General features: G+C 63.5%; 58 protein-coding genes, 1 tRNA gene and 1 riboswitch (1 of these 60 running past the window's edge). Of the genes, 38 read left to right on the top strand and 21 right to left on the bottom strand.

Annotation, left to right across the window (positions count from 1 at the left end; genetic code table 11):
• The 4 genes from lptC to RCO31_RS31350 all read right to left on the bottom strand — a co-directional run.
• On the bottom strand, nt 1–370 hold the 5' portion of the coding sequence (gene lptC, locus RCO31_RS31365) for an LPS export ABC transporter periplasmic protein LptC (protein WP_308972273.1). It extends 311 nt beyond the left edge of the window; the window shows 370 of its 681 coding nt (coding positions 1–370); its start codon is at nt 368–370; its stop codon lies beyond the left edge, outside the window.
• A 189-nt stretch (nt 371–559) separates the two neighbouring features.
• Nucleotides 560–1,174 (bottom strand): ribonuclease D, encoded by a 615-nt coding sequence (locus RCO31_RS31360; RefSeq protein WP_308972272.1) that lies wholly within the window; start codon nt 1,172–1,174, stop codon nt 560–562.
• Nucleotides 1,175–1,352: 178 nt separating this feature from the next.
• Nucleotides 1,353–1,437 (bottom strand) — tRNA-Leu (locus tag RCO31_RS31355).
• Between the two features lie 61 nt (nt 1,438–1,498).
• The gene (locus RCO31_RS31350; RefSeq protein ID WP_308972271.1) at nt 1,499–2,476 is read right to left on the bottom strand and encodes a TRAP transporter substrate-binding protein; all 978 of its coding nucleotides are present in this window, start codon (nt 2,474–2,476) and stop codon (nt 1,499–1,501) included.
• Between the two features lie 268 nt (nt 2,477–2,744).
• On the opposite strand from RCO31_RS31350, the gene RCO31_RS31345 reads away from it, so the two are divergent.
• Nucleotides 2,745–3,713 carry a complex I NDUFA9 subunit family protein gene (locus RCO31_RS31345; RefSeq protein WP_308972270.1) on the top strand — a complete coding sequence of 323 codons (969 nt, stop codon included), beginning with the start codon at nt 2,745–2,747 and terminating at the stop codon, nt 3,711–3,713.
• A 30-nt stretch (nt 3,714–3,743) separates the two neighbouring features.
• On the opposite strand, the gene RCO31_RS31340 is transcribed toward RCO31_RS31345, so the two are convergent.
• Nucleotides 3,744–4,556: an undecaprenyl-diphosphate phosphatase gene (locus RCO31_RS31340; RefSeq protein ID WP_308972269.1), complete on the bottom strand. Its 813-nt coding sequence runs from the start codon at nt 4,554–4,556 to the stop codon at nt 3,744–3,746.
• A 159-nt stretch (nt 4,557–4,715) separates the two neighbouring features.
• Here RCO31_RS31340 and RCO31_RS31335 point away from each other — a divergent pair, with 159 nt between their 5' ends.
• From RCO31_RS31335 to RCO31_RS31325, 3 genes are all read left to right on the top strand, one after another.
• On the top strand, nt 4,716–5,408 hold the full coding sequence (locus RCO31_RS31335; RefSeq protein WP_308972268.1) for a glutathione S-transferase family protein: 693 nt from the start codon (nt 4,716–4,718) through the stop codon (nt 5,406–5,408).
• Complete coding sequence (gene queG / locus RCO31_RS31330) at nt 5,357–6,529, top strand: tRNA epoxyqueuosine(34) reductase QueG (RefSeq protein WP_308972267.1); 1,173 nt, start codon at nt 5,357–5,359, stop codon at nt 6,527–6,529. The genes RCO31_RS31335 and queG overlap by 52 nt, the downstream gene beginning before the upstream one ends.
• Nucleotides 6,530–6,616: 87 nt before the next feature.
• Nucleotides 6,617–7,444: an acyl-CoA thioesterase domain-containing protein gene (locus RCO31_RS31325; RefSeq protein ID WP_308972266.1), complete on the top strand. Its 828-nt coding sequence runs from the start codon at nt 6,617–6,619 to the stop codon at nt 7,442–7,444.
• 54 nt (nt 7,445–7,498) lie between these two features.
• Here the strand turns inward: RCO31_RS31325 and RCO31_RS31320 are convergent, their stop codons facing one another.
• Nucleotides 7,499–8,275 carry an alpha/beta hydrolase gene (locus RCO31_RS31320; protein ID WP_308972265.1) on the bottom strand — a complete coding sequence of 259 codons (777 nt, stop codon included), beginning with the start codon at nt 8,273–8,275 and terminating at the stop codon, nt 7,499–7,501.
• A gap of 208 nt (nt 8,276–8,483) precedes the next feature.
• Here RCO31_RS31320 and infC point away from each other — a divergent pair, with 208 nt between their 5' ends.
• The 4 genes from infC to rplT all read left to right on the top strand — a co-directional run bounded on the left by infC (nt 8,484) and on the right by rplT (nt 10,563).
• A complete protein-coding gene (infC, locus tag RCO31_RS31315) occupies nt 8,484–9,023 on the top strand; it encodes a translation initiation factor IF-3 (RefSeq protein ID WP_308972278.1) in 540 nt (179 codons plus the stop codon).
• A 274-nt stretch (nt 9,024–9,297) separates the two neighbouring features.
• Entirely contained in the window at nt 9,298–9,711 is a 414-nt protein-coding gene (locus RCO31_RS31310) for a DoxX family protein (RefSeq protein ID WP_308972264.1), read from the top strand.
• Between the two features lie 214 nt (nt 9,712–9,925).
• Nucleotides 9,926–10,126, top strand: a complete 201-nt coding sequence (gene rpmI / locus RCO31_RS31305; protein WP_034465169.1) for a 50S ribosomal protein L35 — start codon at nt 9,926–9,928, stop codon at nt 10,124–10,126.
• A 71-nt stretch (nt 10,127–10,197) separates the two neighbouring features.
• Complete coding sequence (rplT, locus tag RCO31_RS31300) at nt 10,198–10,563, top strand: 50S ribosomal protein L20 (protein ID WP_308972263.1); 366 nt, start codon at nt 10,198–10,200, stop codon at nt 10,561–10,563.
• A gap of 22 nt (nt 10,564–10,585) precedes the next feature.
• Here the strand turns inward: rplT and RCO31_RS31295 are convergent, their stop codons facing one another.
• Entirely contained in the window at nt 10,586–10,996 is a 411-nt protein-coding gene (locus RCO31_RS31295) for a hypothetical protein (RefSeq protein ID WP_308972262.1), read from the bottom strand.
• Nucleotides 10,997–11,153: 157 nt separating this feature from the next.
• On the opposite strand from RCO31_RS31295, the gene pheS reads away from it, so the two are divergent.
• The 3 genes from pheS to RCO31_RS31280 all read left to right on the top strand — a co-directional run bounded on the left by pheS (nt 11,154) and on the right by RCO31_RS31280 (nt 15,516).
• On the top strand, nt 11,154–12,236 hold the full coding sequence (pheS, locus tag RCO31_RS31290) for a phenylalanine--tRNA ligase subunit alpha (protein WP_308972261.1): 1,083 nt from the start codon (nt 11,154–11,156) through the stop codon (nt 12,234–12,236).
• Between the two features lie 110 nt (nt 12,237–12,346).
• Complete coding sequence (gene pheT, locus RCO31_RS31285; protein WP_308972260.1) at nt 12,347–14,752, top strand: phenylalanine--tRNA ligase subunit beta; 2,406 nt, start codon at nt 12,347–12,349, stop codon at nt 14,750–14,752.
• Complete coding sequence (locus RCO31_RS31280; protein WP_308972259.1) at nt 14,749–15,516, top strand: sulfite exporter TauE/SafE family protein; 768 nt, start codon at nt 14,749–14,751, stop codon at nt 15,514–15,516. The genes pheT and RCO31_RS31280 overlap by 4 nt, the downstream gene beginning before the upstream one ends.
• Here RCO31_RS31280 and RCO31_RS31275 read toward each other — a convergent pair.
• Nucleotides 15,479–16,180 (bottom strand): ATP-binding protein, encoded by a 702-nt coding sequence (locus RCO31_RS31275; protein WP_308972258.1) that lies wholly within the window; start codon nt 16,178–16,180, stop codon nt 15,479–15,481. The genes RCO31_RS31280 and RCO31_RS31275 overlap by 38 nt on opposite strands.
• 32 nt (nt 16,181–16,212) lie before the next feature.
• A complete protein-coding gene (locus RCO31_RS31270) occupies nt 16,213–17,607 on the bottom strand; it encodes an NAD(P)/FAD-dependent oxidoreductase (RefSeq protein WP_308972257.1) in 1,395 nt (464 codons plus the stop codon).
• A gap of 199 nt (nt 17,608–17,806) precedes the next feature.
• Between RCO31_RS31270 and RCO31_RS31265 the strand changes: the two genes are divergently transcribed.
• From RCO31_RS31265 to rpiB, 9 genes are all read left to right on the top strand, one after another.
• Nucleotides 17,807–18,694: a YiiX/YebB-like N1pC/P60 family cysteine hydrolase gene (locus tag RCO31_RS31265; RefSeq protein ID WP_308972256.1), complete on the top strand. Its 888-nt coding sequence runs from the start codon at nt 17,807–17,809 to the stop codon at nt 18,692–18,694.
• Between the two features lie 280 nt (nt 18,695–18,974).
• A complete protein-coding gene (locus RCO31_RS31260; protein ID WP_308972255.1) occupies nt 18,975–19,724 on the top strand; it encodes a sulfate transporter family protein in 750 nt (249 codons plus the stop codon).
• Nucleotides 19,725–19,989: 265 nt separating this feature from the next.
• Nucleotides 19,990–20,739, top strand: coding sequence for a FadR/GntR family transcriptional regulator (locus RCO31_RS31255; protein WP_308972254.1), 750 nt, complete (start codon nt 19,990–19,992; stop codon nt 20,737–20,739).
• Complete coding sequence (locus RCO31_RS31250; protein WP_308972253.1) at nt 20,657–21,661, top strand: NAD(P)-dependent oxidoreductase; 1,005 nt, start codon at nt 20,657–20,659, stop codon at nt 21,659–21,661. The genes RCO31_RS31255 and RCO31_RS31250 overlap by 83 nt, the downstream gene beginning before the upstream one ends.
• A gap of 8 nt (nt 21,662–21,669) precedes the next feature.
• Nucleotides 21,670–22,353, top strand: coding sequence for an amino acid ABC transporter permease (locus RCO31_RS31245; RefSeq protein ID WP_308972252.1), 684 nt, complete (start codon nt 21,670–21,672; stop codon nt 22,351–22,353).
• A gap of 9 nt (nt 22,354–22,362) precedes the next feature.
• On the top strand, nt 22,363–23,031 hold the full coding sequence (locus RCO31_RS31240) for an amino acid ABC transporter permease (protein ID WP_308972251.1): 669 nt from the start codon (nt 22,363–22,365) through the stop codon (nt 23,029–23,031).
• A gap of 17 nt (nt 23,032–23,048) precedes the next feature.
• Nucleotides 23,049–23,783, top strand: coding sequence for an amino acid ABC transporter ATP-binding protein (locus RCO31_RS31235; protein WP_308972250.1), 735 nt, complete (start codon nt 23,049–23,051; stop codon nt 23,781–23,783).
• A 24-nt stretch (nt 23,784–23,807) separates the two neighbouring features.
• The gene (locus RCO31_RS31230; protein ID WP_308972249.1) at nt 23,808–24,593 is read left to right on the top strand and encodes a transporter substrate-binding domain-containing protein; all 786 of its coding nucleotides are present in this window, start codon (nt 23,808–23,810) and stop codon (nt 24,591–24,593) included.
• 181 nt (nt 24,594–24,774) lie between these two features.
• Nucleotides 24,775–25,221: a ribose 5-phosphate isomerase B gene (rpiB, locus tag RCO31_RS31225; protein WP_308972248.1), complete on the top strand. Its 447-nt coding sequence runs from the start codon at nt 24,775–24,777 to the stop codon at nt 25,219–25,221.
• Between the two features lie 49 nt (nt 25,222–25,270).
• Here rpiB and nth read toward each other — a convergent pair whose 3' ends face one another.
• Nucleotides 25,271–26,041: an endonuclease III gene (gene nth, locus RCO31_RS31220; protein WP_374991559.1), complete on the bottom strand. Its 771-nt coding sequence runs from the start codon at nt 26,039–26,041 to the stop codon at nt 25,271–25,273.
• 21 nt (nt 26,042–26,062) lie between these two features.
• On the opposite strand from nth, the gene RCO31_RS31215 reads away from it, so the two are divergent.
• From RCO31_RS31215 to RCO31_RS31205, 3 genes are all read left to right on the top strand, one after another.
• Nucleotides 26,063–26,575 carry a DUF2244 domain-containing protein gene (locus RCO31_RS31215; RefSeq protein WP_308972246.1) on the top strand — a complete coding sequence of 171 codons (513 nt, stop codon included), beginning with the start codon at nt 26,063–26,065 and terminating at the stop codon, nt 26,573–26,575.
• A 57-nt stretch (nt 26,576–26,632) separates the two neighbouring features.
• Entirely contained in the window at nt 26,633–27,532 is a 900-nt protein-coding gene (locus RCO31_RS31210) for a bifunctional helix-turn-helix domain-containing protein/methylated-DNA--[protein]-cysteine S-methyltransferase (protein WP_308972277.1), read from the top strand.
• 176 nt (nt 27,533–27,708) lie between these two features.
• Nucleotides 27,709–28,251 (top strand): anthrone oxygenase family protein, encoded by a 543-nt coding sequence (locus RCO31_RS31205; RefSeq protein ID WP_308972245.1) that lies wholly within the window; start codon nt 27,709–27,711, stop codon nt 28,249–28,251.
• A gap of 10 nt (nt 28,252–28,261) precedes the next feature.
• On the opposite strand, the gene RCO31_RS31200 is transcribed toward RCO31_RS31205, so the two are convergent.
• Together RCO31_RS31200 and dapB are read right to left on the bottom strand one after the other, a co-directional pair.
• Nucleotides 28,262–28,885, bottom strand: a complete 624-nt coding sequence (locus RCO31_RS31200; RefSeq protein ID WP_308972244.1) for a 2,3-bisphosphoglycerate-dependent phosphoglycerate mutase — start codon at nt 28,883–28,885, stop codon at nt 28,262–28,264.
• A gap of 30 nt (nt 28,886–28,915) precedes the next feature.
• Nucleotides 28,916–29,731 carry a 4-hydroxy-tetrahydrodipicolinate reductase gene (gene dapB / locus RCO31_RS31195; protein WP_308972243.1) on the bottom strand — a complete coding sequence of 272 codons (816 nt, stop codon included), beginning with the start codon at nt 29,729–29,731 and terminating at the stop codon, nt 28,916–28,918.
• 124 nt (nt 29,732–29,855) lie between these two features.
• Between dapB and RCO31_RS31190 the strand changes: the two genes are divergently transcribed.
• A complete protein-coding gene (locus RCO31_RS31190) occupies nt 29,856–30,848 on the top strand; it encodes a hypothetical protein (protein WP_308972242.1) in 993 nt (330 codons plus the stop codon).
• A 33-nt stretch (nt 30,849–30,881) separates the two neighbouring features.
• Here RCO31_RS31190 and RCO31_RS31185 read toward each other — a convergent pair whose 3' ends face one another.
• The 6 genes from RCO31_RS31185 to dnaK all read right to left on the bottom strand — a co-directional run bounded on the left by RCO31_RS31185 (nt 30,882) and on the right by dnaK (nt 36,505).
• Entirely contained in the window at nt 30,882–31,184 is a 303-nt protein-coding gene (locus RCO31_RS31185) for a DUF1330 domain-containing protein (RefSeq protein ID WP_308972241.1), read from the bottom strand.
• A 26-nt stretch (nt 31,185–31,210) separates the two neighbouring features.
• Nucleotides 31,211–31,939 carry an orotidine-5'-phosphate decarboxylase gene (gene pyrF, locus RCO31_RS31180; protein ID WP_308972240.1) on the bottom strand — a complete coding sequence of 243 codons (729 nt, stop codon included), beginning with the start codon at nt 31,937–31,939 and terminating at the stop codon, nt 31,211–31,213.
• 44 nt (nt 31,940–31,983) lie between these two features.
• Entirely contained in the window at nt 31,984–32,571 is a 588-nt protein-coding gene (locus tag RCO31_RS31175) for an NAD(P)H-dependent oxidoreductase (protein WP_308972239.1), read from the bottom strand.
• A gap of 64 nt (nt 32,572–32,635) precedes the next feature.
• Entirely contained in the window at nt 32,636–33,238 is a 603-nt protein-coding gene (locus tag RCO31_RS31170; RefSeq protein WP_308972238.1) for an rRNA adenine N-6-methyltransferase family protein, read from the bottom strand.
• Between the two features lie 93 nt (nt 33,239–33,331).
• The gene (dnaJ, locus tag RCO31_RS31165; protein WP_308972237.1) at nt 33,332–34,456 is read right to left on the bottom strand and encodes a molecular chaperone DnaJ; all 1,125 of its coding nucleotides are present in this window, start codon (nt 34,454–34,456) and stop codon (nt 33,332–33,334) included.
• 135 nt (nt 34,457–34,591) lie between these two features.
• On the bottom strand, nt 34,592–36,505 hold the full coding sequence (gene dnaK, locus RCO31_RS31160; protein ID WP_308972236.1) for a molecular chaperone DnaK: 1,914 nt from the start codon (nt 36,503–36,505) through the stop codon (nt 34,592–34,594).
• Nucleotides 36,506–36,808: 303 nt separating this feature from the next.
• Between dnaK and RCO31_RS31155 the strand changes: the two genes are divergently transcribed.
• Nucleotides 36,809–37,762 carry a hypothetical protein gene (locus tag RCO31_RS31155; protein ID WP_308972235.1) on the top strand — a complete coding sequence of 318 codons (954 nt, stop codon included), beginning with the start codon at nt 36,809–36,811 and terminating at the stop codon, nt 37,760–37,762.
• A gap of 26 nt (nt 37,763–37,788) precedes the next feature.
• Here the strand turns inward: RCO31_RS31155 and grpE are convergent, their stop codons facing one another.
• Both grpE and hrcA read right to left on the bottom strand, forming a co-directional pair.
• Complete coding sequence (grpE, locus tag RCO31_RS31150) at nt 37,789–38,436, bottom strand: nucleotide exchange factor GrpE (RefSeq protein ID WP_308972234.1); 648 nt, start codon at nt 38,434–38,436, stop codon at nt 37,789–37,791.
• Nucleotides 38,437–38,528: 92 nt separating this feature from the next.
• On the bottom strand, nt 38,529–39,632 hold the full coding sequence (gene hrcA / locus RCO31_RS31145) for a heat-inducible transcriptional repressor HrcA (protein ID WP_308972276.1): 1,104 nt from the start codon (nt 39,630–39,632) through the stop codon (nt 38,529–38,531).
• A gap of 133 nt (nt 39,633–39,765) precedes the next feature.
• On the opposite strand from hrcA, the gene rph reads away from it, so the two are divergent.
• Genes rph through hemW form a run of 3 tightly spaced genes read left to right on the top strand, consistent with a single transcriptional unit; the run spans nt 39,766 to nt 42,290 of the window.
• Entirely contained in the window at nt 39,766–40,479 is a 714-nt protein-coding gene (gene rph, locus RCO31_RS31140) for a ribonuclease PH (protein ID WP_308972233.1), read from the top strand.
• A 25-nt stretch (nt 40,480–40,504) separates the two neighbouring features.
• The gene (gene rdgB, locus RCO31_RS31135) at nt 40,505–41,146 is read left to right on the top strand and encodes an RdgB/HAM1 family non-canonical purine NTP pyrophosphatase (RefSeq protein WP_308972232.1); all 642 of its coding nucleotides are present in this window, start codon (nt 40,505–40,507) and stop codon (nt 41,144–41,146) included.
• Nucleotides 41,133–42,290 (top strand): radical SAM family heme chaperone HemW, encoded by a 1,158-nt coding sequence (gene hemW / locus RCO31_RS31130; RefSeq protein WP_308972231.1) that lies wholly within the window; start codon nt 41,133–41,135, stop codon nt 42,288–42,290. The genes rdgB and hemW overlap by 14 nt, the downstream gene beginning before the upstream one ends.
• Nucleotides 42,291–42,323: 33 nt before the next feature.
• Here the strand turns inward: hemW and RCO31_RS31125 are convergent, their stop codons facing one another.
• A complete protein-coding gene (locus RCO31_RS31125) occupies nt 42,324–43,535 on the bottom strand; it encodes a penicillin-binding protein activator (protein ID WP_308972230.1) in 1,212 nt (403 codons plus the stop codon).
• Nucleotides 43,536–43,743: 208 nt separating this feature from the next.
• Here RCO31_RS31125 and rsmI point away from each other — a divergent pair, with 208 nt between their 5' ends.
• The 10 genes from rsmI (at nt 43,744) to RCO31_RS31075 (ending at nt 54,232) form a co-directional block, all read left to right on the top strand.
• Nucleotides 43,744–44,691, top strand: coding sequence for a 16S rRNA (cytidine(1402)-2'-O)-methyltransferase (gene rsmI / locus RCO31_RS31120; protein WP_308972229.1), 948 nt, complete (start codon nt 43,744–43,746; stop codon nt 44,689–44,691).
• On the top strand, nt 44,678–45,097 hold the full coding sequence (locus tag RCO31_RS31115; protein WP_308972228.1) for a YraN family protein: 420 nt from the start codon (nt 44,678–44,680) through the stop codon (nt 45,095–45,097). The genes rsmI and RCO31_RS31115 overlap by 14 nt, the downstream gene beginning before the upstream one ends.
• A 92-nt stretch (nt 45,098–45,189) precedes the next feature.
• On the top strand, nt 45,190–46,131 hold the full coding sequence (gene gshB / locus RCO31_RS31110; RefSeq protein WP_308972227.1) for a glutathione synthase: 942 nt from the start codon (nt 45,190–45,192) through the stop codon (nt 46,129–46,131).
• A gap of 75 nt (nt 46,132–46,206) precedes the next feature.
• Nucleotides 46,207–47,085, top strand: a complete 879-nt coding sequence (locus RCO31_RS31105) for a hypothetical protein (RefSeq protein WP_308972226.1) — start codon at nt 46,207–46,209, stop codon at nt 47,083–47,085.
• Nucleotides 47,086–47,153: 68 nt separating this feature from the next.
• On the top strand, nt 47,154–48,692 hold the full coding sequence (locus RCO31_RS31100) for a YifB family Mg chelatase-like AAA ATPase (protein ID WP_308972225.1): 1,539 nt from the start codon (nt 47,154–47,156) through the stop codon (nt 48,690–48,692).
• A 106-nt stretch (nt 48,693–48,798) separates the two neighbouring features.
• A riboswitch (ZMP/ZTP riboswitch) is annotated at nt 48,799–48,879 on the top strand.
• 18 nt (nt 48,880–48,897) lie between these two features.
• Complete coding sequence (locus tag RCO31_RS31095; RefSeq protein ID WP_374991558.1) at nt 48,898–49,656, top strand: coenzyme F420-0:L-glutamate ligase; 759 nt, start codon at nt 48,898–48,900, stop codon at nt 49,654–49,656.
• Nucleotides 49,657–49,660: 4 nt separating this feature from the next.
• Nucleotides 49,661–50,158 (top strand): GNAT family N-acetyltransferase, encoded by a 498-nt coding sequence (locus RCO31_RS31090; RefSeq protein WP_308972223.1) that lies wholly within the window; start codon nt 49,661–49,663, stop codon nt 50,156–50,158.
• A 173-nt stretch (nt 50,159–50,331) separates the two neighbouring features.
• Nucleotides 50,332–50,778, top strand: coding sequence for a hypothetical protein (locus RCO31_RS31085; protein ID WP_308972222.1), 447 nt, complete (start codon nt 50,332–50,334; stop codon nt 50,776–50,778).
• A 134-nt stretch (nt 50,779–50,912) separates the two neighbouring features.
• Nucleotides 50,913–53,144: a response regulator gene (locus RCO31_RS31080; protein WP_308972221.1), complete on the top strand. Its 2,232-nt coding sequence runs from the start codon at nt 50,913–50,915 to the stop codon at nt 53,142–53,144.
• Nucleotides 53,145–53,275: 131 nt separating this feature from the next.
• Nucleotides 53,276–54,232 carry a GNAT family N-acyltransferase gene (locus RCO31_RS31075; RefSeq protein ID WP_308972220.1) on the top strand — a complete coding sequence of 319 codons (957 nt, stop codon included), beginning with the start codon at nt 53,276–53,278 and terminating at the stop codon, nt 54,230–54,232.
• Nucleotides 54,233–54,347: the final 115 nt, after the last annotated feature.

Genomic DNA, 54,347 nt, shown 5'->3' with positions numbered 1-54,347 from the left:
TCGACTTGTCCTCCATCTCGATCTTCGCCTTCAGCGTCTCGAGTTCGATGAAGTTCGGATTGTTGATGTCCTGCATCGCCGTGTTCGCCGTCACCTCATAGGGCCGGCGATCCGGCGTGAACCCCGCCAGGTGCGGCGACTGCATCGTGATCTTCGTCCCCGACACGACGACATTGCCGATGTCGATCGGCAGGTTTACGAGCATCCGGAACGGATTGAAAACCGAAACACCGACAATCATCAGCATCGACACGACGATGGCCGCGGGCACCGCCTTGCGCAGAATGCGCACGAGCTTCGAGTGCCGCGCGGCGGAGGCGAAGCGCTGCTCCAGCGCCGCAAGATAGACGGGGTCGCGAACCGAGTGCACCCGCTACTCCGAAAGATCTACGTGAAGACCGAGAAAACTTAGATCGAGATGATTTGGCATTTTACGCCCGAATCAGGCCGTCCCAAGGCCCGAAGGCGCCCACGATACGCATTGCTCCGGCGTCGAAAGCAACAATCAGTGTGACCGAAACAGGGCAGATACAGCGAAGGCTTTGGCCGCCATGACCCGTCAAGAATGCGCAAAGATATCCTCCTCGCTCCAACCGAGCAGATCAAGCCTTGCGCGGGTCGGCAAAAAGGCGAAGCAGGCGGCTGCGAGGTCGGCTCGACCGTCGCGCACCAGCATGGCGTCCAGATGATCGCGCAACGCATGCAGATGCAGCACGTCAGACGCGGCATAAGCCACCTGCGCTTCGCTCAAAGGATCCGCGCCCCAGTCGCTCGACTGCTGCTGCTTCGACAGGTTGACGTTGAGCAGCTCGGCGACGAGATCCTTCAGGCCGTGGCGATCGGTGTAGGTGCGCGCCAGCCGCGAGGCGATCTTGGTGCAGTAGACCGGCTGCGGCATCACGCCGAGCGTGTGGTACAGCACGGCGAGATCGAAGCGGGCAAAGTGGAATAGCTTGGTGACACTCGTGTCGCCCATGAGCCTCGTCAGGTTCGGGGCGTGAACCGGACCCGGGGGGATCTGTACGACATCGGCCGTGCCGTCGCCGGAGGAGAGCTGCACCACGCAGAGCCGGTCGCGGTGCGGATTGAGGCCCATGGTTTCGGTGTCGATGGCGACCGAACCCTTGAAGCGTGAGAGGTCGGGCAGGTCACCGCGATGCAGGCGAATGGTCATGGGGTCCGAAATACCCTGAAAGCAACGGAATTTCCAAATCGGGCGGAAAATATCGTTGAAAGATTAACGGGACGCGAGTTCCTCGATGAGGTTAGCCCGCCTTTACCTTCGGGTGTCGCCGAGCACGCTTCGTTTTCGGCTCCTGTGTGGCGGCGCCACGCGAGCCGAAGGCGAAGCGTGGTGCCCAGGAAAGGACTCGAACCTTCACGGCTTGCACCACTGGTACCTGAAACCAGCGCGTCTACCAATTCCGCCACCTGGGCAACGGGCGACACATAGAGGGTCGGCTTTCGCCTTGTCAACCGCTGGAAAGCCCGCTTCCGGTCAAGAGGCAGCGACCCTGCGCATCAGATCCTCGAGCGGCCGATCGTTGCCGACATCGGCCGCAAAGGCCGCGGCGCGCTCGATGAACGCCGCCTTGTCCGGCGTCGTAAAGACGACGCCCAGCTGTTCGGCCGCCTTGCGCGCGCCGGCCTCGAAGGCGCCCCACAATTCGTTCATCCGCTGATAAGAGGCAAGCGCAGCCTCCTGCATGATCACACGCTGCGCCGGCGTGAGCGATTGCCAGCGCTGCGCGCTGACGAGAAACACGTCCGGCACCATGGTGTGCTCGTTCAGCGAATAGTGCGAGATCACCTCGGCGTGCCGGCCGACCACGAGCGCCGCGATATTGTTCTCGGCGCCATCGACGAGGTTGAGCCGCAAGGCCGTGTAAACCTGGTCCCATGCCATTTCGACGCCCTGCGCACCGAACAGCCGCATCAGCCGCGCCATGGTCGGCGACGGTTGGATGCGGATCTTCAGGCCTTTGAGATCGTCCGGATGGTTGATCGCCTTGCGGCCGTAGAAGCTGCGTGCGCCGGCATCATAATACGTCAATCCAACAAGTCCGATCGAGGCGGCGGAGGCGAGAATGCTTTCGCCCACTGAATTGGTCATCACGCGCTGCCAGTGATCGCGATCACGAAACACGAAGGGCAGGCTGAAGACCCGATAGGCGGAGGCGGTTCGCTCCAGCGCGCTGGCGCTCACCTTCAGGAAATCCAGCTTTCCGGCCTGGACCTGCGCGAGCAGGTTCGCTTCCTGGCCGATCTGCCCATCCGGAAAAATCTCGATCTCGAGTTCGCCGCCGGTGCGCTCACGCACGAGGTCGGCGAAATGTTGCATCGACGGGTGTACCGGATGGCTGGCGGGCAAGCCGTGGCCGATGCGCAGCCGCGTCGGCTCGGCCCTCGACACGGCCGGCGCCGCAAGCAGGCCTATGCCCGCAAGAATGGCCTCTCGTCGCGACCGGATTCTCATGTCCCCCGCTGCCCTCGACCCAATACGAATGAATTCTGGCCCGCCCCCGCGGTCGAGGCGCAGTCTACAGATCGCCGAGCGGGCACGCCATAGAGCTTCTCGATCGCGGCAGCGTTGGCATCAGCCCGATTTGCGCTTGCTTATCAAAGGCCTGGGCAAAATGCCAACGCACGCGCCGGACCGCGGTCCGGCGAAATCTGCTGTACAGAAAACCCCCTTTGGCGTATCGCCAAGCCACCGCAGCTGGTTTCCGGAGCTTCGAAGCGAAATGCCGTCCAATATCGACACCCTCGTCACGGTCTTCGGCGGGTCCGGCTTTATCGGGCGGCAGGCGATTCGGGCGCTGGCGAAGCGCGATTTCCGCATCCGCGTCGGGGTGCGGCGACCCGACCTCGCCGGTCACTTGCAGCCGCTCGGCCGGGTGGGCCAGATCATGCCGGTGCAGGCCAACCTGCGTTACGCCGACTCGGTGAACGCCGCCGTCCGCGGCGCGCATGTTGTCGTCAACCTGGTCGGGATTGTCGCCGAAAGCGGCGCGCAGACGTTCAACGCAGTGCAGGCGGAAGGCGCGGCAACGGTTGCGAGCGCCGCAGCGGCAGAAGGCGCGCGCCTCGTGCATATTTCGGCGATCGGCGCGGATGCAAACTCCGAGTCCGGCTACGCGCGCAGCAAGGCCGCAGGCGAAAAGGCGGTGCTTGCCACAGTCCCCTCGGCCACGGTGCTTCGCCCGTCGCTGGTGTTCGGTCCCGATGACCAGTTCACCAACCGCTTCGCAACGCTCGCGCGCGCGCTGCCGGTGCTGCCACTGATCGGCGGCGGCGAGACAAGGCTTCAACCTGTCTTCGTAGGTGACGTGGCGACGGCGATCGCCGACGCCGTCGAAGGCGCAACCCGCACAGGCTCGACTTACGAGCTGGGCGGGCCGGAGGTATTGAGCTTGCGGCAAGTGCAGGAGTACGTGCTCAAGACGATCGAACGCAGGCGGCTGCTGGTGCCGCTGTCCTTCTCACTGGCGAAGCTCAAGGCGACGTTCCTGCAGTTCGCGCCCGGACCATTGAAGCTGACGCCGGACCAGGTCGAGCTGCTGCGCAGCGACAACGTCGTATCGCAGGCCGCGAACGACAGCGAACTGACGCTGCAGGGACTTGGCATCACGCCGATGTCGCTCGAGCAGATTGCGCCGTCCTATCTCTGGCGCTTCCGTCGTACCGGTCAGTTTCGCACCAAGCTGACGTAAGCCGCCCGGCGGCGTTCAGCCACCAAAGTCTCAACCACCAAGTCCAAGCGCCAAACCGATCAGGCCAAGGCTGCCGACGATGACGCGCCACCACGCGAACAGCGTGAAGCCGCGGCTCGACACGTAATCGAGCAGCGTTCGCACTACGATCAGCGCCGCAACGAACGCCGTGACGAAGCCGACGGCGACCACGGTCAGATGATCGGCCGTCATCAGCTTGTAGTTCTTGAAAAGGTCGTAGGCGAATGCGCCCGCCATGGTCGGCATCGCCAGAAAGAACGAGAACTCAGCCGCCGACCTCTTGTCGGAGCCAAACAACATCGCCGAGACGATCGTCGCGCCCGAGCGCGAAACGCCGGGAATCATCGCCAGGCATTGCATGACGCCGATGCCGAGATACATGGGCAACGGGAACTTCATCGCATCGTAATAGCGCGGCTGCAGGTCGAGCTGGTCGACCCAGAGCAAAATCGCGCCGCCGACGATCAGCGTGAAGCAGACCACCCACGGGTTGAACAGCGTCCCCTTGATGAAATCTCCGGCCGCTGCGCCGATCAGTGCAGCGGGCAGGAAGGCCACCAGCACACCGATGACAAAGCGGCGCGCCATGGCATCTGAAAACATGCCGAGCGCGATGCGCCACAGCCGCGCGAAATAGACCGACAGGATTGCCAGGATAGCGCCGAGCTGGATCAGCACGACAAAGGTCTTGCCGAACGCCTCGTCATCGAAGCCGAAGAAGTGCTCGATCAACAGCAGATGTCCGGTCGAGGAGACGGGAATGAATTCGGTCAGGCCTTCGACGACGCCAAGAACGACAGCCTTGAGGAGATCGAAGGACATGTTATGCGGTCCGCGGCGGTTGGATTGGCGGGCCGTTGTGACCTATTCGCCAGCGTGCCGCAACGGGAAAAACCTGCACACGGCCGTTGCCTCTGCCTTACTTCTGAGTAGTTTGTCGCGTAGCGACGAGCTTTGGATTCGCCGTCGCATCAGGTGCTCATGCTCACCCTGTTTCATCATCCCTTCTGTCCACACTCCCGATTCATCCGCCTCGCGGTTGCTGAGCACGGCGTCGAACTGCGGCTCGTGGAAGAACGGCCGTGGGCGCGGCGGGAGGAATTCCTAGTGATGAATCCGGCGGCGACGACGCCCGTGCTGGTCACCGACGGCGCACCAGCCATTCCCGGCGCGTCGGTCATCTGCGAGTTCCTTGACGAGACTCTGGGTCCCGAAATGCGCGAGCGCCGCCTGCTCGCACAGGACGTTAACCATCGCATCGAGGTGCGACGGCTGCTTGCCTGGTTCAACGACAAGTTCTTCGAGGAAGTTTCCAGCCCCCTCGTCACGGAACGCATCTACAAGCGCTTCATGTCGTCCAACGACGGCGGAGGTTCGCCAAACATGGAGTTGATCCGTGCCGCGAAGGCCAATGTCCGCTATCATCTGCAATATATCGGCTGGCTGGTCGGCACACGAAACTTCCTTGCCGGCGAACGATTGACCTATGCCGACCTTGCCGCGGCGGCGCACCTGTCCGCCATAGATTATCTAGGCGACGTGCCATGGAGCGAAGACGAGACAGCAAAGGCGTGGTACGCGCGGATCAAGTCCCGCCCGTCGTTCCGTCCGTTGCTGGCGGAATGGCTGGCCGGCGTTCCGGCCGCGCCGAACTACGTGGATCTCGACTTCTGAGCGAAGCGCCGCACCTGCGCAACGCCATCGCACGCGAAGCAACCAAGCTGGGCTTTGATGCATTCGGTATTGTTGCGCCCGACGCCATTCCGGATGCCCTGCCGCGGCTGCAGGAATTTCTGGACGACGGCGCACACGGCGACATGGAGTGGCTCGCCGCCAACCCGCAGCGTCGCGCCGATCCGCGCACCCTGTGGGCGGACGTCCGCTCGATCATCATGCTCGGCGTCAACTACGGCTCCAGCGACGACCCGCTGCAAATTCTCTCGCACCGCGACCGTGGAGCGATTTCGACCTATGCGCGCGGCGACGACTATCATGAACTCATCAAGAGTCGGCTGAAGGCGCTGGCGCGATGGATGGTGGCGCATGCCGGCGGCGACGTGAAGGTTTTCGTCGACACCGCAGCCGTCATGGAAAAACCGCTGTCGGAAGCCGCAGGCCTGGGCTGGCAAGGCAAACACACCAACCTCGTCTCGCGCGAGTTCGGCTCATGGCTGTTCCTGGGCTCGATCTTCACCACGTTGGAGCTGCCAAGAGACACGCGGGATGAAAGCCGCTGCGGCTCATGCCGCGCCTGTCTCGATGCGTGCCCGACCGACGCGTTTCCGCAACCATATAGGCTCGATGCAAGGCGCTGCATTTCGTACCTGACCATCGAAAACAAGGGGCCGATCCCGCGCGAGTTTCGCAAGGCGATCGGCAACCGCATTTACGGCTGCGACGATTGTCTGGCCGTCTGTCCATGGAACAAGTTCGCGCAGGAAGGGCGTGAAATGAAGCTCAAGGCGCGCGAGGAATTGCGCGCCCCATCGCTCGCCGATTTGGCCCGGCTCGACGACCCCGCCTTTCGTGCACTGTTTTCCAAGTCGCCGGTGAAGCGCATCGGCCGGGACCGCTTCGTCCGCAATGTGCTGATCGCCATTGGCAACAGCGGCGATCCCAGCCTCGCGCCTGAAGCAGAGCGCCTGGTCGGCGACCACAGCGCGCTGGTGCGCGGCGCAGCCGCCTGGGCACTATCGCAACTGCTGCCGAAAGACGCGTTTGCCGAGGTTCGTCGGTCGCGGCTCACAAGCGAAGCCGACCCGGTCGTCCGCGCCGAATTCGCGCCGGCGACATAGTCGCGAGCGTTTTCATGCCTCGCATGCATACGTGCATGGTGCGCGACCACTGGATTTCCGGCCGCGGTTCCAGCATGGTCCGCCGCCATGAAAAACGAACCCTTCTTTACCGCTGACGGCGATCGCTTCCTGCCCACCTCTGCCGGCCGCAGTCCCTGGGACCCGAAGTTCATGCACGGCCGGATCGTGATCGGCCTTCTGGGTCAGGAGATTGAACGTCGGCACGGCGGCCCCGACTACATGCCGTCACGACTGACGGTCGACATGTATCGTCTGCCGGACTTCTCACCGGTGGAGGTCACGACGCGCATCGTCCGTGACGGCAAGCGCATCAAGGTGATTGACGCGGAGTTCTTTTCCAATGGCGTCAGCATGGCGCGCGCAACATCGCAATTGCTGCTTCGCACCGAGAATCCACCTGGAAAAGTCTGGACGCCTCCGGACTGGGCGGCGCCGCGGCCCGCCGATGTCTCCAAACCGGACCATCCGCAGGCCGGCATGAACGGAATGTGGGCGGTGCGGCCGATCGAGGGCGCGATGGGCACGCTTGGCCCGCGAAAGATCTGGATCAGTGAGGTGCGCGAAATCGTCGGTGGCGTGCCGCTGACGCCGTTCTCGCGCGTTGCGGCGTCGGCGGATTTCGCAAGCCCGTTCGCGAACGCCGGCGACGCGGGTCTTCGCTACATCAATAGCGACGTAACCATCTACCTGCACCGTCAGCCGGTGACCGAGTGGATCGGCTACGAAGTGACCGATCACGGCGCGACCGACGGCGTCGCCATCGGCGAATGCCGGCTCTATGACGAACAAGGACACATCGGAACCTCGAGCGTCACTGCGCTGGCGCAGCGCGTATCGACTTCGGTCGTACCGCCGCCGAAGGCACCGGCCGAAAATATGGCCATGTCGAAATGAATGCGTGATCTCCACGCGCCGCAATCCGGTTCCCGGCGCCGGCGCATGCAGCGCTCAAAGCTCCTCGATCGCAGCAATCAGGCGGGCGATGTCCTGCGGACGCGACAGACGGTGGTCGCCATCCTGAATGAGCGTCAAGACCACGTCGTCGCTGGGTAGCTGCGAGGTGAGCGCGAAGGCGTGCCGCCAGGGAACATCCGGATCCTGCGCACCTTGCAGGATGCGAACGGGACAGCCGACGTGAATCGAACTGCCGAGCAGAAGATGCTTGCGGCCATCCTCGATCAAGGCGCGCGTGATCGGCATGGGTTCGCCGTATGCCGACGGACGCAGCCACTGACCCTTGGTCTGGATCTCCTCACGCACTTTTGCGGGAAACCCCTTCCACATCAGCTCTTCGGTAAAATCCGGCGCCGGCGCAATCAACACGAGCCCCGCGAGAGATGGGCCGACTTGACGCTTGGCAACCTCACGCGCCAGCAACAGCGCCAGCCACCCTCCCATCGACGAGCCGACCACGATTTGCGGCCCCTTACAGAAGTGATCGAACACGGCGAGGCTCTCTTCCAACCAGCAGCCGATGGTGCCGTCCACAAAGGCGCCGCCGGATTCGCCGTGGCCCGAATAGTCGAACCGCACGCAGGCGCGACCCCTTTCGGCCGCCCAGGCGTCGAGCGCCTGCGCCTTGGTGCCGCGCATGTCGGAATTGAACCCGGATAGCCAGAATAAACCGGGACCGGAGCCCGCACGGGCGCGAACCGCAATGCGCCGCGGCGCATCCGCCTGTCCCACTTCGGTAAAAACGACATCCGACTCGGCATACGCATTCATGGTCCCGTCACCTCTCTTGGCCTGTCTATGTCCTGTTTGCTGCGCTGCCGGCTTGCGGAACCGCTGTTCTGGCTTTATCTGAGCGGAGCACGCCGCCCGCCAAAGCTAGCGCGTATTTGCGGGTCTCGATCGAACCGATTTGCGCGCTTGCCGTTGTAAGGCAAATCCTTCAAACTGCATCATCGTTAACAGCACGGAGACCGCACCCATTCGTCGTCCTTCCAGAGCGCCAGCCCCCGTCCAGAAAGACGGACCCCGCGTCAACGAGGAAATCCGCAACCTCGAAATTCAATTGATCGATCAAACCGGAGCGAACCTTGGAGTCGTGAAGACCCAGGACGCCATCAGGATGGCCGCTGACGCCGGTTTTGATCTCGTCGAAATTTCCCCGAACACCAATCCGCCGGTTTGTAAATTTCTCGATTACGGGAAGTTCAAATATTCCGCGCAGAAGAAAGCCGCCGAGGCGCGCAAGCGCCAGAAGATCGTCGAGATCAAGGAGATCAAGCTCCGTCCGATGATCGACGATCACGACTATGACGTGAAGATGAAGGCCATGCAGCGTTTCTTCGAAGAGGGCGACAAGGTGAAGATCACCCTGCGCTATCGCGGACGCGAAATGGCGCACCAGGAGATCGGCACCCGCCTGCTCGATCGCGTCAAGGCCGACGTCGCCTCGCTCGCAAAGGTCGAACAGGACGCACGCTTCGAAGGTCGTCAGGTCGTGATGGTGCTGGCGCCGAAGTAATCTTCGGTCGCAAGCCCTGAACAAAGCTGTTGTTCGCGATAGGTTTGGCGCGCCGGCAGGCCGCGTGCCACCGATGTACCAGGCCGGAAGCTAGTGCCGCCGATTTGAAATTCCTGCACCACCTGCGGCAAGCTCGTGCCAGGAATTTCAAATCGAAAAGCGGCACTAGAATCGCATCTTTCCTGGTGCCCTCTTAGCTCTCGAAGTTCGTGTCGGAGGGTGCCGCGATGTATCACGAACTTCGAAAACCGGGCACTAACGCAAGAGGGGCGACATGCCGACCATCATCGGGCGCCTGCTTGATTCGAAAGGATTCGCCCTGCTCGCGCGGATCATCCTGACATTTCCGTTCTGGGCGAGCGGCCTGGCAAAATCGATCGATTTCGAGGGTGGCGTGGCGGAGATGGCGCATTTTGGCCTGCACCCGCCGACGGCCTACAACATTGCGACGATCATCTGTCAGCTCGGCGGCTCACTGCTCGTGATCCTCAATCGCTACACGTGGCTCGGCGCCGGCGCCCTTGCTGCCTTTACGGCGCTCACGATTCCCATTGCGCACGCATTCTGGACCGTAACCGGCGAACAGGCGCAAACCGAACTGTTCTTCGTTGTCGAACACATCGGGCTCATCGGCGGGCTGATGCTGGTGTCGATCCTCTCGCGCCAAACCCTGCGAGGGGGCGCCTGACCTGACCTGTCCTGTCCGACACAACCGTTGCCATTCGGCCATTCGTCTGTCATAAGGCCGGCCTTCGCCGCCCGGCTGAATAAGGGCTGCCGTGGCGGCGGCCGTGCCGACAGTTTCGTTTCGAAATAGTCGAGCAATTTCAACGCTCTAACGAGCATTTCCGGCCGGACGCCCGCTTGCGGGCCTGTCTGTATGCCGGCATTAGGAGAGCCAAATGCCCAAGTTGAAGACCAAATCGGGCGCCAAAAAGCGCTTCAAAGTCACCGCCTCAGGCAAGGTCAAATACGCCCAGCGCGGCAAACGCCACGGCATGATCAAGCGGACGCCGAAGCAGATTCGCCAGCTCCGCGGCACCAACGTGCTGTTCAAGACCGACGGCGATAACATCAAGAAGTATTTCTTGCCGAACGACTGATCGAGCGAGAGCCGCGCTGTCCACGACGGCGCATTCCAACCTCATTGCATTCGATTTGAAGGAGATCAGTCATGGCTCGCGTCAAACGCGGTGTGACCTCACACGCCAAGCACAAGAAAGTCCTCAAGGCCGCCAAGGGCTATTACGGCCGCCGCAAGAACACCATCCGTGTCGCCAAGCAGGCGGTGGAGAAGGCCGGCCAGTACGCCTTCCGCGATCGCAAGCGCAAGAAGCGGACCTTCCGTGCCCTCTGGATCCAGCGCCTCAACGCGGCAGTACGCCCATTCGACCTCACCTACAGCCGATTTATCGACGGCCTTGCGAAGTCCGGTGTTGTGGTGGACCGCAAGGTGCTGTCGGACCTGGCGATCCACGAGCCGGCGGCGTTTCAGGCGATCGTCGAGAAGGCCAAGGCTGCGCTGCCCAAGGCTGCCTGATCAAAAGGCGGCTTAAGCCGGGCTACTTCTTCGCGGGCGTTGCAGGAACGGTTTTCGAAACCTGCTTCGCCATGCGTGCGGCTGCCTCGGCGGAACAGAAGGCCGTGAGAGAGCGGTACATCGAGCCGGACTCACTCGCGTACTTCTTGTCGCATGCCGCCTGCGCGCGATCGTAGGCGCGCTGCTGACGCGCAGAAAGCTTGCCCTCGAAGACGGCTTCACACTTTACGACGACGACTGCGCCGACGATGACATCGCTGGTGCCGCCCATACCGCAGCTCTGAAAGATCTTCAGACCCTGTTCGCAGGACGGCGCCGCCAGGATGAGCTTTTCGACCTCAGCCGGGGCCATGGATTTGACCGGGCAGTCTTCGGCGACGGCTGGCGCGAACGAAAGCACAAGAAGCGACGCGGCAACGAGTGGGCGGTGCATGGCGGGCGGCTCCCAGGGTTGGATCAGATTCGGCTGGTCAGACTTGGCTCTGGCGGCAGACGTTGCTGCTTCACGGCTTTTCGAAAGCACTTATCCCACTTGACCTGCCCCATCGCTCCGGTGACAACCGGCAGCCTTGAAATTTAAGGATTTTCTCGTGTCCGACCTCGGCAAACTCGAAACCGAAATTTTGGCCGCCATCGCCGCGTCCGCAGACGAGGCCGCGCTCGAAAACGTCCGCATCGGTGCACTCGGCAAGAAGGGCTCGATCTCTGCACTGCTCGCGACGCTCGGCAAGATGGCACCGGACGAACGCAAGACGCAAGGGGCGGCAATCAACGCAGTCAAGGACAAGGTGACCGAGGCGTTGACGGCACGACGCGACGTTCTGAAGTCGGCGGCGCTCGATGCCCGCCTTGCGTCGGAGACGGTCGATGTCACGCTTCCCGTTCGCGAGAGCGCGGCCGAACAGGGACGCATCCATCCTCTGAGCCAGGTGATGGACGAGCTGACTGCCATCTTCGCCGACATGGGATTTGCGATCGCCGAAGGTCCGGACATCGAGACCGACGACTACAACTTCACCAAGCTGAATTTTCCGGAAGGCCATCCGGCGCGTGACATGCACGACACGTTCTTCTTCAATCCGAAGCCGGACGGCTCGCGGCTGCTGTTGCGCACGCACACGTCGCCGGTGCAGGTGCGGGCGATGCTGGCGCAGAAGCCGCCGATCCGCATCATCGCCCCCGGCCGCACCTACCGCATCGATTCGGATGCGACCCACACGCCGCAGTTCCATCAGGTCGAAGGATTGGTGATCGACAAGGGCTCCCACCTCGGCCACCTGAAATGGATACTCGCGGAATTCTGCAAGGCGTTCTTCGAGGTCGACAACGTCAACATGCGTTTTCGTCCCTCGTTCTTCCCCTTCACCGAGCCGTCGCTCGAGGTCGATATCCAGTGCCGCCGCGACAAGGGCGAGATCCGGTTTGGCGAAGGCGAAGACTGGCTCGAAATCCTCGGCTGCGGAATGGTGCATCCGAACGTGCTGCGCAACTGCGGCATCGATCCGGATGTCTACCAGGGCTTTGCGTGGGGCATGGGCATCGACCGCATCGCGATGCTGAAATACGGCATCGCCGATCTGCGACAGATGTTCGAAGGCGACGTGCGCTGGCTCAATCACTACGGCTTCAAGCCGCTCGAGGTCCCGACATTGGCCGGAGGGTTGTCGACGTGAGCGACGCTGCGATTGAGCAAGACGCTCAGTTCCCGGCACGACCTCTTGCCAAAGAAGCGATCGAGCCTGCACGTGCACTCGCTGGCGACAATCGGACGAAAGCGTAAGTCATGAAATTCACCCTGTCCTGGCTGAAGGATCATCTGGACACCGACGAGCCGCTCGAGAAGCTTGCGGGCAAGCTGACGATGATCGGGCTCGAGGTCGAGCACATCGACGACAAAGCGAAGGCGCTCTCAGCCTTTACCATCGCCAAGGTGATTTCAGCCGAGCAACATCCAAATGCTGACCGGCTGCGGGTCTGCATGGTCGATACGGGGTCCGGCGCGCCGGTGCAGGTGGTCTGCGGCGCGCCAAACGCGCGCGCCGGCATGAAGAGCGTGTTCTCGCCGCCGGGCACCTTCATTCCGGGCAAGAACATCACGCTTGGCGTCGGCACCATCCGCGGCGTCGAAAGCCGCGGCATGCTCTGCTCCGCGGCGGAACTCGAACTCTCCAACGATCACGACGGCATCATCGATCTGCCTGAGGATGCGCCGGTCGGCGTGCAATACACCGAATGGGCGAAGCTCGGCGATCCGGTGATCGAGATCAACCTGACGCCCAACCGCGCGGATTGCACGGCGATCCATGGCATCGCCCGCGACCTGTCGGCAGCCGACATGGGCACGCTGAAAGAGCCCGCGATAAAGCCGATCAAGGGCGAATTTCCGTCGCCGGTGAAGGTGACGGTGGACGATACGACGCTGTGTCCGGGCTTTGCCTTGCGTCTCATCCGCGGCGTCAAGAACGGGCCTTCGCCGGAGTGGTTGCAGAAGCGGCTCACTGCGATCGGCCTGCGGCCGATCAACACGCTGGTCGATATCACGAACTACATGGCCTATGACCGTGGCCGGCCGCTGCATGTGTTCGATGCGGCGAAGGTGAAAGGCGACCTCGTGGTGCGCCGCGCCAAGCCTGGAGAGAGCCTGCTCGCGCTCGACGGCAAGACCTATACGCTCGACGATTCGATGTGCGTCATCGCCGACGCTTCCGGCGTCCTGTCGCTCGCCGGCATCATGGGCGGCGAACCATCCGGCTGTTCGGAAACGACGACTGACGTGCTGATCGAATCGGCACTCTGGAACGACATCAACATCGCGCACACCGGACGCAAGCTCGGCGTCAATTCCGATGCGCGCTACCGGTTCGAGCGCGGTGTCGATCCGGCATTCATGGTTCCTGGTCTTGAGCTCGCAACGAAGCTGGTGATGGACTTGTGCGGCGGCACGCCTTCCGAGACTGTTGTCGTCGGGCAATCATTCGGTGACGATCGTATCATCGATTTTCCGCTAGACGAGGTGAAGCGCCTCGCCGGCATCGAAGTCTCCTTGGTCGAGATGCGCCGCATTCTCGGCCATCTGGGCTTCACGGTCGCGGGCAGCGGGCCGGTCGTGAAAATCGCAGTGCCGTCGTGGCGCGCGGACGTACTCGGCAAGGCGGACATCGTCGAAGAAATCGTTCGCATCGTTGGCGTCGATCGCGTGCCGCTCGTCCCGTTCGAGCGCGGCGAGACCCCACGCAAGCCGATCCTGACCCAAATCCAGCTGCGCACGCGCCGCGCCAAGCGCGCACTCGCTGCGCGGGGTCTGGTCGAGGCGGTGACGTGGTCATTCGTTGCAAGGCCCCAGGCCGAACTGTTCGGCGGCGGTCAGTCGGAGCTTGCCCTCGCCAATCCGATTGCTTCCGATCTGTCGGATATGCGCCCGAGCCTTGTTCCGGGGCTGGTAGCGGCCAGTCAGCGAAATGCGGACCGCGGCTTCGCCGATGCGGCGCTGTTCGAGGTCGGCCAGATCTTCAAGGGCGACCAGCCGGAAGATCAATTGATGGCGGCGAGCGGTGTGCGGCGCGGCCTTGCGACGTCGGCCGGGCTCGGGCGGCATTGGTCCGGCTCGGCCGCAGCCACCGCGCTGGATGCAAAGGCGGACGCAATGGCGGTTCTGGCTGCCGCGGGCGCCCCGATCCAGGCGCTGCAGGTCGTCGCAGGGGGCGCCCCGTGGTTGCATCCCGGGCGGTCAGGCACCATTCAGATGGGACCGCAGAATATTCTCGGCAGCTTTGGCGAGCTGCATCCCCGCGCGCTCGAAGCGCTCGGCGCCGAGGGACCGATCGTTGCCTTCGAGGTTATCCTCGACCGCATTCCCGACGCGAAGGCCAGGCCGACCCGGGCCAAGCCGCTGCTCGAACTCTCTCCGTTCCAGCCCGTATCGCGCGATTTCGCCTTCATCGTCGATCGGAGCGCGAAGGCGGGCGACATCGTCCGCGCGGCGCAGGCTGCGGATCGCAAGCTGATCACCGGCGTGACGGTGTTCGACGTGTACGAGGGCAAGGGTATCGAGCCGGACAAGAAATCCATCGCCATCGCCGTTACGCTGCAACCGCGTGAGAAGACGCTGACCGATCAGGAGATCGATGCCGTAGCGGCAAAGGTCGTCGCTGAGGTCACGAAGAAGACGGGCGGGAGCCTGCGGGGATGAGCGCTCTGCTGCCATCCGACGTCAGCGTTTTTGCGCTGGTCGCGCTGATGGCGGTAGCGCTGATCGCAAGCATCGCACGCGGTTTCTCCGGTTTCGGCGCGGCATTGATCTTCATGCCGCTGGCAAGCACGGTAGCGGCGCCGCGCACGGTCGCAGCATTGCTGCTGGTCATCGATCTCGTTGCGGCCGCACCCTTCGCCCCGAATGCCTGGAAGCAGGCGGACCGCAAGGCGGTCGTCTTGATGGTGCTTGGCGGCTTGCTGACCATACCGCTCGGCACCTACGCGTTGACGCAGTTCGATTCAGTCACCACCCGATGGATCATCGCAGCCTTCGTCGCCGCGCTGCTGGTGCTCCTGATCTCAGGCTGGCGCTATCACGGAAAGGCGCATCCCGCCGCGACGATTGGTGTCGGTGGGGTCGCGGGATTTTGCAGCGGCCTGGCGCAGACCGGCGGGCCGCCGGTTGTGGCCTACTGGCTCGGCCAGCCACTTCCCGGCGCGCTCGCGCGCGCCAACATCATCCTGTATTTCGCCATGTCCGACGTCATTGCGTTCGCAAGCTATCTTGTGGGCGGCATTCTGACGACCGACGTCGTCAAGCTCGCGCTGCTCGTCGGACCTGTCTACGGGCTTGGCCTTTTCATCGGCGCGCGGCTGTTCGGTGTCGCCAGTGACACGCTGTTTCGTCGCGTCTGCTATACGCTGATCGCGCTCGCCGCCGTCGTCAGTCTGCCCGCGCTCGACCCGCTGCTGGGGCGGTAAGCAAGAGATCGCAATACGCGTATCCATCGCGCTGGACCCGTTCGCCAGGCACGACCGGTAGCGATTTCGAGAACATCGGACCACCAACCACACAGGTGTGAAACTCACCGTTCTCGCCACACGGATCGACGCTCGCGGGAAGCTCGTCCAGCAGCCGCTGATCAAAGCACCGGCCGGCGAATGCTGCCGGCATCTTCTTCAGGTCGACGGTAGCGATGTATGTCTCAAGACCGTTGGCGATCATGTCGCGCGCGAGCTGCGGCGTCGGGCGGAGCCAGAGCGGAAACACCGGCGTGACGCCCGTACCGCGCAACGTTTCCTCGCGATACTTGCGGATGTCTTCGAGAAACAGGTCGCCGAAGATCATATGAGTGATGCCTTGGGCTTTGGCCTGCGCGATCGCTTCACCCATCCGCGCTTCATAGACTTCATTCGGGCAAGAGTAAGGGATCGGCACAACCGTTGCCGGCAGCCCTGCGGCGTCAAGCTGCGCGCGCAAGATCTCCTCCCGTACACCGTGGATCGAGACCCGGCCGAAATTCTCCGTCACCGTCGTCAGCGCGCCGACAACGTCGATCTCGCCCGCGCGGCGAACCTCGTGAAGCGAGAACGCGCTGTCCTTACCGCTGGACCAGGAAATCATTGCTTTGGGACGGACTGTCATAGGCAAGCAACGCGACGCCGTTCTTCGAACGACTAACGCGCTCTACGTCTCGATTTGCGGCGCGGCTGCTCGGCAGGATCAGGTTTCAGCGCGCCGATGCGGCGCAGGGCCGCTTCGGCGGCGCGTTCGCCGGACTCCCAGGCGCCGCTCACTGTGCCCCATAGCGTTTCATGCGCCGCCTCGCCCGCAAACATCAAGCTGCCGAGCGGCTCCATCAGAATCCTGCGCGAGCCTTGCGCGCCGGGCGCCGCGGCCGAAATCGCACCAAGGACAAACGGCGACGCATTCCAGCGCGTCACGGCCGAGCGCTTGACCGCCGCCTTGACCTCGCTGCCGTAGAGCTTCTCCAGCCATTCGAGTGCAAACGCCACCATCGCCGCCTCGCCCTGGGCGCTGAGGTCGCGGCCGAAACTGCCGCCGACGTCGACGGTGCAGAGCGACGTGCCGGCGATGTTTGCGAGCAGCAACCCGGTCTTGTTGCTGTCGCTCTTTTCGACGAAGCAGTCGTCACGCTGCAGGCCGAGCGGATTGTCTGGAAGCTCCAGCGCGATATGGTCGTAGCTGCCGAGGGCAAGCTTTGCGGCGGCGTCGAGATGCCGGCTTGGCAGGTCAGGCGCGAACTTCAGCTTTCCCGACAGAAGGACGTTCGTCGATGCCGTGACGATGACGGCGCGGGTCGTGACGCGCCCCGAGGCCGTCTCGACTGCGAGATCCCGTCCGCCCCAAATGATGCGCGTGACGGGTTGCCCGATCGCGATCGGCACAGGCTCGGCAAGCTTCGCCACCAAGGCGCCGAGACCCTGACGGCAGAACGCGCCAGCGTCGCGCGGTTCGAGGCGGGCCAGATCCAACGCCGAAACCTCTTTCAGGTCCTTCGACGCCGTTGCCGGCCCAAGTGTGAACTCGAGCATCTTCGCCCATTCGCCGAGATCTCGCGGCATTGCTTCCAGCGCCGAAATATCCGCCTTGCGGTTGGCGTCGGCGATCGCCCGGTTGGTGCGAACGAGGGTGGCGAGGAAATCCTCCGTCTCGCCGGCGCGGGCATTGCGCCGCCCGATCCTGATCTTCTGAGCTTGCGGGGCCGCATAGACATCCATTCCGACCGAACGAGCCTGTCGCGCGAGCGGACTGGTGCTCTGCGAATAGATCCAGCGGGCGCCGCGGTCGAACGGCACACCGAATGTTTCGGTGTCGGTCCAGCACCGGCCGCCGATCCGGTTGGACGCCTCGACAACCACAACCTTGCGGTTTGCCGCCATCACCCGCCGCGCTGCCGCGATGCCTGCTGCGCCCGCACCGACGACGACGATCTCGATATCCCGCGGCAGCGGAACGGTCGCGGCGCGGGCGGAGCCCGGAAGCGCCAGTTTTGGAAGTGCCATGGCGGCGACCGACGCGGCCAAGAAATCGCGGCGCGAAAATGTCATGTCATAGCTTCCGGAAGTCAGCGCGACCTGTCAGAGAACGGGAACATCGCGCGAACTTGCCCGATCGCGGACGCTGCGGCAACGCCTCATGGTAAACGTTTGATTATTTCGATCAGCCATAGCATGAACTAAATTGAAAATCTTTTGACGAACATTTCGGGGCAGAGCGGGCAGAACGAACCGCTTTTGGGAAACGATCATGGGCATCATGCTCGACACGATCGGAAAGTGGATCGCCCGCTACCTTCAGCACGAAGCGATCGGGTTCGAACCGTTTACGCCGAGCGACCCGGAGCATCTGCGGAATGTCATCCAGCCGGGCGACGTGCTCCTGGTTGAAGGCAACAATCGCATCTCGGGCGTCATCAAGTATCTGACCCAATCGACGTGGTCGCACGCTGCGCTGTTCGTTGGGCCGATCGACGGCGCCTCCGAGCCGAACGGCGAGCAGCATGTAATGATCGAGGCCAATATCGGCGAAGGGGTCGTCACCGCACCGCTGTCGAAATACTTCGCCTATCACACGCGCCTCTGCCGTCCGGTCGGATTGTCGTACGAAGATCGGGAGACGGTGTGTCGCTATGCCATCAACCGCGTCGGCTTCGGTTACGACACCAAGAACATCGTTGACCTGATGCGATATCTCATTCCGCTGCCGATCCCGCAGAAGTGGCGGCGGCGGATGATCGCCATGGGGTCCGGCGACCCGACCCGGATCATCTGCTCGGCGCTGATTGCGCAGGCTTTCGAAGCGGTGCGCTATCCCATTCTGCCGAAGGTCACCCAGGCCGGCAGCCGCAAGGCGCGCCGCGCCATCCTGCACATTCGCGATTCGTCGCTCTACATGCCGCGCGACTTCGACATCTCGCCCTACTTCGCGGTTGTCAAGCCGACCATCGAGGAAGGATTCGATTACACCGCCCTGCACTGGGCAGACAAACCGAAGCCGCTTGAGGAGGTGGCGGGTGCTTTCGACCCGTTTCCACGTCCACGCAAAGCGCCGTCGCTGGCTCCTCAGGCGCTTGACGAAGCGGCGCAAACGTCTGCTTTTGAAGAAGTGACAGCCGTCGGCTCCCTGAAGCGTTGAATTGGAATTCCCGCCAACGTCGCGGCGCACGAATTTCGTCCGACGATCGCAGCTGGTGCGTGCTGCAAGGTGATCCGAACTTCTGAAACGGAGCTCATCGAGGAGCGAGAAGGCCGGCGATGCCGGCCCGACGCCATCTCCTCTATAGCCGCACGTCCGGGTTCGCCCGTCGGCCTGCGGCGCAGGTGAGCCAGCTGCGTGCTCGTGCTTCGCTGATCTTTCCCTTGCGGCCGCCCCACAGCGTGGCTACTTCTGCGCAGGTTTTGCCGGAGGCCCCGCCATGCTCGACGCAGCCGCAAAGGCGCTGTCGCAAATCCTGTCGCCGCCAATGCGCCGAATCCTATGGCGATCGGTCGGGCTGGCGCTCGCAGTGATTGCCGTCGTGGCGATCGCTTTGCAGCGTCTGTTGAGCTGGTTCGCCACATCCGGCGAACTGTGGGCGGAGACCTTGCTCGGCCCAGGCTTCGATACACCGCTGAACATTCTCGCCTGGATCCTTTCGATCGCAGCCGCCCTCGGCATCGTCATCGGCGCCGTATTCCTGATGCCCGCGGTCACAGCGCTGATCGCCAGCATCTTCGTCGACGATGTCGCCGAGGAGGTCGAACGCGTGCACTATCCGGCTGAACGTCCGGGCGTTGCGCTGCCCCTTTCGCGCGCGCTCGTCGAGAGCCTGAAGACCGCGCTGCTCGCGGTCCTGCTGTATCTCTTGGCGCTGCCGTTCTTCTTCTTCGCGGGCCTGGGCGTAATCGTGTTCTTTCTGGTCGCCGCCTATCTGCTCGGCCGCGAGTATTTTCTGCTCGCGGCCATGCGCTTCCGTCCGATCGGAGAGGCAAAGGCGTTCCGCAAACAGCACGCGGGAACCGTGTTTGCGGCCGGCTGCTTCATTGCCGCGTTTGTCTCGATCCCCATCGTCAACCTGGCAACGCCGTTGTTCGGCACAGCCTTCATGGTGCACATGTACAAGCGCCTGTCAGGCCCCCGGCCCGAGCTGCTCGAGCCGGTCGATACCCCGCCGACAGCGGCTTAGCGCGCCGGCGTCGCGGCTCTGACGGTCGTATCACCTCTCGGCTCCCGGCTGCGATCGAGCGCCGAACGGACACTCGCACACGTTGAGCGTGCTGATCTTCACATCCGGCATTTGCACAGGTGGTGACGCGGCCGAGAGTTTCAGATCTGCCAAGCAGCGGTCGCGAGCTCACATCCTCAGGATGCCGACAATCTGGACCTCTTGACCGCGGGCGCTTGGTCATCGTACTGGTCTTACCAGAACAAGATGACCTTGGGTTTCAGGGATGGAAAGCTCAGGCGCAGACAGCGCATCAGGATTCGAACGGGTCTTGGCCTACCTGCGGGAGCGGCTGCTCGACGGCACGCTGAAACCGGGCGAACGCCTGATGGCCGAGCGCGAGCTCGTCAGGCAGCTCGGCGTCAGCCGGCCGATCGTGCGCGAAGCGCTGCGTGCGCTGCATATGCTCGGCATCGTCGAAATCCGCGACCGCATCGGTACTGTCGTGAAGCGACCAGACGCTTCGGCGCTGAAGGATTTTTTCACCCTCGCGCTGGCCCAGCAGGCGGACCTCATTGACGATGTCATGGAGGCGCGTATCGCCATCGAGTGTCAGGCCGTCAGACTGGCCTGCGAGCGTGCCACGATCGCCGATTTTGAGAAGCTTCAGCGCGCGCTCATCCGGATTGGCGAGACGATCGACGACGCCGATACGGGCAGTGCGGCCGATTTCGACTTCCATCGCGCCATCGTGCTTGCCGCGCGCTCGCCGACACTCGCCATGCTGCACGAATCCATGGCGACACTGCTTGCGATTTCACACCGTAACCGGCGCCTGCTCGTGCAGCGCTTCGATTCGATGAAGAGTTATCTCGTCGACGATCACAAGCGCGTCTTCGACGCTATCGTCAAACGCGATCCCGACCGCGCCGAGGTGACGCTGCGGCGCCATTTTGCCATTGGCGACGAATACCGGCGCCGGGCCGTCATTGGAGAAGGCGACCGGGCGGACGCACGCACCGCGCAAAGCGAGTGAAGCACGTAAGCGAAGACGGAGACAGGACATGGGACGGAGTGACAAAGGCAGCGTCGGCTTCATCGGGCTCGGCACAATGGGTCACGAAATGGCGCGCAACCTGATGAAAGCCGGCCATCAGGTCACAGCCTTTGACATCCTCGGCAGCGCCGTCGACGCACTCGTCGCCGAAGGCGCAAAGCCTGCGAAGAGCCCGGCCGAGGCCGCAGCCGGCGCTGACGTCGCCATCACCATGTTGCCTGACACGCCTCAAGTCGAAGAGGTCATTTACGGCGAAGGCGGCTTGCTGGCATCGCCTCCTGCCGGCCGCCTTATCGTTGACATGAGCACGATCTCTCCGGCTGCCGTGCGCCGGATGCACGCCGACCTCAAGGCTGCGGGCACCGACTTCATCGACGCGCCGGTTTCCGGTGGACCGATCGGCGCCAAGAATGCAGCGCTGACGATCATGGCCGGCGGTGAAAGCGAGGCTTTCGCCAGGGCCGAGCCCTTCTTTCGCGGCATCGGGACGACGATCACGCATGTCGGAGCGTCCGGGGCCGGCCAGGCGGTCAAGCTCTGCAACCAGCTGATCTGCGGGATCAACATCCAGGCGGTTTGCGAAGCGATCGCACTCGGTCGCGCCTGCGGCGTCGACCTCGAACAGATGCGCACGGTCCTGCTCGGTGGCTCCGCCGCCTCCTGGATGCTCGACAAGCTCGGGCCCGCAATGATCGCCGGTGACGCCGGCGCAGGTTTCCGCATCGACCTGATGCTGAAGGATCTGCGTCTCGTGCAGGAGCAGGCGCAGGCGCTCTCGGTGCCGCTGCCGGCCACCGCGCTGGTCACGAGTCAGTACGTCGAGGCGCGCGCTCATTGTGAAGGCAGCAACGGCAACCAGGCGCTGTTCCGCGTCTACGACCGCATGACCAACCGGGCCTGACCGCGGCGATGGGCCTGAACCTCGACTTCTCCGTCGTTTTGGAGCGCTGGCCGCTCTTTCTCGACGGCGCGGTGATGACGCTGGAGCTCGCCTTCATGGCGATTCTGATCGGCGGTGCTGTTGGTACGCTCTGTGCGGTCGGCCGCGGCAGCAGCAACCGTTTCATCGCCGCGCTCTGCGCCGGATATGTCGAGGCGATCCGCAACACGCCGCTGCTCGTGCAAATCTTTCTGGTCTATTTCGGCCTTGCGAGCATCGGCTTCAAGTTTTCGGCGTTCTCGGTGGCAGCCGTCGCGCTCGCCATCAATGTCGGCGCCTATACAGCCGAGATCATGCGTGCCGGTTTCGAATCGATTCCGACCGGCCAGATCGAGGCCGCGGAGGGGCTCGCCCTCTCACGCGTCCAGGTCTACTGGCATGTCATCCTGTTGCCGGCGATCGAAAAAGTCTATCCCTCGCTGACCAGCCAGTTCGTGCTGCTGATGCTGGCTTCGTCAGTCACGTCGCAAATCTCCGCCGAGGAGCTGACGGCGGTTGCCAACTACGTGCAGTCCGACACCTATCGCGCCTTCGAGACCTATATCCTCGTAGCGCTGTGTTACGTCGTGCTGTCGCTCGTCCTGCGCGCTGCCTTCTGGGCGCTCGGGCTCATCCTCTTCCCGCGCCGCCGGCGTCTGGGCACCTCGCTTTAGAGGTCGGTCATGGGCGGGTCACTCAACGCAAACCATCTTCTTTTCCTCGGCCAGGGCGCGCTCTGGACGATCGGGCTCTCGGCCATCGCACTCATCGGTGGCGGGCTCGTCGGCTTCCTGATCGCGCTCGCGCGCGTTTCTCCAAACAAGCTGGTGCGGCTGACCAGCGGCGCCTACGTGCAACTCGTCCAAGGCACGCCGCTGCTGGTGATCATGTTCCTCGGCTTCTTCGGCCTGGCTGCGCTCGGCTTTCCGATGACGCCGCTCGCTGCTGCGGGCGCATCGCTGACTATTTATGTCGGCGCCTATTTCGGCGAGATCTGGCGCGGCTGCATTCAGTCTGTGCCGCGACCGCAATGGGAGGCCGCTGAGGGGCTCGGCCTGAGCCGCACGCAGCGAATGCTCAAGGTCATTCTGCCGCAGGCCGTCCGCATCGCCACGCCGCCGACCGTCGGCTTCATGGTCCAGATCATCAAAAATACCTCGCTGGCCTCGGTCGTCGGCTTCGTCGAACTCGCCCGGTCCGGGCAGATCATCAACAACTCGCTGTTCGAACCCTTCCTGATCTACGCGATCGTCGCTGTGATCTATTTCGCCCTCTGCTTCCCGATCTCGCTCCTCAGCCGCCGCCTCGAGCGTCGGATGGGCGTGGGTCGTGCGAAGCTGATGCCGACCTGACAAGGCAGAAGAACATGATGCAGGAAAGCCCACTCGTCGTTCTCGATCGTGTCTACAAAAGCTTCGGCGCGCTCAAAGTGCTGGACGGCGTCAGTTTCTCAGTGGGCCGCGGCGACGTTCTGGTGCTGATCGGCCGCTCGGGCTCCGGCAAGAGCACGGCGCTGCGCTGTATCGACCGATTCGAGAAGATCGATTCCGGCGAGATCCACGTCTGCGGCCGCCGCGTCGACGCGCCCGATATCGACCTGCGCGCGCTGCGGCAGGACGTCGGAATCGTCTTCCAGAGCTACAACCTGTTTCCACACCTGACCATCGCGCAGAACATCATGCTCGCACCGGTCTCGGTGAAGGGCATGCACAAGGCGGCGGCCCGCGAGCTCGCCGCCACCATGCTCGCGAAGGTTGGTCTCTCCGAGAAGCTCGATGCCTATCCCGAGCAGCTTTCCGGCGGTCAGCAACAGCGTGCGGCGATCGCCCGCTCACTCGCCATGCAGCCCAAAGTGATGCTGTTCGACGAGGTGACGTCCGCGCTCGATCCGCAACTGACCGGCGAAGTGCTGAAGGTCATCGAAGCGCTCGCCGCTGACGGCATGACCATGGTCATCGTTACGCATGAGATGGGGTTCGCACGGGGCATCGCCCGCCACGTGGTGTTCATGCACGAGGGCAAGGTCCACGAAGCCGGAACTGCCTCGATCCTCACGACACCGGCCACGCCGGAACTCGCCCAGTTCGTCGGAACCGGGCTCTGACAAGCAAGGGAAAGGAGACCAAGGATGAAACGAACTCTCACAATCGCCACAGTGTCAGTTGCGCTGGCTTGCACCGTCCACGCCGCCCAAGCGGACCTGCTCGACGACATCACCAAGACCGGCAAGATCCGCGTTGCCACAGACCTCGCAATTCCGCCCTCGGGAATGATCGACAGCGCCATGAAGCCGACGGGCTCGGATGTCGAGACTGCCGAACTGCTCGCCAAGGACTGGGGCTTGCAGCTCGAATTCGTTCAGACCACGGGCGCGACACGAATTCCCAATGTGCAAACGAACAAGGCCGATATCATCATTTCGACGCTGTCCGTCACCCCCGAGCGCGCAAAGGTCATCGACTTCTCCAAGCCCTATGCCGCTCTGCAGTCCGTCGTCGGCTGCCTGAAATCGGTCGAGGCGAAGAGCTGGGACGATCTGAAGGGCAAGACCATCGCGGTCTCGCGCGGCACCACCCAGGACACGACGCTGACCAACATGAAGGACCGCGACCTCAAGCTCGCCCGCTACGAGGACGATGCAACGATGGTGACGGCCGCAGTCTCCGGCCAGGCTGACTGCGTGGCGACCTCGGCGACGATCGTTTCCCAGATCGGCGTCAAGGCGCCCTCGCGTCCGTTCGAGCCAAAGGTCTCGATCACCAATTTCGACCTCGCCATCGGCCTGAAGAAAGGTGAGCCGAAGCTGCTCGAGAAGCTCAATGCCTGGGTCGAGCAGAACCTCAAGAACGGGAAGCTCAACGTAATCTACAAGAAGTTCCACGGCACCGAGCTGCCCGAGAACATGCGCGGCTAATGTCCCGTTCTGACGTTCCGATGGCTGAGATTGCGGTAAGGCTGATCGGAACGTCAGGGACACCGCACCGGCGCACTGGATCTGCGTACGAACGTCTGATCCAAAAAGCGCTGCTCACACCATATGCTGGCGTCCCCGTCGGGCGCCGGGCCTCATCTCCAAACTGAAACAGGAAGTCCCCATGCGCCTCGTGATCGGTTCAGACCATGCCGGTTGGTCGCTCAAACAGCACGTCATCGACCACATCAAATCGCTCGGCCATGAGGTCGTCGATGTCGGCTCCCACGACGACAAGCCGGTCGACTTTCCCGACATCGCCCGCGAGGTCGCCCGGAAAATCACCTCGGGTGAGGTCGAGCGGGGCATCATGGTCTGCGGCACCGGCGTCGGAGCCTCGATCGCAGCCAACAAGATGAAGGGCATCCGCGCTGCGGTCTGCCACGACATCCACTCCGCACATCAGAGCGTCGAGCACGACGACGTCAATGTCATGTGCATCGGCGCGAAGATCGTCGGCCCATGGCTCGCCAGTGATCTGATCTCGTCCTATCTCTCCGCCGAATTCTCGACCGACGAGGAATTCCGCCGCCGCGTCGCAAAACTCCACCAGATGGACGCTGAAGATTGAGACGAGCCCAGCGACCATGATCTTGGTCGCACGGCCAGCAGTCGCTGTTCTAGTCCTGCGCAGTCTTCTCGGGCCAGCGGCAGAGGTCGGCAATGATGCACACGCCACAGCGCGGCTTGCGCGCGACGCATGTGTAGCGCCCATGCAGAATCAGCCAGTGATGCGCGTGCAGCATGAACTCCTTTGGGATCACCCGCTCGAGCGCGAGTTCCACGTCGAGCGGGGTCTTTCCAGGCGCGAGGCCGGTGCGGTTGCCGACGCGGAAGACATGCGTATCGACAGCCATCGTCGGCTCACCGAACGCCATGTTCAGCACGACATTGGCGGTCTTGCGCCCGACGCCGGGGAGCGATTGAAGTGCCTCGCGTGAACGCGGGACTTCACCGCCGAACTCGTCGATCAGCTTCTGCGACAGCGCAATGACATTCTTTGCCTTGTTGCGGTAGAGGCCGATGGTCCTGATGTAGTCCCGCAGCCGCTCCTCGCCGAGTGCCAGCATCTTCTGCGGGGTGTCGGCGACGGGAAACAGCTCGCGGGTCGCCTTGTTGACGCCTGCATCGGTCGCCTGCGCCGACAGCGCGACCGCCACCACGAGCGTGAACGGATTGAGGTGCTCAAGCTCGCCACGCGGATCGGGATTGGCCCTCTGAAAGCGCAGGAACGCTTCCCTGACCTCCTCGGGACTCCAGGGCTTAGGTGAAGGCTTGAGGGCCTTTGCAGTTTTTTTGATTGGCTTTGGCGACTTTGCGGCAGGTTTGCGCGGCAATTTTGCAGGGCCGCCCCTCGTCTTTTTCGCCGCTGAGATCGTCTTTTTGGCCATGGCCCGGTATAGTGAACGACGATGAGCGCAGGCAATTCATTTGACGACGAGCCGACGCTGTTTTCCGCGTTGCTCACACCGCACCGGTCGCTCAACCGGACCGGTTTTCTGTTGCTGATGGGGTTTGTCTGCGTCGTCAGTTTCATTGCCGGCTTTGTCTTTCTCTCGATGGGCGCATGGCCGGTACTCGGATTCTTCGGTCTGGATGCACTGGCGATCTACTGGGCGTTCAAGGTGAACTTCCATCGCGCCGCCGCCTATGAGGAAATCTCGGTGACCCCCTCGGCCTTGCATGTGCGGCGCGTTAGCCATCTCGGCGCCGTGTCCGAATGGACCTTCAATCCGCTCTGGGTGCGACTGGATGTCGAGGCCGACGAGGAATTCGGCGTCGAGCGGCTCGCGCTGGTCTCCCGCGGGCGGAGCCTCAGCATCGCGAGCTTCCTCGGCCCTGAGGAAAAAGACAGCTTTGCCAAGGCCTTAACGGCCGCGTTAGGCGCGGCGAAACGCGGGATCGACCATAATCCGGTGAACTAGCCCGGGGTCGGAAATCGGGTGGTTCGCATGGCTGCCAAGGCCTACATCACTCCCATGATGATGAACCTCACCATGACCAATCACCGCCCGGCCAAGCCGGGCCCGTACAACGCAGCGCTGCGTGACTATGATTCAGTGCGCCGCGCCATCGCCTTCATCTCGGAGAACTGGCGCGACCAGCCTGAGATCGAAGCGATCGCCGACGCCGCGTCGGTCACGCCGGACGAGCTGCACCACCTGTTCCGCCGCTGGGCGGGACTGACGCCAAAAGCGTTCATGCAAGCGCTGACACTGGATCACGCAAAGAACCTGCTGCGCGATTCGGCGAGCGTGCTCGACGCGGCGCTCGAGAGCGGCCTTTCCGGACCCGGCCGGCTGCACGACCTGTTCGTCACCCACGAGGCCATGTCGCCCGGCGAATGGAAGGCGGGCGGCGCCGGCATGACGCTTCGTTATGGTTTTCATTCCTCGCCGTTCGGCACTGCCATCGTGATCGCCAGCGGACGCGGCCTCGCCGGTCTCGCCTTCGCCGACGCGGGCGAGGAGCATGCCGCGCTGGCCGACATGCAACGACGCTGGCCGCGAGCCACGTATCTCGAAGATCACCCCGGCACCGCGAGTCTCGCCCGGCGTATCTTCGACCCCACGCTGTGGCGAGAAGACCAGCCGCTGCGCGTCGTGCTGATCGGCACTGACTTCGAAGTCCGTGTCTGGGAGACGCTGTTGAAGATTCCAATGGGCCGCGCGACCACTTACTCGGACGTCGCATGCCGCATCGACAGTCCCAAAGCGTCGCGTGCAGTAGGCGCCGCGGTCGGCAAAAATCCGATTTCCTTCGTGGTGCCCTGCCATCGCGTGCTCGGCAAAAGCGGCGCGCTCACCGGCTATCATTGGGGCGTCACACGCAAACAGGCGATGCTCGGCTGGGAAGCCGGACATGTCCAAAATGTAACATGACCGTTGCCATCCGGACTCTTATCGTCGTTGCTTGAACGGCAGGGCATGATCCCGACAAATGGATACCGGTTTTCGGACTGGATCATGTTTCGGACTGATCATGCCTCTCGAATAGAGAAGCAACGATGTGATCCAGTAAATCTGGATCAGATCTAGCGGTTCGGATGGGGGCATTGATGACTACGCGCTCGGTACGCCTGTCTATTCTCGCACTCTGTATTTTCACCTCGGCCCTGATTTCGGGATTCTTCTACGCCTATTACTGCTCGGTCATGCCAGGACTTGCGGCGACTGATCCGGAGTCGGCGATCAAAGCCATGCAGGGCATCAACGCCGTCGTGCGTAACGCGACCTTCGCTTTCTCATTCTTCGGCACGCTGGCGTTCGGCGCTGTCGCGATTGTTCTTCTCATCGGCGCCGGCGGCTGGCCGCTGGCGTTCGCGCTGAGCGGTACCGCGATCTACGGCGTTGGCGCGTTCATGGTGACGATGCTTTGCAGTGTGCCGCTGAACGAGGCTCTGGCGACCGTCACGCCGACACCGCAGGACGCGCCGAGAATCTGGCGTGACTATCTCGAACCCTGGACGCTTTGGAACGGGCTGCGCACGTTGATGTCGATACTGGCCCTGGCGGCGTTCACGGCGAGCTTCGTTACTCTGTTCGTGCAGCCTTACACGGCAAGGGGCGGCGGCGCGCGTATAACGCCACAGGCGGCCTGAACCGAAAAATCTAGGCCGCGAGATCGAGCTTGGATGCCACCGTCGAGTCCGCATTAAGACGATAGATGATCGGCACGCCGGTCGCGATTTCGCGCGCGAGGATGCCCTCCGGTGACAGCCGCTCGAGCACCATCACCAGCGCGCGCAGCGAGTTGCCGTGCGCGGCGACAACGGTGCGCTGACCGCGCAGCACGCTCGGCAGGATCTCCTGCACGTAATAGGGCAGGGTGCGGGCAAGCGTATCCTTCAGGCTTTCACCACCGGGGGGCGCGATGTCGTAGGAGCGGCGCCATATGTGCACCTGCTCCTCGCCCCACTTCTTGCGCGCATCGTCTTTGTTCAATCCTGCCAGGTCGCCGTAGTCGCGCTCGTTCAGCGCCTGGTCTTTCGAGATCGGCAGTCCGGTCGTGCCCATCTCCTCCAGTACGAGCGAGAGCGTTCGCTGAGCGCGCTTCAAGGCCGACGTGTAGGCGACGTCGAATCCCACTCCCTGCGCCTTGAGCTTGCGGCCCGCTTCGCGCGCCTCTTTCACACCGAGCTCAGTCAGGTCGACGTCACGCCATCCGGTGAAGAGATTCTTCAGATTCCATTCGCTTTGTCCGTGACGCACCAGGACGAGAAGACGCTCACTCATTCCTACTCACTCCGATTCAAGATGCGACCTTTAGAAGTCGCCGAGGCCGAGCACGTCGGCCATGGTGTAGAAGCCGGGCTTCTGGTTGCGCGCCCACAGTGCGGCCTTCACCGCACCGGTAGCGAACAGCGCGCGGTCACCGGCCTTGTGGCTGAGCTCAATCCGCTCGTCGGCGCCGGCGAAGATCACCGTGTGATCGCCGACCACCGTGCCGCCGCGCAGCGTGGCGAAACCGATGTCGCCCGGTCGTCGCTCGCCCGTATACCCGTCACGCACCCGCACCGAACGCTCGCTCAAGCGCACGCCGCGCCCCTTCGCCGCCGCTTCGCCGAGCATAAGCGCCGTGCCGGACGGCGCATCGATCTTCATCTTGTGGTGCATTTCCAGCACCTCGATATCGAAATCCTCGTCCAGTGACTTCGCCACGCGCTTGACCAGCGCCGCGAGCAGGTTGACGCCGAGGCTCATGTTGCCGGATTTCACGACGATGGCGCGGGAGGTGACCGAGCGGATCACCGCTTCGTCGGATTCCGACAACCCGGTCGTGCCGATCACATGCACGATCCCGCGCTGCGCCGCGATGGCGACGTTGGCGATGGACGCCGCCGGCACGGTGAAATCGATCACGCCGTCAGCGTCTTTTGAAAGTTCCCAAAGATCTGCGGACAATGCGATACCGTTGGCCGGGAGCCCGGCGAGCACGCCAGCATCCTGTCCGAGCAAAGCCGAACCCGGCGCCTCCAGCGCGCCGGTGAGCACCGCGCCCTTCGTCTGCGAAATAGTCTTCACCAGCGTACGGCCCATACGGCCGCCGGCACCGGCCACGATCAAGCGCATGTCGGACATGTCTTCCGTCCTCCGCAATCCGTGCGGTATAGCTGCGCTTGTCGCGCGCGGCAACTCACCGTGCCGCGGAACGTCAAGCGACGGTCACGATTCCCTGCCATTTTAATTATTTCGGAGGTTGCCGATGCTCTGTCGCCTGGCCACGCTTGCGATCGCACTGATGGCGGCGCCGGCCTTGACCACGGAAGCATGGGCCGCGGAAACCGTCGGTGGAGACAGAGCGTTCTCTTTCGTCGCGCTGGGCGACATGCCCTATAAGCTCCCCGGTGATATTTCGAAGTTCGACAGGCTGATCGCCGCAGTCAACAGCCTCAAGCCCGCATTCACGATCCATGTCGGCGACATCAAAGCCGGCGGCACGCCCTGCACGGATGCGGAGTTGCAGCGCGCGCTCGACCAGATCCAGACCTTCGAGGGGCCACTCATCTACACGCCCGGCGACAACGAGTGGACCGATTGCCATCGGCCAGAGGCTGGCGCGTTCGATCCGCGCGAGCGACTGGCAAAGCTGCGCACGATGTTCTTTCCGGAGCCCGGACGATCGCTCGGCAAGGCGCCGATGACGGTCGAAAGCCAGGCGCAGATCATGACGACTTACGCAAGCCATGTGGAAAATGCGCGCTTCAGCAAGAACGACGTGCATTTCATCAGTGTGCATGCCGTCGGTTCGAACAACGGCTTCGAAGCGCAGGACCCGGCCGCAGCGACTGAGTTCTTCGCGCGCGATGCCGCCAATGTCGTGTGGATCGATGACGGCTTCAGGCAGGCGCAAGAGACCAACGCAAAGGCGATAGTCATCTTCATGCAGGCGGAGTTCGACCAGGCGCGCTTTCCGAACGGCGCGATGCCGCGCCAATCCGGCTTCGCCAGGATCCTCGACGCGATCGACCGGGGCGCGCGCGCCTTCGGCAAGCCAGTGCTGGTGATCAACGGCGACGAGCACTTCATCGAGCTCAAACCGATGCGCAACAGTCGCGGCAAGCCAATTCCGAACGTGATGAAGCTGATGGTGTACGGCGAAGACGACATCCACGCCGTTCGCATCATCGTCGACCCGGATTCGCCCGGCGTGTTCGGCTACGTGCCGCTGATCGTGCCGGAGAATCTCGGACGGTAGTTGTCGCCCCTCGCCCTTTCAGGGCCGGGCACCTTAAGGCTGCGGCCCATCATAGCCTTCGATGACGACGATGTCGGCGGTTGAATGCGGTGCGCGGATCGCGACCAGCTTCTGGTATTCCGGCGAGTTGTAGCAGGCGAGCGCAGTGGCGTAGTCCTTGAACTCGAGCACGACGTTTCGCGAACGTGATGTGCCCTCCCGCGTCTCAAACTGTCCGCCGCGGACAAGGAAGCGGGCGCCATACTTCCGGAACACTTCGCCGTTCGCCTCGACATAGCCCCTGTAGCCATCCATGTTGTGGATGTCGACGCGTCCGATCCAATAGCCCTTCGCCATCTTGCCCTCCGTTGAAGGTCGACCCGCTACTTGCGCTCCGTTTTGCTCGATTGGCGCGCTGAAGCGATGTCGGCCACGATCTGCTCGGCGACCGCGACCGGATCGGCCGCACCGGTGACCGGTCGACCGACCACGAGATGATCGGCGCCGGCGGCAATTGCCAAAGCGGGCGTCATGATCCGCTTCTGGTCTCCGACCGCGGCGCCTGCCGGTCGAATGCCGGGCGTGACCAGGCTCATCTGCGGGCCGACAAGCGCGCGAACATTCACCACTTCTTCGGGCGACAGGACGAGCCCGTGAATGCCTGCCTCCTTCGCCTGCACCGCCCGGCGGGCGACCAGGTCCTTCACGCTGAACGCGTATCCGGCGGCGGCAAGGTCGGCGTCGTCGTAGGACGTCATGACCGTCACAGCGAGCAGCTTCAATTCCGACCCGGCAACGCCTGCCAGTGCGGCTGTCATGCTCTGCGGATAGGCATGCACCGTCAGGAAGCTCGCACCGAGTTTGGCAATCTGCCGGGTGGCGCGTTCCACCGTGTTCGGAATGTCGTGCAGCTTCAGATCGATGAAGACCTTCTTGCCGTCCCCCACAAGCCGCTCGACCAGCGTGAGGCCGCCGGCATACGTCAGTTCCATGCCGATCTTATAGAACGACACACTGTCGCCAAGCCGCGCGACGATAGCTTCGGCCTCGGCAAGCGAGGGCAGATCGAGCGCGACTATCAGGCAGTCGCGCGGGCTGATGTCTTCGCTCATCCCGCCTCTCTGTTGCGTGCGCGCGCGCGCCTGGTTCGATGCAATCATATCCCCCTCGTCATCTGCTGCGCCACGTCGATCAGCTGCATCACCATCGCCCGCAATGTATCGGCGTCTGCCTTGTGCTTCAGCCGCTCCGCATCGTCATAGGCGTGGTCGGCGAACGACAGCGCCAGCTGATTGGGAATGACGGTGGCACGGCAGCCGGAGAGGATCAGCCGCAGCGCGGCCAGACAGCGCGAACCACCGAGCCGTCCTTCTGATGCCGAGGCGATTGCGAATGCACGCTCGCGAAACACCTGTCCCTGCGTCCGTCCGCGATCCTCGACCCGGGTAACCCAGTCGATGGCATTCTTCACGAGCGGCGGCAGTGAGGAGTTGTATTCGGGCGTGACGAACACGATGCCATGATGCGCGCTCATCATGCGTTCGAGGTTGACGGCGCTCTTCGGCACGCCCGACTTCACCTCCAGATCGCCGTCATAGATCGGCAGTGAATAGTCCGCGAGCGACAACCGCGTCACGTCGACATTGGCGACTGCAAATTCCTTGGCGATCACCGCCGCGAGCCGCGCGTTGAGCGAGCCGGTCCGGAGTGAACCGGGAATGATCAGGATTTTGACTGTGGCCATCAGCTCGTCGAAAGAGTTGCCGCGGACTTGAATCAACCGACCGCGCCTCTATCGCACAACTCGGCTATCCCTTGCGATAGACCCAGACCCGCGCAGGCGGAATATTCAACCAGATCCGCTCCGACGCGCGCGTCGAGACTCCCGGAAGGGATTTCGGGATCGGCGGAGCGACGGAGTAGGTGAACTGGATGAACGGGGCACCCGGATGGGAAAGCGCCAGCGCCTCGCGCAGGAGCTTCACGCGCTGGCGCATCGGTTTGGTCACGAGCGGCAGGCCGGAGACGACGGCCGAGGCCGGAATGGCCAGTGTCTGCCACAGCGATTCGCGCAGCGAATAGGCGTCGCCCTGGACAATTGTGGCCGTGGGGAAACGGTCACGCAGAAGCGCGCAGAATCCGGGGTTGTATTCAACCAGCACGAGCTGGGATGGATCGACGCCACGTTCGATCAGCGCATTGGTGATGGCGCCGGTGCCGGGGCCGAGCTCGACGATGGGACCGGGTGCGTTCGGGTTGACGAACTGCGCCATGGTGCGGGCGAGCACTTTGCTGGAGGGCATGACAGCCCCCACATGCAGCGGCTTTTCAATCCACGAGCGGAGAAAGCGGACCTCGTCGTCAAGACGCGGAGGCTTCTTTTGGACGCGCAGGGAGGACTGCAAAGGCATTTCGCTACCGAACGGGTGTCACGGACCCGTCATAGACGTATAGAGCAATAGGAAACCGGTCAAGCAAATGAGTCGGCGCTGGAACGGCACGTCTCAAGCGCGCGCGCCGAAGAAGTCCTTGACGCGGGCGAAGAAACCTTCGGCTTCCGGCTGAGTCTCGTCGGACGAAAGCTTCTCGAATTCCGCCAGCAACTCCTTCTGTTTTTTCGTCAAGTTCTGTGGGGTTTCGACTACAACCTGGACGTACATATCGCCGACCTGGCGCGAGCGCAGCACTGGCATGCCCTTTGACGCAATGCGGAATCGGCGACCGGACTGCGTTCCTGCCGGCACCTTCACTTTGCTCTTGGTGCGCTCGATCGTCGGCACGTCGAACTCACCACCGAGCGCCGCGGTCACCATCGAGACCGGCACACGGCAATGCAGATCGGCACCGTCGCGCTGGAAGAAATCATGCGGCGAGAGCGACAGGAAGATATACAGATCGCCCGGCGGCCCGCCGCGCACGCCTGCCTCGCCTTCGCCGGCAAGCCGGATGCGCGTGCCGTCCTCGACGCCGGCAGGAATGTTCACTGATAGCGAGCGCTCGCGCAGGACCCGCCCAGAGCCCGAGCACGCGGTGCACGGATCTTCGATCGTCTGGCCGCGGCCGTGGCAGCCCGGGCAGGTGCGTTCGACCTGGAAGAAGCCTTGTGCCTGACGGATCCGGCCGACACCGCCGCACATCGCGCAGGCCTTCGGTTTCGAGCCAGCTTTCGCGCCTGTGCCCGAGCACGCCTCGCACGTGACCGATGTCGGAATGTGCACTTGCGCGGTCTTGCCCGAGAATGCCTCCTCGAGCGTGATCTCCATATTGTAGCGGAGGTCCGCACCGCGCTCGCGCCCGCCGGAACGCCGGCCGCTCGCCATCCCGAAGATGCCTTCGAAGATATCGCTGAACGCCGAGCCGAAATCGTTGCCGAAGCCATGCGCACCGCCGCCCATGCCCTGCTCGAAGGCTGCATGACCGAAGCGGTCATAGGCCGCGCGCTTGTGCGGGTCCTTCAGGACCTCATAGGCCTCGTTGATTTCCTTGAAGCGGATTTCACTGGTCTGGTCGCCCGGATTCTTGTCCGGGTGCCATTTCATCGCAAGCTTGCGGAAAGCGGTCTTCAGGACTGAATCGTCCGCAGAACGCTCAACTTCCAGCGTCTCGTAGTAGCAGCGCTTGGTGGACATCCGTCAAACCCGCCCGGTCCTCATCTGCATCCCAAGGGGCATTTCTTGAACGAACGCGTGCTCAAGATGCAGTCCTCAGCTTAAGAATGACCCCTCGTCCCATCTCAAGGATGAGGGGTCATCGTCTCCTTAAACTTACGCAGACTTCTTGTTGTTCTTGTCGTCGTCGACCTCGGTGAACTCCGCGTCGACAACATCGTCCTTCTTTTCACCTCCGCCGGGCGCAGCACCTTCGGCCTCGGCCTGCTGCTGCTTGTACATCGCTTCGCCAAGCTTCATCGAAGCCTGCGCCAGCGTGTTGGTCTTGGCCTTGATCGCCTCTGCATCGTCGCCCTTCAGCGCTTCCTTCAGGTCGCCGACGGCGTCCTCGATCGCGCGGCGATCGCTCTCGCCGACCTTCGAACCGTGTTCGGCGAGCGCCTTCTCGGTCGAATGCACCAACGCATCGGCGTGGTTCTTCGCCTCGACGGCTTCCTTCCGCTTCTTGTCGTCGGCGGCATGCGCTTCGGCATCCTTGACCATCTTGTCGATGTCGCCCTCCGACAAACCGCCCGACGCCTGAATGCGGATCTGCTGCTCCTTGCCGGTCGCCTTGTCTTTCGCCGATACGTTGACGATGCCGTTGGCGTCGATGTCGAACGTCACCTCGATCTGCGGCATGCCGCGCGGCGCGGGCGGGATGCCCATCAGGTCGAACTGGCCGAGGATCTTGTTGTCGGCCGCCATCTCGCGTTCGCCCTGGAAGACGCGGATGGTGACGGCGTTCTGGTTGTCTTCGGCCGTCGAGAACACCTGACTCTTCTTGGTCGGAATGGTCGTGTTGCGATCAATGATGCGGGTGAAGACGCCACCCAGCGTCTCGATGCCGAGCGACAGCGGTGTCACGTCGAGCAGCAGCACGTCCTTGACGTCGCCCTGCAGCACGCCCGCCTGGATCGCAGCGCCGATCGCCACGACCTCGTCCGGATTGACGCCCTTGTGGGGCTCCTTGCCGAAGAACTGCTTCACCACTTCTTGGATCTTCGGCATGCGCGTCATGCCACCGACCAGGACAACTTCGGTGATCTCACCGGCCGAGAGGCCGGCATCCTTCAGCGCCTTGCGGCACGGCTCGATGGTCTTGTCGACGAGATCCTGCACCAGCGCCTCGAACTTGGCGCGGGTCAGCTTCATCGTCAGATGCTTCGGACCCGACTGGTCGGCCGTGATGAACGGCAGATTGATTTCGGTCTGCGTCGTGGACGACAGTTCGATCTTGGCCTTTTCCGCAGCTTCCTTCAGCCGCTGCAGGGCAAGCTTGTCGTTGCGCAGGTTGATGCCCTGCTCTTTCTGGAATTCATCCGCCAGGTAGCCGACCAGGCGCATGTCGAAATCTTCGCCGCCCAGGAAGGTATCGCCGTTGGTGGACTTCACCTCGAAGACGCCGTCGCCGATCTCGAGAATCGAAACGTCGAACGTGCCGCCGCCAAGATCGTACACGGCGATGGTGCCAGCCTTGGCCTTGTCGAGACCATAAGCGAGCGCGGCCGCGGTCGGCTCATTGATGATGCGCAGGACTTCAAGGCCCGCGATCTTGCCCGCGTCCTTGGTCGCCTGGCGCTGCGCGTCGTTGAAGTAGGCGGGCACCGTGATGACGGCCTGATCGACCTTCTGGCCGAGATGGGCTTCCGCCGTCTCCTTCATCTTCTGCAGAATGAACGCGGAAATCTGCGAGGGCGAGTAGGTCTTGCCGTCGGCCTCGACCCACGCGTCGCCGTTGCTGGCCTTGACGATCTTATAGGGAACGAGCTGCTTGTCCTTTTCGACCATCGGGTCGTCGTAGCGGCGGCCGATCAGGCGCTTCACTGCGAAGAACGTCTTTTCCGGATTGGTGACGGCCTGGCGCTTGGCCGGCTGGCCGACGAGGCGCTCGCCATCATCGGTGAAAGCGACGATCGAAGGTGTCGTCCGTACGCCTTCGGAGTTCTCAATCACTTTCGGCGTTTTGCCGTCCATAACAGCAACACACGAATTCGTGGTGCCGAGATCGATACCAATGACCTTTCCCATGGTCTTCTAACCCTTTCTCTGCGGCGAGCCAGCCGGGCCCAGACCGGCACCCGAGCAGGGTCGCGGGCCATGTGCCCAATTCGACCCAATCCGGCTCCCAAATGCATTGCGCCCCAATCTCTTGGGACGTTCGCCGGAGATATAAGAGAGCCGCACCGGGCCGCAAGAGATTTGGTCACGAATCCGCGACCACGCTTTCATGATTCTGCCAGGCCGGGTAAGGGGAAGGAGGCTTCCCGCCTCCCTCGCCAGCGACAACGTCACAACATCAAACGGCCCAAAAGCGGACCCAGAAGACCTCCCATGCGCATCGGACCGACTGCCTTGCGATCCATTCTGGCCGCACCGCTGGCTCTTCTGATCCTTGCAGGAAGCGCCTTCGCCAGCGACGTCGTTTATCCGCCGGGCTCACGGATCGGCCTTGTGCCGCTGGACGGCATCGTTCCGCTGAAGAACGGCGCCGGCTTTGAAAACCCCGACAACAATCTGAGCGTCACTTTGCGTGAAATGCCGCCTTCGGCCTTCGACGCGATCGACACGGCGATGAGGGAGCGCAAGCCCCTGCCGACGGCCATGGAGGACGCGCAGGCCTTCGAGACGGCCGCAGGCAGGGCCTATCTCAGCCGCGCCGGCGGGCCGAACAGCGGACCGAACAACGGCCGGGTGGCGATCATCGTTTCCGATGGACGAATCGCCGGATACATCTCCGTGGACGTGCCGGAGGCCGCGGCCAAAGCTTATCCCGATCATGCAATTCGGCGGATGCTGGCATCGACGATGCTGCGCGCGGAGGTCCCCGCCGAAGAGCAACTCGAGCTGCTGCCGTTTAAGGTTTCCGACCTTTCGGGGTTCAAGAATGTGCGCACCCTGGTGCCGGGACAGGCCGTCATGCTGCTCGACGGCGACGAGGAGGGCGCGCTGTCGGGGGCGCCTTACGTGTTGATTTCGGTTGCACGCGTGTCGGCCGACCAGCCGGATGGACGCGAGCGGCTTGCGCGGCAGCTTGCGACAACGATCCCGGGGCTCCGCGAGGGGCGGATCACGAATTCCGAACCGATGCGCATCGGCGGGGCCGCCGGCCACGAAATACGCGTCGAGGGAACCAGCATCAAGGACGACAAACCGGTGACCGTCGTGCAATGGCTGCGCTTCGGCGGCGGCGCCACGTTGCGTATCATCGCCGCCTCGGCGCGCAAGGAGTGGCCGCAGATGTTCACGCGCTTCCGTGCGGTGCGCGACGGCATCGACCGCCGCTAACGCGGCATCCTGAAAAATTCAGAACGTCAGGCCGCGTTATCCGAATCAGGCGAAGCCGGCTGCGGCGCTGGCGCCGGCTTTGCGCCGCCCTTCGACACGCCCACAAGCGCTGGGCGCAACACGCGCTCGCCGATGAGGTAACCGGCCTGCACCACCTGCACCACCGTGCCGGCAGGCACCGATGGATCGGGGACTTCGTACATCGCCTGCTGAAAATTCGGATCGAACCGTTCGCCCGTGGGATCGAACTTCTTTACGCCGTTCTTCTCCAGCGTGTTGAGCAGCGAGCGTTCGGTGAGCTCGACGCCTTCGATCAGGGCCTTCAGGCCCGGGTCGGCCGCAGCCTTCGCTTCAGCGGGAACGGCATCGAGGGCTCGCTGCAAATTGTCGGCGATATCGAGCACGTCACGCGCGAACGCCGTGATACCGTAGGCGCGCGCATCCGATATCTCACGCGACGTCCGCTTGCGAAGGTTCTCCATCTCGGCGAGCGTGCGCAGCATCCGGTCACGGGTTTCGCCGAGTTCCTTGTTAAGAAGTTCCTTGGCGACCGCTTCCGCCGAGCCCTCTTCCGGTTCATCAGGCATGATATAGGGCTTGGACACCTTCGGCTCGTTGTCCTGCGCCGCGGTCTCCCGGCCCTCTTTTGGCTTCTGCCCGTTGCTATCGCTCATTCCGCAAACCTTATGCTGCAAACGTGTGCCGCAAATTGTGTCAGGCGGCATATCGGTGCTTTGTCCCGGAAAATCAAGGCATTTTGATTTGGTTACCCGCCGAGCATCTGGCTGACGATGCGCGCGGCATAGTCCACCGTCGGGATCACCCGTGCATAATTCAGCCGGGTCGGACCGATGACGCCGAGCACGCCGACGATGTGACCGGCGTTGTCGCGATAGGGCGCGACGATGGTCGAGGACCCCGACAGCGAGAACAGCTTGTTCTCCGAACCGATGAAGATGCGTACGCCTTCGGCGCGCTCGGCGCGACCCAGAAGGTCGATGACGCCGCGCTTGGCCTCCAGATCGTCGAACAACAACCGCACCCGCTCAAGGTCTTCCATGGCGTGCAGATCATCGAGCAGGTTCGCATGCCCGCGCACGATCAGCTGTCGGTCGTCGCTCTCGCCACCGGACCAGCTTGCCAGCCCCGCCGAGATCACCTTCTGCGTGAGCTGGTCGAGTTCGTGACGGCTCGCAGCCATCGCCTGCTCGAGTTCCGCGCGCGCTTCGGCGAGTGTGCGACCTCTGATCCGTGCGTTGAGGAAGTTCGAGGCTTCGGTGAGCGCCGACATCGGCACACCGGGCGGCAACGGCAAGACGCGGTTCTCGATCTGGCCGTCTTCAGCCACCAGAACCGCCAATGCACGTTCCGGCTCAAGCCGCACAAACTCGATGTGCTTCAACCGCACGTTCGACTTCGCTGTCAGCACGACGGCCGCCGCGCGCGTGAGGCCCGACAGTCGCGTCATGGCCTCGCTGAGCGCAGCCTCGACCGATTGCGCACGGCCGACCGACGCGAGCTGCGTCTGGATCGATTGCCGTTCGTCCTCCGTCAGGTCGCCGACCTGCATCAGCGCATCGACAAAGAAACGCAAGCCAAGCTCGGTCGGCAGGCGGCCCGCCGACGTGTGCGGCGCATAGATCAGCCCGAGCTGTTCGAGATCCGACATGACGTTGCGCACCGACGCGGGCGACAGCGGCAGCGTGATCAGGCGCGAAACATTGCGTGAGCCGACCGGCTCGCCGGTCGCGAGGTAGCTCTCGACGATCTGCCGGAAAATATCCCGCGAGCGCTCGTTGAGTTCGGCTAACCCTGCGTGCAACGTGCTCAGGTGGGCGTTCGGATCGCTTCCAGCCAAGTTGACCTCCATTCCGACGCCAGAATTGTCCATCTTGGGGGGTAGTTTCAAGCAGGTTGCCCCGCAAGCGGTTCCAAGCCCTTGCCGCGCCGGTAGGGCGCGCCTAAAAGCACCGGCAACAATCATCGATTGCGGAGACCAGCCTATGCGGCCAAGCCGCCGTGCACCCGACGAATTGCGCGCCGTCACGCTCGAGCGCGGCGTCGTCAAATATGCCGAAGGCTCCTGCCTCGTGAAATTCGGCGACACCCACGTGCTGGTGACGGCGACGCTGGAGGATCGGCTGCCGCCATGGCTGAAAGGCCAGGGACGCGGCTGGGTCACCGCCGAATACGGCATGCTCCCGCGTGCAACGCTCGAGCGGACGCGGCGCGAGGCCTCGGCCGGCAAGCAGAGCGGCCGCACGGTGGAGATCCAGCGGCTGATCGGCCGGGCGCTGCGCACGACGGTCGATCTGGTGGCCCTCGGCGAGCGGCAGATCACCGTCGATTGCGACGTGCTGCAGGCGGATGGCGGAACGCGCACCGCGTCGATCACCGGCGCTTGGGTCGCGTTGGCCGACTGCCTGAACTGGATGAAGGCACGCAACATGGTGAAAGGAACCGTGCTGCGCGACCATGTCGCTGCGGTCTCCTGCGGAATCTACAACGGTACGCCGGTGCTGGATCTCGACTATGCCGAAGACTCGGAGGCCGAGACCGACGCAAACTTCGTCATGACCGGCGACGGCCGGATTATCGAGGTGCAGGGCACCGCCGAGCGGACGCCGTTCTCGTCGGACGAGTTCCTCGCACTGATGGCGCTGGCGAAAAAGGGCATCGGCCGGCTCTGCGACCTGCAGAAGATGGCCGTTGCTTGACGTCCGAATCTGATAGAAAGCCCAAATGAATTCGCACCGCCGAATCGAGGGCCGGCTCGTGATCGCGACCCACAACCCCGGCAAGCTGACGGAAATGCGCGACCTGCTCGCGCCGTACGGCATCGAAGCGATTTCGGCAGGCGAGCTCGGGCTGGGCGAGCCGGACGAGACCGGCACGACGTTTCAAGCCAATGCGCGGATCAAGGCCGAGGCCGCCGCCCAAGCTGCAAAGCTTCCGGCGTTCGCCGATGATTCGGGCCTCGCAATTGATGCCCTGGGCGGGCAGCCGGGCATCCATTCCGCGCGCTGGGCAGGCCCTGCGAAGGACTTCAATGCGGCGATGGCCCGCATCGAGCGCCTGCTACAGGAGCGCGGTGCAACCGAGCCGGCACGGCGGGGTGCACATTTCGTATCCGCGCTATGTGTCGCCTGGCCGGACGGACATTGCGAGGAGGTCGAGGCGCGGGCTGACGGCACATGGGTCTGGCCGCCACGCGGGACGGCCGGTTTCGGTTACGACCCGGCCTTTCTGCCGAACGGTCACGCGCGAACGTTCGGCGAGATGACCGCCGACGAAAAGCATGGGCTGCCGCCGCTGGGTATGGGGCTGTCGCACCGCGCCCGCGCATTCGTGAAGCTGGCGGAGAGATGCCTTGTCCGCAGCTGACGCGAGCGCCTTCGGTGTTTACGTGCACTGGCCCTTCTGCCTGTCGAAGTGCCCGTACTGCGATTTCAACAGCCATGTGCGGCACGCGGCAATCGACGAGGAGCGTTTCGCCCGCGCCTTTGCCCGCGAGATAGCGACGACGGCAGAGCGGACCCCCGGCCGCACCGTCTCCTCGATCTTTCTCGGCGGCGGAACGCCCTCGCTGATGCAGCCACAGACCGTGGGTGCCGTGCTCGACGCAATCGGCAGGAACTGGCGTGTCGCCCGCGACGTCGAGGTGACGCTGGAAGCCAATCCCACCAGCGTCGAGGCCACACGCTTCCACGGCTACCGCGCAGCCGGAGTCAATCGCGTGTCGCTCGGCGTGCAGGCGCTCGATGATGTGTCGCTGAAAGCGCTCGGCCGCATGCACAGCGCGCGCGAAGCGCTTGACGCGGTCGCGATCGCGCGCAGCGCTTTCGATCGTTACTCGTTCGACCTGATCTACGCCCGGCCGGGCCAGACCGTGGACGGCTGGACCCGAGAACTGCGGCGCGCGATCGCCGAGGCGGCCGAGCATCTTTCGCTTTATCAGCTCACCATCGAGCCGGAGACGCCGTTCGCCGGCCTGCATGCCGCCGGCAAGCTGGTGATTCCCGACGACACGAACGCACGCGCACTCTACGACGTGACGCAGGAGATCTGCGCGACGGCGGGACTTCCCGCCTACGAAATATCCAATCACGCGCGCCCGGGCGCGGAATGCCGACATAATCTCGTCTATTGGCGCGGCGACGAGTATGCGGGCGTCGGTCCCGGTGCGCATGGCCGCATCGACGTCGGCGGGACGCGCCGGGCGACCGCGACTGAAAAAAGGCCCGAGACCTGGTTGATGCGCGTGGAGCAGCTCGGGCATGGCGTGGTTATCGATGATGCGCTGACGCACGAAGAGCGGGCTGACGAATACCTGCTGATGGGCTTGCGGTTGCGCGAAGGGATCGACCCCGAGCGCTATCGCACGCTTGCCGGACGCGCGCTGGATCAGGACCGGATCGAGTTGCTGCGCAATGAAGGCGCCATCACCGTGGACGGTGACGGCCGGCTGCGCGTCACGCAAGAGGGATTTCCGGTACTCGACGCTGTCGTCGCCGATCTGGCGGCGTAGATCACCAGCTTTCTTTCGTAAACGAAGGTCCGCCTAGACGCCGAAGCTCCGCGGCGCCGCGGCGGCGACCTGCGCGCCACTCGTTCCCACACGCATGATGGCGAGTCCGCGCTCGTTGGTGCCGTCGGCCTTGAAGCGGAACAGTCCGTCGATGCCAGCGAACCCCGACGGGTTTTGCAGCACCTCCGCCGAGAAGCGCTGAGGCCCTTGTGTCTTCGCAAGCGCTGCAACGAGTGCGACCGAGTCGTAGGCAAGGGTCGCAGTGCGCACCGGGTCCTGGCCATATTTCGCCCGATAGCGTCCCGCAAATGCGCGGAAGCCGGCGGGATCAGGCGCGGCATAGAGACCGCCTTGCAAGGCAGGATTGGAGAACACGCGCGGATTGTCCCAGAGTCCCGTGCCGTAGAGCTGAACATTGCGCAGGTTTGCGCCGGCGCCCGTGAGCGAATCTGTCAGGCCCGCGAGCGCATCGCCATCGTCGGCCAACAGCAGCGCATCAGCTTGCGGCAGGGCCTGCGCGATGTTGCGCGCCGAGTTCTGCATCTGCGCGCGGTCGGCACCGTAGCGCTCGAAGGCGACGATGCGCGCTCCACGGCGCGGCGCGGCCTGCTTGAACGCCGCCTCCACGACATTGCCGTAAGCGTTCTCGGGAAGCATCGCGGCGAACGATCGCTTACCTGTGCTCGCTGCGTAAGCGACGATGCGGTCGACATCGGTCTCCGGCAGGAAGCTCAGGAGATAGACGCCGCGGCCCGCGACGCTCGAGTCCGTAGAGAACGCAATCACCGAAATGTTGCGGCTGCGGGCAGCCTGCGCCGCGCCGGGCACGGCCACACCGAACAGCGGCCCAAGGATGATCTCCGCACCTTCGTCGATCGCCTGCTGGGCAGCTTGCTGCGCGCCTTGTGGACTGCTCGCATCGTCCTTCACCAGGAGCTGCACATTCGGGTTCTGGAATTCGATGAGCGCCAGTTCGGCGGCATTGCGCATCGACTGCGCCGCCACGCCGGCGTTGCCGCCACCCGACAATGGCAGGATCAGGCCAACGCGGATCGAGCCTGTGCCGACCGCGGTTGGCTGCTGCGGCGGGCCGGCGGGGGCCGGCGGCTGGCCCGAGCTGGTGAAATTTGAAATCGCCGACTGCACACCAGCACAGCCGGCCGCAGGTGCCGCGAGGATCAACCCGAGGGCTGCGCGGCGAGTGGCCCCTACACGCTGGGGCAGCAACATTAACGGATTTGCCATCGCGGCTCTTTCGCTGGACCGGACTTGCCTGCCCGGTTTCCGGTCGTGGTTGAGCAGGACCATCTGGATACCAATTCAGGCATATTGTCGTCCAATGATTAACCAGGCCGCAAGCATTGTGGCAGACGTCCCGTATCGGAACAGTTTGGACCGGAATTCGCGTCGTGGCGCCATGACGTTCGCCGCCGTGCCCGCTAGATTGGACCGCATGCGCGCCAAGCCGACCTCACAGCCTGCCTCCCTCCCCCCGAATGAACGGTTGCGGACGTTCACCATTGCGGGGACGACCGTGCCGGCTTCCCGCCCCTCGCCGGGCCTTTACCTTGTCGCGACGCCGATCGGGAACCTCGGCGACATCACTCTGCGCGCTCTCGAAACCCTCGCCGGGGCCGACGTGATCGCCTGCGAGGACTCCCGCGTCACACGTCGCCTGCTCGACAGGTTTCTGATCGCAACGCCGCTTGTGCCATATCACGAGCACAATGCGCCAACCGCAAGGCCGAAACTGCTGGAACGGCTGGCGCAAGGCGCGACGGTCGCTCTTGTATCGGATGCAGGTACGCCGCTGATTTCCGATCCCGGCTTCAAGCTGGTCCGCGATGCCGCGGCTGCTGGTCACGCGGTCACGCCGATTCCCGGCGCTTCCGCGTTGCTGGCAGCGCTCACCGTCGCCGGCCTGCCGACCGATCGCTTTTACTTCGAAGGATTTCTGCCGCCAAAGGAAGGGGCGCGCCGCGCTCGGATCAAGGACCTGGCGACGATCGATGCCACCCTCGTCCTGTTCGAAGGCGGCTCGCGTATCGCCGACACGCTGCGCGATCTCGCTGATGTCATGAGCGAGCGCCAGGCTGCGGTCTGCCGCGAGCTGACGAAACTTCATGAGGACGTTCGCCGCGCGCCGCTCAGCGCGCTCGCAGCCGAAGCCGATCACCACGAAACACGCGGTGAATTCGTCATCGTCGTCGGTCCGCCGGATGCAGACTCGCAGCGGCTGAGCACGGACGAGATCGACGACATTCTGAAGGAAGCGATGAAGAGCCGGAGCGTCAAGGACGCGGTCGCGCATGCTGTCGAACTGTCGGGCCGGCCCAGGCGCGAGGTGTATGCGCGTGCGCTGGATCTTGCGAAGCGAAGCTCAGACGATGAAGAAAGCTGACGTCCCGCAGCCCCTGAAACCTGATGCGGCGCGCGAGGCCGCACCCGAACGGATAGCGGCTTTTCAGAGCGGCCTGTCGGCCGAGAGCCGCTGCGCCGCGTGGCTGATCGCCAAGGGCTATCGGATCGTGGCCCGACGGTTTCGCTCGCGCACGGGCGAGATCGACATCATCGCACGCCGGCGCGGGATCATCGCATTCATCGAGGTCAAGGCGCGTGCAACCCTGGACGACGCAGCCTACGCCATCACGCCGTACCAGCAGCAACGAATCATCGCCACCGCGGAAGCCTGGCTCGCCACCCGTCCGCAATACGACAAGCACGAGCTGCGTTTCGACGCCATGCTGGTCGTTCCGGGTCGCCTGCCGCGCCATCTGGTTGCGGCATTCGATGCGACGAAACCGTGACCGAGATGCTGCCCACCGCAATTACGGCTGGAAAGATGGCGACAGATCGCCCAGATTGCCTCCGCACCTTCATGTCCTAGCGTGGAAATCCGATGAGCCTGAAAGTCGCCGTCCAGATGGATCCGATCGCCCGCATCAACATCCGCGGCGATTCCACCTTTGCGATGCTGCTGGAGGCGCAGAAGCGTGGCCATGCCGTCAGCTACTACACGCCGGACCGTCTGGCGCAGCGCGGCCGCGAGGTCTTCGCCACCGTGCAGCCGCTCAGCGTACGTGACACCGACGGCGATCATTTCACGCTGGGTGATGCGAAACGTGAGAACCTCGCGGCGTTTGACGTGATCCTGCTGCGGCAGGATCCGCCGTTCGACATGGCCTACATCACAACCACGCACATGCTCGAGCGAATCCATCCGAAGACGCTCGTCGTCAACGATCCGGCGCATGTGCGCAACGCGCCCGAAAAGGTGCTGGTGATGGAGTTTTCCGACCTGATGCCGCCGACCCTGATCTCGCGCGACCTCGACGAGATCAAGGCCTTTCGCGCCGAGCACGGCGATGTCGTGATGAAGCCGCTCTACGGCCACGGCGGCGGCGCCGTGTTCCGCATCACCGCTGACGATCTCAATTTCGGCTCGCTCTATGACATGTTCTCCGTCACCTTCCGCGAGCCGTGGGTCACCCAGCGCTTCCTTCCGGCTGTGAAGCACGGCGACAAACGCATCATGCTGGTGGACGGCGAGTTTGCCGGCGCTGTCAACCGCGTGCCGGCCTCGGATGATCTGCGCTCCAACATGGTGCGCGGCGGCGCGGCGCAATCCACCGATCTGACGCCGCGCGAGCGGGAAATCTGCGAACGGATCGGGCCGACGCTGCGCCAGCGCGGCCTGCTGCTGGTCGGCATCGACGTCATCGACGGCAATCTCACCGAAATCAACGTCACATCGCCAACCGGAATTCGCGCGATCGCACGGCTCGGCGGTCCCGATATCGCCGCCAAGGTCTGGGATTGCATCGAGGCCAAGCGGCGCTGAAAAGGCTTTTGCCGATTAACGCTGCGGTTACTACAGGCCGATACTGTGTTTTGACCGGCAGATCGGACCGGTGTCATGGCCATTTGGCCTGAAGAAGAATTCGGCCAGGCCAAAGCAATGGCGATCGAAGTTTTCCAGGGCGGATCGATTCCCCGCGAGCTTTCGAGTGGGGCAATGGAATTCCTGTGGGCGAAATGGAAGGCGCTGAACGCCACCAACAGCCTTTCGTTGCAGCGCCTCACCGAAGAATCGAGCCATCCGCTGCGCGGCCATTCGACCTACATGCTCTCGGCCGGCGACGATTTCGTCTACATGTATATGGGCGACGCCGTGCGGGCCGCGGTCGGCATCGATCTCACCGGCCGGCTGCTGTCGACGTCGGACAATGCAGTTGCCCGCGATCTTCTCGCGGCCTACCGCCACGCTGCGAAAATGCTGGCGCCGTCGTTTGTGCGGTTCAGCAGTTCGCGCAACGGCCAGCAGGTCTGGCAGGGGCTCGTGCTGCCCATCAAGCTGGCGCCCGGCACGGTGCTTCTCGTCTGCTATTCGGAGTTGATCAACCGACAGTCGGAAGTGTGCGAGCACCTCTTCCAGGTGTCGCCCGAGGCAATGCTGATTGCATCGCCGATCACCGACGAGATGGGCGAGGTGACGGACGGCTGGGTCGTCATGATGAACGATGCGGCCCGTGATTTTTTGGATTTTCGCGACAGCATCGGCAATCTCAGATTGAAGAACCTGCCGAAGCTCCGCGGGTTGGAGCTGTGTTTCCGGCTGCATCCACCGGTCGTTGCCGGAACGGTGGGCACGGCCCACGCCGAGGACTGCAGCGCCCAAATCATTCGCTTTGCGCAGGTCTTCGCGCTGCGGCTGGCCGGGCGGGTCGCCGGCGCCCGCTCGGCGCCTGAGGTTCTCGAGACGGCGCCGCCGCTCATTCCGGCGCCGGCCGGCTGATCTGTTCTCTTAATGTTCTTGTCTCGGGAACTTTTCCGCGCTAGCATTCTGCCTGGAATGAGGGCGGGATGGTACAGCGCGTCTCCACGGTTGCGTTCGAAGGCATCGAGGCGCGCGCTGTCGACGTCCAGGTCCAGGTCGCTCCTGGTTTGCCACGCTTCAACATTGTGGGGCTGCCCGATAAGGCCGTCTCCGAAGCGCGCGAGCGGGTGCGCTCGGCGCTAGTCACCTCCGGGCTCGCCCTTCCCGCGCGCCGCATCACCGTCAATCTTGCGCCGGCGGACCTGCCGAAGGAAGGCAGCCACTACGACTTGCCAATCGCGCTCGGCCTGATGGCTGCGATCGGCGCGATCCCGCCCGATGCACTCAACGGCTTCACCGTCCTGGGCGAGCTTGGCCTCGACGGGTCGATCGCCCGGGTGGCGGGGGTGTTGCCGGCCGCGATTGCCGCCAACGGCCGCGACGAGGGACTGATCTGTCCTGCCGCCTGCGGCTCCGAGGCCGCCTGGGCAAGCCCGGACATTCCGGTCATCGCCGCCGCCTCGCTGATCCAGCTCGCGAATCATTTCAAGGGCACGCAGGTGCTGTCGCGGCCGAAGCCCGAGATCCGCGAGATCGAAGCGAGCTCGCTCGACCTGCGGGACATCAAGGGTCAGGAAAGCGCCAAACGCGCGCTGGAGATCGCCGCCGCCGGCGGCCACCACCTGATGATGGTTGGCGCGCCAGGCGCCGGCAAGTCGATGCTGGCTGCGCGGCTACCATCGATCCTGCCGCCGTTGTCGCCTGCCGAACTGCTCGAAATCTCGATGATCGCCTCAGTCGCCGGCGAACTTGACGGTGGCGCGCTGACCAACCGGCGCCCGTTCCGCAGTCCGCATCATTCAGCAAGCATGGCTGCACTCACCGGTGGGGGAATTCGCGCAAAGCCCGGCGAAATCTCGCTCGCTCATAACGGCGTGCTGTTTCTCGACGAACTGCCGGAGTTCGAGCCGCGGGTGATCGACGCGCTGCGCCAGCCGCTGGAAAACGGTGAGGTCTCGGTCTCGCGCGCCAATCACCGCGTCACCTACCCGGCGCGCTTCATGCTGGTGGCGGCGATGAATCCGTGCCGCTGCGGTCATGCCAGCGATCCGGGATATCTCTGCAAGCGCGCGCGCAATGATCGCTGCATCGCCGATTATCAGGCGCGCATCTCCGGTCCGCTGATCGATCGTATCGACCTGCGCATCGAGGTCGCCGCAGTCACCGCAGCCGATCTGATTCTGCCGCCACCAACTGAAGGCTCGGCCGAGGTCGCAGCCCGCGTGGCAGCGGCGCGTGCCGTTCAGACGCGGCGCTACGCCCAGCTCGGCATGCCGCAGATCCGCACCAATTCCGAGGCGCCCGCGGCGTTGCTGGAGGAGGTGGCGAAGCCGGACACTGCCGGCCTCAAGCTTCTCCGCGACGCCGCCGAAACGATGCGGCTGTCGGCCCGCGGCTATCATCGCGTGCTGCGTGTGGCGCGAACGCTCGCCGACCTCGACAAAGCGGATCGGGTCGGACGACTGCATCTTGCCGAAGCGCTCTCGTATCGCGCACTGGCCGACGGCGGCTTGCAGGCCGCGTGAAAATTGTGACGCGCGCTGAGGGATTTTGCGTGCTGCACTGAAGGCCAGGGCCTTTCTCGTCCTCGACCTATTTCTGTTGCCAACAACCTGACAATGTGTCGAAGTTCAGTAGCTGCGTAACTGGCGATAAAGGTGGACCACCACCGGGAAGCGCGGCCTTGGACCGCCGCTCGCCTGGGCATTCTCAAACAAGGAGGATGCCATCATGCCAGCCGGAACGACACTTATTCCGATTCGTACACGGCCGTTGCTCCCGCCAAGGGACGACCTCTGGGAGGCACTCACTCCGGCATTGCCGGTTCTCCAGGAGGGAGATGTCGTGGCGATCACCTCAAAGATCGTCGCCATCGCACAGGGCCGTTGTATCCCTGTGGAGGCGGTTCTCGACAAGGAGCAATTGGTTGAAGCCGAGGCGGATGCCTGGATTTCCAGGGCCTCGTCAAAATACGGCATTACGCTCGCCATCAAGGGCGGCACATTGGTCGCGAGCGCAGGGATCGACGCCAGCAATGCAAAGGAACACTACGTGCTTTGGCCCAAGGCCCCTTGGGCAGCCGCACGCGAAATCGGCGAACGCCTGACGGCCAGTAGTGGAGTCGCTCGCTTGGGAGTGATTCTGACCGACAGTCACTGCATCCCGCTCCGCCGTGGGACAGTTGGAATCTCGATCGGCAGCTATGGCTTTGAGCCGCTCCGCGACTATCGCGGCTCACCCGACATATTCGGTCGCCCGCTTGAGGTGACTGTTTCCAATCTAGCAGACGCAATGGCTGCGGCCGCCGTGGGACTAATGGGTGAGGGCGCGGAGTGCCTCCCCGTCGTGGTGCTGCGGAACTGGCCCGGCCTTGTATTCTCCGACGCCGACCACCGCGAAGACCTCATCATTCCGCCCGAGGAGGATATCTTCGCTCCGCTATTGAAAGCCTTCGGGGCACCAGCCCTCGCCTCGATGCGAGGGGAATAGTGGAATGGATCGGACACAGATACGCTGGGGAACGGATCACGACTCCGAAGCTGCTTGCAGCATCTGGCGCGAGTCATGCGCCTGGCTAGAGTCGATTGGCCAACCGCTCTGGCGCCCGGAACAGTTCGCCGATGGCGCCGTGCAGGCGATTCTAGATTCCGGCAGACTCGTTGTTGGACTCTCGGAGGACCACGTCGTCGCCTGCATGATGACGGCAGATGTCGATCCAGAAATTTGGCCGGAAACGCCGGCTGGCATTGCGCTCTACGTGCACAAGCTTGCTGTACTGCGATCATCAGCGGGCCAAAATTGGTCCCGAGCGATGTTAGACTGGGCGAGTGCGGCCGCCAAAGCAGCACGTTTGCAGGCAGTGCGGCTCGATTGTGCGCCGCGGCCTCCGCTCCTGCGCCTCTATACCGAGTGCGGTTTTGCCGTAGTCGACGAAGGGGCCATTCAGATCGGCGGCTTTCTCATCGTACGCCTTGAAAGACTCGTCCTCTGACGCGCAGCGGGCAGTAGAACGGAACGGCCGCCGAGGCTCGCGGCCGGCGTAAGGCGACAACCCTCTTAAAAGCCATTCGCTCCATAAAGCATCCGGTAACGACTTTCCTTTACGCTTTGCGAACCATAAGTGCGGGTCGCTGTGGGCCCGATCCGAGTCATGTGGTGCGTACCATGTTGCGTTTCGGGATTTTGTCGTCCGTTGTCCCGCTCATTCTCGCTGGCGGTGGCATCGTCCATGACTGGACTGCGGTCGCGACCCAATCCTGCACGGCCGCGGGAATCAGCGCAGCATCCATTCGCCCCGTCACCTTCACCACCGACCCGTCACTTGCCACCGTGAAGGTGCAGGTCATCGATGGGGCGGACCTGGCGGATTTGGCGATCGCCGACGATGTCGATACGGCGGAGGCCGAGGGCTGCGGCATCAGCGACCTCGCCCGGCATGTCACGATCGGCTCGCATCCGCTTCCCGGCGAGCCGATCATTCACCTGTCGCGCGACGGTGCGGCCGATTATCGAATCTACGTCGATTCGACGAAGATTACGCTGCGGCAGGCGGCGGCCTTGGTCGTCAGCGCGCACGGCGGGCATGCGCGGTTCGCGGCAGCGACGTTCTGACCGAACACAGCTGCGCGTTAAGATTTCCTCAACCTTGTTTGCAACGGATCGGTTTCCGCCAGTTCCTCCTCAAACACTTCGCAATAGGCCTGCATGATGTTGGCCAGGTTTTTCTCTCCCCAGGATGCAAGCGCATGACGCCGGGCCTTCGCGTGAGGTTGCTGCTGCGCCGCTTCGCCCGCAGATATCCGCGCCTGAATTCGGCCATCCGCGCCGCCTTCTATTTTTCCATCGCTTTCGGCGCCGCATTCGGATTCATCGCCGGCGCCCGCGCGCAGGATTACGACCCGCAGGCCTTCGCGGTTGGCATGAGCTTCCTGTTCGCCGTCGCCTGCGCTGCGCTCGCGATCCAGAACATGCGTTTACGCTGGGTGCGCCGGCAGGCGCGCAACATCAAGGCGCACAGCGAGGCGCTGGCCGATCGGAACTGGGAGTTACAGGAGGCTGAGGAGCGCGCGAGGCACCTGTTCGAAGTGCAAGGCGATTTCGTCGTTCGAAGAGACGATCAGGGCCGGATCACGTTTGTGAACGACGCCTTCTGTCAGCTCGTCGGCGTTCCGCGCGGGCTGCTGATCGGCAGCGAATTCCAGATTGCTGCCATAGAGCAAGCCCCTGCCGCAAAAGAAGCAAACGGCACGCGCGTGTACGACCAGAAGGTCGACAGCCAGCTCGGCTGCCGCTGGATCGCCTGGCGCGAGACGCTCGTTCGTCTCGACGCCAATTCACCGGCGGAGCTGCAATGCGTCGGTCGCGACGTGACCGACCGCGCCGAGACCGAGCGCGCGCTGGCGCACGCGCGCGACCAGGCCAACGCCGCAAATCACGCCAAGTCGCGCTTCCTTGCGATGGCCTCACACGAAATCCGCACGCCATTGAATGGCATCATCGGCATGAGCGGCCTTCTCCTCGATTCGCCTCTTCCGCCGGAGCAAGCCACCTATGCGCGGGCCATCAAGACGTCCGGTGATGCGCTGCTCGCCCTGATCGAAGAGATCCTCGATTTCTCAAAGATCGAAGCAGGTCGTCTCGATCTCGAGAGCCGGCCCTTCCCGCTACGGCCGCTGATCGAAGAAATCGTCGAACTTCTCGCGCCACGGGCACAGGCCAAGCAGCTCGAGCTCGCCGCCTATGTCGACGACCAGTTGCCGACAATCGTCAATGGTGATGTGGCGCGAGTTCGACAGGTGCTGCTCAACCTCGTGGGCAACGCCATCAAGTTCACCTCCGAGGGCGGCGCAGCGCTGATCGTGCAGCCGGGCACGTGGCCCGACGAGATTGAGTTCCTGATCCGCGACACCGGTATCGGCATCGCACACGATGCACAGGAGCGCATCTTTGGCGAGTTTGAGCAGGCGGACGACCGGACAGGACGGACCTTCGGCGGCACCGGGCTCGGCTTGAGCATCAGCGAGCGCATCGTCCGCCGCATGGGCGGCCGGATCGCACTCGAGAGCGCGCCGAACGCTGGCGCAACCTTTACCGTATCGTTGCCGCTCGCCACGGTCGCGAGCGCATCTGCAGCCCTCGCTGTGCCCGACCTGCGCGGACGGTCGATCATGCTGGTGTCGTCGCAGGCGATCGAGGCATCGCTGATCGCCCGCCGCCTCGGCGAATGGGGGGCGCAAACCTGCGTGCTGACGGATGTGGACGCCGCGCTCGCACTGCTTCCCGAGCGGATGTGGGATGCCGTGCTCGTCGACCATGCGCTGGCGGTGGGGGATGTGCGGCAGATCGGCAGCACGGCGCAACAGCATGCGAGCCGCATCATCATCATGATCGCGCCTGCGGATCGCCATGAGCTGGAAGCTTTGAAGCCGCTCGGCTATGGCGATTACCTGGTCAAGCCCTTGCGCCCGGCATCACTCGCGGCCCGTTTGGGCGCGGAGCATTCCTCTCTCTCGATCGTGTCTGACGCCGTGGCCACTGTTCCGACCGGACCGGCAGAACGCAAACCCGACAGGTCGCTGTCCGTGCTGATCGCTGAAGACAACGAGATCAACGCACTGCTGACACGATCTCTGCTCGCCCGCCTTGGTCACCGCGCCGTCGTCGCGACCGACGGCGCAATGGCGGTGGAATCATGGATCGCCGCGGAAACTGCGGGCACCCCTTACGATGCGATCCTGATGGACCTGCAGATGCCGGAGCTGGACGGTCTGGAGGCGACCAGACGCATCCGGTTGCGCGAAGCGGAGCGCCACGGCCGGCGTACACCCGTGCTGGCTTTGACCGCAAACACCGTCTTCGACGACCGCGATGCCTGTTTCGAGGCAGGCATGGACGGTTACCTCATCAAGCCGCTCGACCGCGACCAGCTTGCGGACGCCCTCGCCGGCATCGCGCCGGCGACCCACGTCGCGGCCTGATGGTTTAAGGCTGTCATCGATCCCTGCACGTCCTGTCACAATTTCGTAGATAGTCCATGCTTATTCGCTCGTTGCGGAACCGATTTGCCAGTGCCGTAGGCACGGCGGCGGTGACCGCTACAGGGGATTCCATGCAAAATCTCGATCCGGTCGGCGCACCGCTCCGCTTGATGGAACGGCTGAAGCCATTCGCCGTGATCGAACCAGCAGCCTGGCTCAAGCCGACGTGGCAGGCCGCAAGCAGCATCCTTCTGCCGCAGCCGCGGCCTGCATCCGTGCTTGGCCGCATCGGCCCGCTGGAGGTCCGGCTGGCCGCAACGCGCAAAGACATCCGGCGCGCGCAAAAATTGCGCTACAAGATATTCTATCGCGATGGTTCAGCCATTGCCGACGCAGCGACACTGCTGGCGCGACGCGACAAGGATGCGTTCGACCGGATCTGCGACCATGTGTTGGTGATCGACCATGCTGCTGCACACCCGATGAAGGCGCGGCTGCGGCGCAAGCCTCCCGTCGTCGGCACCTACCGGCTGCTGTCTCAGGAGGTCGCAGCGCGCCATGGCGGCTTTTACACCGAGAACGAATTCGATATCGCCAGCCTGATGGAGCGGCACTCCGCGTTGCGCTTTCTCGAGCTCGGCCGCTCCTGCGTCCTGCCGAAATATCGCAACAAGCGGACCGTCGAGCTCCTGTGGCATGGCGTTTGGAGTTATGTTCGGCAAAACAGGTTCGATGTGATGATCGGCTGCGCGAGCCTCGAAGGCACCGATCCGGATCGCTTACGGCTGCCGCTTTCGTTCCTGCACCACTTCGCCAGCGCGCCCGAGGACTGGCGTACGACGGCGCTGCCGCATCGTCACATCGATATGAACCGCCTGCCGAAAGAGGCGATCAACCCGCGCACGGCGCTGCGCGAATTGCCGCCGCTAATCAAGGGCTACCTGCGGCTCGGCGCGTTCGTCGGCGACGGCGCGGTGATCGATTATCAGTTCGGCACGACCGACGTGCTGATGATCATGCCTGTGTCGGCAATCAGCGCCCGCTACATCGAGCATTTCGGTGCCGATGCCACACGGCACGCGGCCTAGTGTCCCGAATCCGAAGTTCGCTATACTTTGCAGCGAGCTCAGAGCGAACTTCGGATTCGATCAGGACACTAGCAAGTTTATGATTCTAGTGTCGTTTATGGATCAGAAATTCGCA

Origin of the sequence: Bradyrhizobium sp. LHD-71 (genome assembly GCF_031157255.1) — a bacterium.
In the GTDB taxonomy this organism is placed as follows: Bacteria; Pseudomonadota; Alphaproteobacteria; order Rhizobiales; family Xanthobacteraceae; genus P52-10.
This window is presented reverse-complemented; position numbering and strand designations above follow the sequence as displayed.

Excerpts from the sequence above, each read along its gene's own strand:
- dnaJ (WP_308972237.1), bottom strand. The coding sequence starts at position 34,456 with ATGTCCACCAAGCGCTGCTACTACGAGACGCTGGAAGTTGAGCGTTCT.
- RCO31_RS31155 (WP_308972235.1), top strand. The coding sequence starts at position 36,809 with ATGCGCATCGGACCGACTGCCTTGCGATCCATTCTGGCCGCACCGCTG.
- RCO31_RS31100 (WP_308972225.1), top strand. The coding sequence starts at position 47,154 with ATGGTACAGCGCGTCTCCACGGTTGCGTTCGAAGGCATCGAGGCGCGC.
- RCO31_RS31275 (WP_308972258.1), bottom strand. The coding sequence starts at position 16,180 with ATGACAGTCCGTCCCAAAGCAATGATTTCCTGGTCCAGCGGTAAGGAC.
- RCO31_RS31335 (WP_308972268.1), top strand. The coding sequence starts at position 4,716 with ATGCTCACCCTGTTTCATCATCCCTTCTGTCCACACTCCCGATTCATC.
- rpmI (WP_034465169.1), top strand. The coding sequence starts at position 9,926 with ATGCCCAAGTTGAAGACCAAATCGGGCGCCAAAAAGCGCTTCAAAGTC.
- RCO31_RS31175 (WP_308972239.1), bottom strand. The coding sequence starts at position 32,571 with ATGGCCACAGTCAAAATCCTGATCATTCCCGGTTCACTCCGGACCGGC.
- dnaK (WP_308972236.1), bottom strand. The coding sequence starts at position 36,505 with ATGGGAAAGGTCATTGGTATCGATCTCGGCACCACGAATTCGTGTGTT.
- rph (WP_308972233.1), top strand. The coding sequence starts at position 39,766 with ATGCGGCCAAGCCGCCGTGCACCCGACGAATTGCGCGCCGTCACGCTC.
- hrcA (WP_308972276.1), bottom strand. The coding sequence starts at position 39,632 with ATGGAGGTCAACTTGGCTGGAAGCGATCCGAACGCCCACCTGAGCACG.
- gshB (WP_308972227.1), top strand. The coding sequence starts at position 45,190 with ATGAGCCTGAAAGTCGCCGTCCAGATGGATCCGATCGCCCGCATCAAC.
- RCO31_RS31190 (WP_308972242.1), top strand. The coding sequence starts at position 29,856 with ATGCTCTGTCGCCTGGCCACGCTTGCGATCGCACTGATGGCGGCGCCG.
- RCO31_RS31205 (WP_308972245.1), top strand. The coding sequence starts at position 27,709 with ATGACTACGCGCTCGGTACGCCTGTCTATTCTCGCACTCTGTATTTTC.
- pheT (WP_308972260.1), top strand. The coding sequence starts at position 12,347 with ATGAAATTCACCCTGTCCTGGCTGAAGGATCATCTGGACACCGACGAG.
- RCO31_RS31255 (WP_308972254.1), top strand. The coding sequence starts at position 19,990 with ATGGAAAGCTCAGGCGCAGACAGCGCATCAGGATTCGAACGGGTCTTG.
- RCO31_RS31340 (WP_308972269.1), bottom strand. The coding sequence starts at position 4,556 with ATGTCCTTCGATCTCCTCAAGGCTGTCGTTCTTGGCGTCGTCGAAGGC.
- RCO31_RS31310 (WP_308972264.1), top strand. The coding sequence starts at position 9,298 with ATGCCGACCATCATCGGGCGCCTGCTTGATTCGAAAGGATTCGCCCTG.
- rpiB (WP_308972248.1), top strand. The coding sequence starts at position 24,775 with ATGCGCCTCGTGATCGGTTCAGACCATGCCGGTTGGTCGCTCAAACAG.
- RCO31_RS31320 (WP_308972265.1), bottom strand. The coding sequence starts at position 8,275 with ATGAATGCGTATGCCGAGTCGGATGTCGTTTTTACCGAAGTGGGACAG.
- RCO31_RS31215 (WP_308972246.1), top strand. The coding sequence starts at position 26,063 with ATGAGCGCAGGCAATTCATTTGACGACGAGCCGACGCTGTTTTCCGCG.
- RCO31_RS31085 (WP_308972222.1), top strand. The coding sequence starts at position 50,332 with ATGTTGCGTTTCGGGATTTTGTCGTCCGTTGTCCCGCTCATTCTCGCT.
- RCO31_RS31170 (WP_308972238.1), bottom strand. The coding sequence starts at position 33,238 with ATGCCTTTGCAGTCCTCCCTGCGCGTCCAAAAGAAGCCTCCGCGTCTT.
- pyrF (WP_308972240.1), bottom strand. The coding sequence starts at position 31,939 with ATGAGCGAAGACATCAGCCCGCGCGACTGCCTGATAGTCGCGCTCGAT.
- RCO31_RS31090 (WP_308972223.1), top strand. The coding sequence starts at position 49,661 with ATGGATCGGACACAGATACGCTGGGGAACGGATCACGACTCCGAAGCT.
- RCO31_RS31210 (WP_308972277.1), top strand. The coding sequence starts at position 26,633 with ATGATGAACCTCACCATGACCAATCACCGCCCGGCCAAGCCGGGCCCG.
- grpE (WP_308972234.1), bottom strand. The coding sequence starts at position 38,436 with ATGAGCGATAGCAACGGGCAGAAGCCAAAAGAGGGCCGGGAGACCGCG.
- RCO31_RS31280 (WP_308972259.1), top strand. The coding sequence starts at position 14,749 with ATGAGCGCTCTGCTGCCATCCGACGTCAGCGTTTTTGCGCTGGTCGCG.
- RCO31_RS31080 (WP_308972221.1), top strand. The coding sequence starts at position 50,913 with ATGACGCCGGGCCTTCGCGTGAGGTTGCTGCTGCGCCGCTTCGCCCGC.
- RCO31_RS31105 (WP_308972226.1), top strand. The coding sequence starts at position 46,207 with ATGGCCATTTGGCCTGAAGAAGAATTCGGCCAGGCCAAAGCAATGGCG.
- RCO31_RS31265 (WP_308972256.1), top strand. The coding sequence starts at position 17,807 with ATGGGCATCATGCTCGACACGATCGGAAAGTGGATCGCCCGCTACCTT.
- RCO31_RS31360 (WP_308972272.1), bottom strand. The coding sequence starts at position 1,174 with ATGACCATTCGCCTGCATCGCGGTGACCTGCCCGACCTCTCACGCTTC.
- RCO31_RS31325 (WP_308972266.1), top strand. The coding sequence starts at position 6,617 with ATGAAAAACGAACCCTTCTTTACCGCTGACGGCGATCGCTTCCTGCCC.
- RCO31_RS31125 (WP_308972230.1), bottom strand. The coding sequence starts at position 43,535 with ATGGCAAATCCGTTAATGTTGCTGCCCCAGCGTGTAGGGGCCACTCGC.
- rdgB (WP_308972232.1), top strand. The coding sequence starts at position 40,505 with ATGAATTCGCACCGCCGAATCGAGGGCCGGCTCGTGATCGCGACCCAC.
- rplT (WP_308972263.1), top strand. The coding sequence starts at position 10,198 with ATGGCTCGCGTCAAACGCGGTGTGACCTCACACGCCAAGCACAAGAAA.
- RCO31_RS31095 (WP_374991558.1), top strand. The coding sequence starts at position 48,898 with ATGCCAGCCGGAACGACACTTATTCCGATTCGTACACGGCCGTTGCTC.
- RCO31_RS31240 (WP_308972251.1), top strand. The coding sequence starts at position 22,363 with ATGGGCGGGTCACTCAACGCAAACCATCTTCTTTTCCTCGGCCAGGGC.
- dapB (WP_308972243.1), bottom strand. The coding sequence starts at position 29,731 with ATGTCCGACATGCGCTTGATCGTGGCCGGTGCCGGCGGCCGTATGGGC.
- RCO31_RS31260 (WP_308972255.1), top strand. The coding sequence starts at position 18,975 with ATGCTCGACGCAGCCGCAAAGGCGCTGTCGCAAATCCTGTCGCCGCCA.
- RCO31_RS31185 (WP_308972241.1), bottom strand. The coding sequence starts at position 31,184 with ATGGCGAAGGGCTATTGGATCGGACGCGTCGACATCCACAACATGGAT.
- queG (WP_308972267.1), top strand. The coding sequence starts at position 5,357 with ATGGCTGGCCGGCGTTCCGGCCGCGCCGAACTACGTGGATCTCGACTT.
- RCO31_RS31245 (WP_308972252.1), top strand. The coding sequence starts at position 21,670 with ATGGGCCTGAACCTCGACTTCTCCGTCGTTTTGGAGCGCTGGCCGCTC.
- RCO31_RS31235 (WP_308972250.1), top strand. The coding sequence starts at position 23,049 with ATGCAGGAAAGCCCACTCGTCGTTCTCGATCGTGTCTACAAAAGCTTC.
- RCO31_RS31295 (WP_308972262.1), bottom strand. The coding sequence starts at position 10,996 with ATGCACCGCCCACTCGTTGCCGCGTCGCTTCTTGTGCTTTCGTTCGCG.
- RCO31_RS31200 (WP_308972244.1), bottom strand. The coding sequence starts at position 28,885 with ATGAGTGAGCGTCTTCTCGTCCTGGTGCGTCACGGACAAAGCGAATGG.
- RCO31_RS31345 (WP_308972270.1), top strand. The coding sequence starts at position 2,745 with ATGCCGTCCAATATCGACACCCTCGTCACGGTCTTCGGCGGGTCCGGC.
- RCO31_RS31075 (WP_308972220.1), top strand. The coding sequence starts at position 53,276 with ATGCAAAATCTCGATCCGGTCGGCGCACCGCTCCGCTTGATGGAACGG.
- RCO31_RS31350 (WP_308972271.1), bottom strand. The coding sequence starts at position 2,476 with ATGAGAATCCGGTCGCGACGAGAGGCCATTCTTGCGGGCATAGGCCTG.
- nth (WP_374991559.1), bottom strand. The coding sequence starts at position 26,041 with ATGGCCAAAAAGACGATCTCAGCGGCGAAAAAGACGAGGGGCGGCCCT.
- RCO31_RS31115 (WP_308972228.1), top strand. The coding sequence starts at position 44,678 with ATGAAGAAAGCTGACGTCCCGCAGCCCCTGAAACCTGATGCGGCGCGC.
- RCO31_RS31270 (WP_308972257.1), bottom strand. The coding sequence starts at position 17,607 with ATGACATTTTCGCGCCGCGATTTCTTGGCCGCGTCGGTCGCCGCCATG.
- rsmI (WP_308972229.1), top strand. The coding sequence starts at position 43,744 with ATGCGCGCCAAGCCGACCTCACAGCCTGCCTCCCTCCCCCCGAATGAA.
- RCO31_RS31230 (WP_308972249.1), top strand. The coding sequence starts at position 23,808 with ATGAAACGAACTCTCACAATCGCCACAGTGTCAGTTGCGCTGGCTTGC.